At 54.4% G+C, this 47,675-nt stretch carries 38 protein-coding genes and 1 riboswitch (1 of these 39 only partly in view); of the genes, 16 read left to right on the top strand and 22 right to left on the bottom strand.

The features are described 5' to 3' along the window. Positions 1 to 320: 320 nt before the first annotated feature. A complete protein-coding gene (gene murI, locus ACIPDS_RS20830; RefSeq protein WP_400740019.1) occupies positions 321 to 1,178 on the bottom strand; it encodes a glutamate racemase in 858 nt (285 codons plus the stop codon). After that, positions 1,123 to 2,979, bottom strand: a complete 1,857-nt coding sequence (gene btuB, locus ACIPDS_RS20825) for a TonB-dependent vitamin B12 receptor BtuB (RefSeq protein ID WP_400740016.1) — start codon at positions 2,977 to 2,979, stop codon at positions 1,123 to 1,125. Before btuB ends, murI begins: the two co-directional genes overlap by 56 nt. Positions 2,980 to 3,045: 66 nt before the next feature. Further along, positions 3,046 to 3,233: riboswitch (cobalamin riboswitch) on the bottom strand. A gap of 112 nt (positions 3,234 to 3,345) precedes the next feature. Between btuB and trmA the strand changes: the two genes are divergently transcribed. Continuing rightward, positions 3,346 to 4,446, top strand: a complete 1,101-nt coding sequence (gene trmA / locus ACIPDS_RS20820) for a tRNA (uridine(54)-C5)-methyltransferase TrmA (protein ID WP_400740013.1) — start codon at positions 3,346 to 3,348, stop codon at positions 4,444 to 4,446. Positions 4,447 to 4,538: 92 nt separating this feature from the next. On the opposite strand, the gene ACIPDS_RS20815 is transcribed toward trmA, so the two are convergent. Together ACIPDS_RS20815 and fabR are read right to left on the bottom strand one after the other, a co-directional pair. Beyond that, positions 4,539 to 4,889: a YijD family membrane protein gene (locus ACIPDS_RS20815; RefSeq protein WP_166517145.1), complete on the bottom strand. Its 351-nt coding sequence runs from the start codon at positions 4,887 to 4,889 to the stop codon at positions 4,539 to 4,541. After that, positions 4,886 to 5,539 carry an HTH-type transcriptional repressor FabR gene (fabR, locus tag ACIPDS_RS20810; protein WP_166517144.1) on the bottom strand — a complete coding sequence of 218 codons (654 nt, stop codon included), beginning with the start codon at positions 5,537 to 5,539 and terminating at the stop codon, positions 4,886 to 4,888. Before fabR ends, ACIPDS_RS20815 begins: the two co-directional genes overlap by 4 nt. A 197-nt stretch (positions 5,540 to 5,736) precedes the next feature. On the opposite strand from fabR, the gene sthA reads away from it, so the two are divergent. Beyond that, complete coding sequence (sthA, locus tag ACIPDS_RS20805; protein WP_400740009.1) at positions 5,737 to 7,137, top strand: Si-specific NAD(P)(+) transhydrogenase; 1,401 nt, start codon at positions 5,737 to 5,739, stop codon at positions 7,135 to 7,137. Here the strand turns inward: sthA and oxyR are convergent. From oxyR to argC, 4 genes are all read right to left on the bottom strand, one after another. Then, positions 7,120 to 8,037: a DNA-binding transcriptional regulator OxyR gene (gene oxyR / locus ACIPDS_RS20800; protein ID WP_166517142.1), complete on the bottom strand. Its 918-nt coding sequence runs from the start codon at positions 8,035 to 8,037 to the stop codon at positions 7,120 to 7,122. The two genes, sthA and oxyR, sit on opposite strands and share 18 nt — an antisense overlap. 366 nt (positions 8,038 to 8,403) lie before the next feature. After that, complete coding sequence (gene argH / locus ACIPDS_RS20795; protein WP_400740005.1) at positions 8,404 to 9,777, bottom strand: argininosuccinate lyase; 1,374 nt, start codon at positions 9,775 to 9,777, stop codon at positions 8,404 to 8,406. A gap of 163 nt (positions 9,778 to 9,940) precedes the next feature. Further along, complete coding sequence (argB, locus tag ACIPDS_RS20790) at positions 9,941 to 10,714, bottom strand: acetylglutamate kinase (protein ID WP_400740003.1); 774 nt, start codon at positions 10,712 to 10,714, stop codon at positions 9,941 to 9,943. A 12-nt stretch (positions 10,715 to 10,726) separates the two neighbouring features. Beyond that, a complete protein-coding gene (gene argC / locus ACIPDS_RS20785) occupies positions 10,727 to 11,731 on the bottom strand; it encodes an N-acetyl-gamma-glutamyl-phosphate reductase (protein ID WP_400740000.1) in 1,005 nt (334 codons plus the stop codon). Between the two features lie 153 nt (positions 11,732 to 11,884). Here argC and argE point away from each other — a divergent pair, with 153 nt between their 5' ends. The 3 genes from argE to ACIPDS_RS20770 all read left to right on the top strand — a co-directional run bounded on the left by argE (position 11,885) and on the right by ACIPDS_RS20770 (position 17,021). Next, complete coding sequence (gene argE / locus ACIPDS_RS20780; protein WP_166517138.1) at positions 11,885 to 13,036, top strand: acetylornithine deacetylase; 1,152 nt, start codon at positions 11,885 to 11,887, stop codon at positions 13,034 to 13,036. A 301-nt stretch (positions 13,037 to 13,337) separates the two neighbouring features. Further along, positions 13,338 to 15,989 carry a phosphoenolpyruvate carboxylase gene (gene ppc / locus ACIPDS_RS20775; RefSeq protein WP_166517137.1) on the top strand — a complete coding sequence of 884 codons (2,652 nt, stop codon included), beginning with the start codon at positions 13,338 to 13,340 and terminating at the stop codon, positions 15,987 to 15,989. A 183-nt stretch (positions 15,990 to 16,172) separates the two neighbouring features. After that, positions 16,173 to 17,021 (top strand): helix-turn-helix transcriptional regulator, encoded by an 849-nt coding sequence (locus ACIPDS_RS20770; protein ID WP_400739995.1) that lies wholly within the window; start codon positions 16,173 to 16,175, stop codon positions 17,019 to 17,021. On the opposite strand, the gene ACIPDS_RS20765 is transcribed toward ACIPDS_RS20770, so the two are convergent. The 3 genes from ACIPDS_RS20765 to ACIPDS_RS20755 form a co-directional block, all read right to left on the bottom strand. After that, a complete protein-coding gene (locus tag ACIPDS_RS20765) occupies positions 17,008 to 17,364 on the bottom strand; it encodes a PTS fructose-like transporter subunit IIB (protein ID WP_400739992.1) in 357 nt (118 codons plus the stop codon). The genes ACIPDS_RS20770 and ACIPDS_RS20765 overlap by 14 nt on opposite strands. 88 nt (positions 17,365 to 17,452) lie before the next feature. Further along, the gene (locus tag ACIPDS_RS20760) at positions 17,453 to 17,773 is read right to left on the bottom strand and encodes a PTS fructose-like transporter subunit IIB (RefSeq protein ID WP_166517134.1); all 321 of its coding nucleotides are present in this window, start codon (positions 17,771 to 17,773) and stop codon (positions 17,453 to 17,455) included. A 16-nt stretch (positions 17,774 to 17,789) separates the two neighbouring features. Then, entirely contained in the window at positions 17,790 to 18,869 is a 1,080-nt protein-coding gene (locus tag ACIPDS_RS20755; RefSeq protein WP_400739990.1) for a PTS fructose transporter subunit EIIC, read from the bottom strand. Between the two features lie 312 nt (positions 18,870 to 19,181). Here ACIPDS_RS20755 and ptsP point away from each other — a divergent pair, with 312 nt between their 5' ends. Genes ptsP through ACIPDS_RS20740 form a run of 3 tightly spaced genes read left to right on the top strand, consistent with a single transcriptional unit; the run spans position 19,182 to position 23,472 of the window. Continuing rightward, positions 19,182 to 21,683 carry a phosphoenolpyruvate--protein phosphotransferase gene (gene ptsP, locus ACIPDS_RS20750; RefSeq protein ID WP_400739987.1) on the top strand — a complete coding sequence of 834 codons (2,502 nt, stop codon included), beginning with the start codon at positions 19,182 to 19,184 and terminating at the stop codon, positions 21,681 to 21,683. 11 nt (positions 21,684 to 21,694) lie between these two features. Then, positions 21,695 to 22,357 (top strand): fructose-6-phosphate aldolase, encoded by a 663-nt coding sequence (gene fsa, locus ACIPDS_RS20745; RefSeq protein ID WP_400739984.1) that lies wholly within the window; start codon positions 21,695 to 21,697, stop codon positions 22,355 to 22,357. An 11-nt stretch (positions 22,358 to 22,368) separates the two neighbouring features. Beyond that, positions 22,369 to 23,472: a glycerol dehydrogenase gene (locus tag ACIPDS_RS20740; protein WP_400739981.1), complete on the top strand. Its 1,104-nt coding sequence runs from the start codon at positions 22,369 to 22,371 to the stop codon at positions 23,470 to 23,472. 224 nt (positions 23,473 to 23,696) lie between these two features. Here ACIPDS_RS20740 and katG read toward each other — a convergent pair whose 3' ends face one another. Then, the gene (gene katG, locus ACIPDS_RS20735; RefSeq protein ID WP_400739978.1) at positions 23,697 to 25,871 is read right to left on the bottom strand and encodes a catalase/peroxidase HPI; all 2,175 of its coding nucleotides are present in this window, start codon (positions 25,869 to 25,871) and stop codon (positions 23,697 to 23,699) included. Between the two features lie 315 nt (positions 25,872 to 26,186). Then, positions 26,187 to 27,071: a methylenetetrahydrofolate reductase gene (gene metF, locus ACIPDS_RS20730; protein WP_166517128.1), complete on the bottom strand. Its 885-nt coding sequence runs from the start codon at positions 27,069 to 27,071 to the stop codon at positions 26,187 to 26,189. Positions 27,072 to 27,478: 407 nt separating this feature from the next. Between metF and ACIPDS_RS20725 the strand changes: the two genes are divergently transcribed. Together ACIPDS_RS20725 and malI are read left to right on the top strand one after the other, a co-directional pair. Then, the gene (locus ACIPDS_RS20725; protein WP_166517127.1) at positions 27,479 to 28,978 is read left to right on the top strand and encodes a PTS transporter subunit EIIC; all 1,500 of its coding nucleotides are present in this window, start codon (positions 27,479 to 27,481) and stop codon (positions 28,976 to 28,978) included. A 90-nt stretch (positions 28,979 to 29,068) separates the two neighbouring features. Beyond that, on the top strand, positions 29,069 to 30,085 hold the full coding sequence (malI, locus tag ACIPDS_RS20720; protein WP_400739973.1) for a Mal regulon transcriptional regulator MalI: 1,017 nt from the start codon (positions 29,069 to 29,071) through the stop codon (positions 30,083 to 30,085). Here malI and ACIPDS_RS20715 read toward each other — a convergent pair. Next, on the bottom strand, positions 30,082 to 30,966 hold the full coding sequence (locus tag ACIPDS_RS20715; protein ID WP_400739971.1) for a LysR family transcriptional regulator: 885 nt from the start codon (positions 30,964 to 30,966) through the stop codon (positions 30,082 to 30,084). The genes malI and ACIPDS_RS20715 overlap by 4 nt on opposite strands. 89 nt (positions 30,967 to 31,055) lie before the next feature. Between ACIPDS_RS20715 and ACIPDS_RS20710 the strand changes: the two genes are divergently transcribed. Continuing rightward, positions 31,056 to 31,427, top strand: coding sequence for a carboxymuconolactone decarboxylase family protein (locus tag ACIPDS_RS20710; protein WP_400739968.1), 372 nt, complete (start codon positions 31,056 to 31,058; stop codon positions 31,425 to 31,427). Between the two features lie 97 nt (positions 31,428 to 31,524). Here the strand turns inward: ACIPDS_RS20710 and ACIPDS_RS20705 are convergent, their stop codons facing one another. Both ACIPDS_RS20705 and metB read right to left on the bottom strand, forming a co-directional pair. Then, positions 31,525 to 33,957 (bottom strand): bifunctional aspartate kinase/homoserine dehydrogenase II, encoded by a 2,433-nt coding sequence (locus tag ACIPDS_RS20705; protein WP_400739965.1) that lies wholly within the window; start codon positions 33,955 to 33,957, stop codon positions 31,525 to 31,527. A gap of 2 nt (positions 33,958 to 33,959) precedes the next feature. Next, positions 33,960 to 35,120 carry a cystathionine gamma-synthase gene (gene metB / locus ACIPDS_RS20700; RefSeq protein ID WP_166517122.1) on the bottom strand — a complete coding sequence of 387 codons (1,161 nt, stop codon included), beginning with the start codon at positions 35,118 to 35,120 and terminating at the stop codon, positions 33,960 to 33,962. Between the two features lie 259 nt (positions 35,121 to 35,379). Between metB and metJ the strand changes: the two genes are divergently transcribed. Beyond that, entirely contained in the window at positions 35,380 to 35,697 is a 318-nt protein-coding gene (gene metJ / locus ACIPDS_RS20695; protein WP_012907792.1) for a met regulon transcriptional regulator MetJ, read from the top strand. A gap of 93 nt (positions 35,698 to 35,790) precedes the next feature. Here metJ and ACIPDS_RS20690 read toward each other — a convergent pair whose 3' ends face one another. From ACIPDS_RS20690 to ACIPDS_RS20680, 3 genes are read right to left on the bottom strand one after another with little or no spacing between them, the layout of a single operon-like run. Next, positions 35,791 to 36,735: an aminoimidazole riboside kinase gene (locus tag ACIPDS_RS20690; RefSeq protein ID WP_400739961.1), complete on the bottom strand. Its 945-nt coding sequence runs from the start codon at positions 36,733 to 36,735 to the stop codon at positions 35,791 to 35,793. Between the two features lie 15 nt (positions 36,736 to 36,750). Next, positions 36,751 to 38,187: a glycoside hydrolase family 32 protein gene (locus ACIPDS_RS20685; protein WP_400739959.1), complete on the bottom strand. Its 1,437-nt coding sequence runs from the start codon at positions 38,185 to 38,187 to the stop codon at positions 36,751 to 36,753. A 16-nt stretch (positions 38,188 to 38,203) separates the two neighbouring features. Then, entirely contained in the window at positions 38,204 to 39,445 is a 1,242-nt protein-coding gene (locus ACIPDS_RS20680) for an MFS transporter (protein WP_400739957.1), read from the bottom strand. Between the two features lie 228 nt (positions 39,446 to 39,673). Between ACIPDS_RS20680 and ACIPDS_RS20675 the strand changes: the two genes are divergently transcribed. Further along, a complete protein-coding gene (locus tag ACIPDS_RS20675; protein ID WP_400739954.1) occupies positions 39,674 to 40,669 on the top strand; it encodes a LacI family DNA-binding transcriptional regulator in 996 nt (331 codons plus the stop codon). 324 nt (positions 40,670 to 40,993) lie between these two features. Here ACIPDS_RS20675 and ACIPDS_RS20670 read toward each other — a convergent pair whose 3' ends face one another. The 3 genes from ACIPDS_RS20670 to rpmE form a co-directional block, all read right to left on the bottom strand. Further along, complete coding sequence (locus ACIPDS_RS20670) at positions 40,994 to 42,418, bottom strand: MFS transporter (RefSeq protein WP_400739951.1); 1,425 nt, start codon at positions 42,416 to 42,418, stop codon at positions 40,994 to 40,996. A 92-nt stretch (positions 42,419 to 42,510) separates the two neighbouring features. Further along, a complete protein-coding gene (locus ACIPDS_RS20665) occupies positions 42,511 to 43,191 on the bottom strand; it encodes an oligogalacturonate-specific porin KdgM family protein (RefSeq protein ID WP_400739948.1) in 681 nt (226 codons plus the stop codon). A gap of 429 nt (positions 43,192 to 43,620) precedes the next feature. Further along, the gene (gene rpmE / locus ACIPDS_RS20660) at positions 43,621 to 43,833 is read right to left on the bottom strand and encodes a 50S ribosomal protein L31 (protein ID WP_062776554.1); all 213 of its coding nucleotides are present in this window, start codon (positions 43,831 to 43,833) and stop codon (positions 43,621 to 43,623) included. Between the two features lie 195 nt (positions 43,834 to 44,028). Here rpmE and priA point away from each other — a divergent pair, with 195 nt between their 5' ends. From priA to ftsN, 3 genes are all read left to right on the top strand, one after another. Next, a complete protein-coding gene (gene priA, locus ACIPDS_RS20655) occupies positions 44,029 to 46,224 on the top strand; it encodes a primosomal protein N' (RefSeq protein WP_400739944.1) in 2,196 nt (731 codons plus the stop codon). A 150-nt stretch (positions 46,225 to 46,374) separates the two neighbouring features. Continuing rightward, the gene (gene cytR, locus ACIPDS_RS20650; protein ID WP_166517114.1) at positions 46,375 to 47,397 is read left to right on the top strand and encodes a DNA-binding transcriptional regulator CytR; all 1,023 of its coding nucleotides are present in this window, start codon (positions 46,375 to 46,377) and stop codon (positions 47,395 to 47,397) included. Between the two features lie 98 nt (positions 47,398 to 47,495). Then, a protein-coding gene (gene ftsN / locus ACIPDS_RS20645; protein ID WP_166517113.1) for a cell division protein FtsN crosses the window boundary here: on the top strand, positions 47,496 to 47,675 show its start. The gene runs 783 nt beyond the window's last position; 180 of the gene's 963 nt are visible here — the first part of the coding sequence; the start codon lies at positions 47,496 to 47,498; its stop codon lies beyond the right edge, outside the window.

Genomic DNA, 47,675 nt, shown 5'->3' with positions numbered 1-47,675 from the left:
TGAGACTTGGTATTCATTTATCGTCTTGCGACGTTAAGAATCCGTATCTTCGAGTGCCCACACAGATTGTCTGATAAATTGTTAAAGAGCAGTGCCGCTTCGCTTTCTCAGCGGCGCGGGATGTGCATATTACGCTTTCCCGCTTCAGAGTCAAGCATTTAATTTCGCTTTTCTCCGCTGAAGTTCTTCGTGAGAACCTCGCTGACCCGGCGGCTTCTATTCCGTTGTTCCGTGTCAGTGGAGGCGCATTATAGGGAGTTCTGAGACGTTGACAAGCCCTGTTTTAAAAAAACTTTTCAACCGTCTCTTTTTTGCTCAAATCAGGCTGAAACAGGCAGTTTTTCGAGCGTTTCAAAGCCATAACGCTGTAAAACGGGTAAAAGTTGCTCAGTTTCTGTCGTCAACGCCATACAGTAAGCCAAATTGGCATCGCTGGATTTCGCATCCGGCGCTTCATGTTCCAATAGCCAGGCGGTACGACGCGCAATTGCAGCACCAGAATCCACCAACCGCGTTCCTTCTGGAAGTACCTGCAATAGCTCCTCTTGTAATAGAGGGAAATGGGTACAGCCAAGAACAACCGTATCCGGCGGCTCCTGCATCCGTAGCCATGGGCGCAGAATACGGCGTAGCTCCTCCAGTGAAACCGGTTCGCCATGCAGTTTCGCTTCCGCCAGCTCAACCAGCTCCGCCGAACCCAGCATTTCAATACGGCATTCATCCGCAAAGCGCGCAATCAACTCGTGCGTATAAGGACGCTTCACCGTTCCGCGCGTTGCCAGCAGCCCAACGATACGGTTGGCCGACAGGCGCGCCGCCGGTTTAATCGCAGGCACCACGCCCACAACCGGGAAGGCAAACTTCTCACGCAGCGCCGGTAGCGATACCGTACTTGCCGTATTACAGGCAATTACTGCCAGCGCGAGCGGGTAACGTTGCTGTACGGCGGTGACAATTTCCAGGACACGTTCAACGATAAACGCTTCGCTCTTTTCCCCGTACGGGAAAGCCACGTTATCGAAAGTGTAGATGTAATGGAGATCCGGCAGGAGATGCCGAATCTCATCGTAGACCGACAACCCACCGACCCCGGAGTCAAAGACCAGGACGGTGGGACGTGGTTTAGAAGGTGTAGCTGCCAGACAAGGTGTATTCCCGTCCTGCAGTTGGGTAGCCATATGCTGTCTCGTATTCTTTATCGAACAGGTTGGCAATTTTACCACGAACTGTCAGGTGTGAGGTGACCGGATACGATAATCCGACGTCCCAAAGACTCACGCCCCCCAGTTTTACGTCACGTTGATTGTCATAATCGTTATCGTAACGCTGACCGATATACTGATACATCACGTTCCAACCCAGATCAAAGACCTGGCCGGTGAGTTCATATTTCGCCTGTTGCTTAGCGCGGCGATAAAGAACTTTATCCGTTGCATCATCACGCGGATCGACATACTGCAAGGTCAGGTGATGCTCGACGGGGCCAGTGGTGATATTGCCCGTCCACTCCACGCCTTTAATCGTCGCCGACTTCACGTTGACGTACTGGTTATTTTTATAATCAATCAGATTCTGGATTTCATAATGGTATGCCGACAAGCGCCAATCCAGTGGCCCCGTTAACCCATCGATTCCCGCTTCCCACTGTTTCGACTCTTCCGGCTTCAGGTCGGGGTTAGCCGCGATACCAGGGCCGTAAGCGGAAGCAAAACGCGTTGCACCAAATTGCTGACCCAGGGACGGCGCCAGGAAACCCGTGCCGTAGGAGAGCGTGGCCCGATAGCCTTCCACAAACTCCCAGCCCGCAGCCGTCTGCCAGGTTCCGTGCCAGCCGAACTGCTCATCGTGATCTTCGCGACCCGAGGCCTCGAGGGTGACGCTATCAATCTGCTGCTGCCCGGTCAGATAAAGCCCGGTGGTGTCACGCTTGTAGCTATCCGACAGCGTCGTGCTGCTTGAGAACAGCTTTTCCTGTTTCCAGTCAACGCCGCCGCTGATGGCCCCATGCCCAACCTCAACGTTATTCCCCCACTGGATATAGCGCTGCTCCATATCGTCGAGCGTCGCATCACCCGCATAGCGACCGAGGTCGTTGCTGTAGTTGTAACTTTTCAGATGCTGATAGTTGGCGATCAGTTGAGAAGAATAGATGCCTGAACTGTAGCGCAGACCGGTATCCCAGGATTGGTTGTAGTTCTGCACTTCATCATTCCCCCCCGCATAGCCATACCCGCCCTGATCGTAATCGCTGTTGGCGGTATAACCGTAGCCACGGAAGAAGCCGGAGAAGCTATCGTTAAACTTGTGCTGCACGCCGCCCCAGAACATCTTGTTGCGGTAGCCATCGCGGTCGCTGTCGCCGCTGTAGGTGGAATTCGGCTGGACGTTAAAGCCTTTTGTGGTCTGGTATGCACCGGCGGCGGTGACGAGGGTATCGCCAAAGCGCTTATTCATCGCGCCATCGTAGGTTTGATAACCGTCGCTGCCCACACCGGCGTTAATCTGCGAACGCTCTTCATCAGTCATGGTAATAATGTTGACCACGCCGCCAATCGCCCCGGAGCCATAAACCGCGGAACGTGGCCCACGGATATACTCAACGCGCTGCACCAGAGATACCGGGATCTGGCCAATATCAATGCCGTTCGTTATGCCAGCACGCGCCATTGGCACGCCATCAATCAGCACCAGGACATGGCGCCCTTCCGTGCCACGAACATAAAGAGTAGAACTCTTCCCCATTCCACCGTTCTGGGCGATATCCACGCCCGGTAAACGGCGCATGACATCGTTAAGATCTTTTGACTGCCAGCGCTGAATATCATCTCGCGTGACCACATCGGTCGGTGCCAGTACGGTATTGACGGGTTGCTGGAAACGGTTGCCGGTCACTACCATCGTGCCTGAATTGCTGTCTTGCGCCCAGCCGGAAAATGCCGTGACGGATAATGCCGTCAGCAGCGAAACTTTTTTAATCATTTTTTAAAGCATCCAAATTCAATAAAGGATGCCGCAGGCTTTATCAGTTGCTCGCGACGATAAAAGCCTAATGCGACGTCATCCGGCAGGTCTTCGGGCTTGGAGGCTTTATCAAGAGAGGATGACTTCCCACGGCACGCCGCAGTGTCTGCATTGAATGCGCTCCACTCTTACCTTCCTTACCGCTGCGCGTCAGCCCCAGATTTACACTGGATTCCCTTTTAACTCACAGGACCGGTAGGCGAATGCTACATTTAGTTACATACGGATGTCCAGACTGCTATTTAGCATTTTCGCCGCATGAGGCTGGACATCCAGTGTGCAAGCCCTACAATCCCCGCGTACTTTTATTACTCAGGATGCATCATGACCCCCGAACACCTCTCGACCGAACAGTACGACGCTCAGCTCGCCGAGAAAGTCACTCGCCTGCAAACGATGATGACGCCGTTTAGCGCGCCTGCGCCGGAGGTGTTTCGCTCACCGGTCAGTCACTACCGCATGCGCGCAGAATTCCGCATCTGGCACGACGGTGATGATCTTTACCACATTATGTTTGACCAGCAGACGAAGGGCCGCATCCGCGTCGACACCTTCCCGGCGGCAAGCCAGCTTATCAATACGTTGATGACCGCGATGCTCGATGGTGTGCGCGATAACCCGGTACTGCGCCACAAGCTGTTCCAGATTGATTACCTCACCACGCTCAGCAACCAGGCGGTCGTGACGCTGCTGTACCATAAGAAGCTCGACGATGCGTGGCGTGAGCAGGCGGAAGGATTGCGTGATGCACTGCGTGCGCAGGGGCTGAACGTCCACCTCATCGGTCGCGCCACAAAAACCAAAATCGCGCTGGATCAGGACTATATTGACGAACGTCTGCCGGTTGCCGGGAAAGAGATGATCTACCGTCAGGTAGAAAATAGCTTCACCCAACCCAACGCGGCGATGAACATTCAGATGCTAGAGTGGGCGCTGGACGCAACGCAGAATTCGCGCGGCGATCTGCTGGAGCTGTACTGCGGCAACGGTAACTTCTCGCTGGCGCTAGCGCGCAACTTTAACCGCGTGCTGGCCACTGAAATTGCCAAACCTTCGGTCGCTGCCGCGCAGTACAACATCAGCGCGAATGAAATCGATAACGTGCAAATCATCCGCATGGCAGCGGAAGAGTTTACCCAGGCGATGAACGGCGTGCGGGAATTTAACCGCTTGCAGGGTATTGATCTGAAAAGCTATCAGTGTGAGACGATTTTTGTCGATCCACCGCGCAGCGGGCTAGACAGTGAAACAGAGAAGATGGTGCAGGCATACCCCAACATTCTGTACATCTCCTGCAATCCAGAGACGTTATGTCAGAACCTGGAAACTTTAAGCCAGACGCATAATATCACCCGCCTGGCCCTGTTCGATCAGTTCCCATATACCCATCATATGGAATGCGGCGTGTTGTTAACGCAGAAATAAGAGCAACTGTAGGCCGGATAAGGCGAAGCCGCCATCCGGCAAAACTGGTGCAAATAGCCGGATGGCGGCTTCGCCTTATCCGGCCTACTTTACTAGTCTTGCTTGCGGTTACGCATCCGATAGCCAATCCAGAAGACCATCGCCACCGACAAGACTGCCGGGAAGAAGTTAGATCCGATATCCGGGTATTCGGCCCGCACCACCGTGCTGTACAGCAACACGCCGAGAATAAAGCAGGCGGCTGACAGAGCGGGTAATCCCACCGGCATTGTGCGGTTCTGATATCGCTGATGCAGACAATAAACGGTCAGCACCAAAGAAATTATCGGAAAGACAGAGAACGGAACGATAGAGCTGAACAGCGCTGCAAACGTTCCGTTAATTGAGAGGCCCGCCAACAGCGCTAGCAGCAGCGTACCTTTATCCTGGCCTGACTGTTTCATTGCTCGTCTACCACCTTATCAATACTGATGTGACTCTTCTCTTGTTCACGACGATACCAATAGTATGCGCCTTTGGAGATCATGCGTAATTGCAGCACCAGTCGCTCTTCCAGCTGCCGACGCTGCTCAAGGCCAACATCTAAGGCCTCCGCTCCCGCGCTAAATACGATAGTCACCATCGCCTCCGCCTGGGCTTCTGTAAAAGCACGAGGCATATGGTTTTCGATTTCCAGATAGTCGGCAAGTTCCGCAATAAAATGCTGAATCTCGCGGGCGACCGCCGCACGGAACGCCGCAGACGTTCCAGAACGTTCACGCAGCAACAGACGAAATGCGTTGGGGTTGTTGCCGATAAATTCCATAAAGGTGGAAACGGAGGTACGGATAACGCTGCCGCCTTTGGCAATACGCTGGCGAGCCTGACGCATCAGCTGACGCAGCATCAGGCCGCTCTCGTCAACCATGGTCAGCCCCAGCTCATCCACATCACGGAAATGACGGTAAAATGAGGTTGGCGCAATCCCAGCCTCACGCGCCACTTCTCGCAGGCTTAGGCTGGCAAAACTTCGCTCGGCACTGAGTTGACTAAATGCCGCTTCTACCAGCGAACGCCGGGTTTTTTCTTTTTGTTGCGCTCTAACACCCATCACGATGACTGAATCCTTCCACATGCCGTAATGGCACTATACCAGAGATCAAAACGATTCTACTTACGCAGCTTTGTTAATGATTGTTTACATGCTATTTATGCTATTTCGTATGAAATAAGCCCAACGATAATTGGGTTATCCCTTCGATGATGTTATGATTCTGTTGCTTTTATGTATAAGAACAGGTACGCCTTACCATGTCACATTCCTACGATTATGATGCAGTAATTATTGGTTCCGGCCCGGGCGGCGAAGGTGCTGCTATGGGGCTGGTGAAGCAAGGAGCCCACGTCGCCGTTATTGAGCGTTATCATAATGTCGGCGGCGGTTGTACCCACTGGGGCACTATCCCGTCTAAAGCCCTTCGCCATGCCGTTAGCCGTATTATCGAATTCAACCAAAACCCTCTCTACAGCGACCACAGCCGACTTCTCCGCTCCTCATTTGCCGACATCCTGAATCATGCCGATAGCGTGATTAACCAGCAAACGCATATGCGCCAGGGGTTTTACGAGCGCAATCACTGTGAGATGTTGCAGGGTGACGCCCGGTTTATTGATGAACATACCATCGCGCTGACGTGCCCTGACGGGTCGGTCGAAACGTTAACCGCCGAGAAGTTCGTGATCGCCTGTGGTTCACGCCCCTATCGCCCGGCAGACGTTGATTTTACCCATCCTCGCATTTATGACAGTGACTCCATCCTCAGCCTGCACCATGAACCTCGCCATGTGATTATCTATGGCGCAGGGGTTATCGGCTGCGAATATGCGTCGATTTTCCGCGGGATGGAGGTCAAAGTTGACCTGATTAACACCCGCGACCGTCTGCTGGCGTTCCTCGACCAGGAGATGTCAGACTCCCTTTCTTATCACTTCTGGAACAGCGGCGTGGTGATTCGCCACAACGAAGAATACGAGAAGATTGAAGGGGTTGATGATGGGGTGATCATGCACCTGAAGTCTGGCAAAAAACTCAAAGCCGACTGCTTGCTGTTCGCCAATGGTCGAACCGGGAATACCGAATCGCTGTCGCTGGAAAATATTGGCCTACAGGCCGATGGCCGCGGTCAGTTGAAGGTCAACAGTCTGTATCAGACCGCGCTGCCGCACGTGTATGCGGTTGGCGATGTTATCGGTTATCCGAGCCTTGCTTCCGCCGCCTACGATCAAGGCCGCATTGCCGCACAGGCGTTGATGAAAGGCGAAGCCTCCGGGCATCTGATCGAAGATATCCCAACGGGTATCTACACCATCCCGGAAATCAGCTCCGTCGGTAAAACCGAGCAGCAACTGACGGCCATGAAAGTGCCGTATGAAGTGGGTCGTGCGCAGTTCAAACATCTGGCGCGGGCACAAATCGTGGGCATGAGCGTGGGAAGCCTGAAAATCCTGTTCCATCGGGAAACAAAGGAAATCCTCGGCATTCATTGCTTTGGCGAGCGCGCGGCCGAAATTATTCATATCGGCCAGGCGATTATGGAGCAAAAAGGTGGTGGCAACACCATTGAGTACTTCGTTAACACCACCTTTAACTACCCGACCATGGCGGAAGCCTACCGGGTTGCGGCGCTGAACGGCTTAAATCGCCTTTTTTAGCGCTTTGTCAAAATGGCCGTCCATCGTCTCGCGGACGGCCTCTGCCAGCTGCTCATAGCGGCTGCGCAGCGGCGAACCTGGACGATACACCAGCCCAACGGTACGACGCGGCTCCGGCTTAATGCACGGCAGATAAACCACGCCATCGCGCTTACGCTCCGGCGGTACCGCCAGCTCTGGCAGGAGCGTAATTCCGCTTCCCGCCGCCACCATATTACGCAGCGTTTCCAGACTAGTTGCGCGGAAATGGGTATCTTCGTCGGCACCTGCTTCAAAGCAGAAACCCATCGCCTGGTCGCGCAGACAGTGACCATCTTCCAGCATCAGCAGTTTTTCACCGGCTAGATCCGACATCGGCACGCGATCGCGCTCCGCCCACGGGTGATCTTCGTAGATCGCCAGCAGCATCGGTTCGTCATACAGCGGAACTTCGATAAACGCCTCGCTCTCCTTCACCAGCGCCAGAATCACGCAGTCCAGCTTACCGCTGTCGAGCTGCGCGAGCAGCTGATGGGTTTGCGCTTCATGCAGATACATTTCCAGCTTCGGGAAGGTTTGGTGCAGTATCGGGATAATGTGGGGGAGCAGATAGGGGCCAACGGTCGGAATCAGGCCGATATGCAGCGGGCCGGACATGGTTTCCCCCTGCTGACTTGCCATCTCCTTGAGCACTTTGACCTCACGCAGCACCGTGCGCGCCTGATCCACCAGCAGCAGGCCCGCCTGGGTAAACAAGACTTTACGGCTGGTTCGCTCCAGCAGCATAACGCCCAGCTCATCCTCAAGCTTACGAATCTGCCCGCTCAGCGTTGGCTGGCTGACATGGCAGGAATCGGCCGCCCGGCGGAAGTGCCGATGCTCAGCTAACGCCACCAGGTATTCAAGATCGCGAATATTCATTATTCTTCCTCCATCGCCACGATAGTCCATGGCGATAGATAGAATAGCAACGAATGATTATCCCTATCAAGGATTCTGTTTAATAATACAGCAAAGAAACAGGTGACCCTCGTTTAACCCTTGAAGTCGTCACACTGATTCGGAGTTTCTCTCAAACTCGACTAACTAAAGCCAACATGAACGTTTGCGGGCCCCGTGGCCCGCTTTTTTTTGCGTAAAAAACCCGGTGTCGCATTCGCTTAACCGGGCTCTCGATAATACCTGGTGCACTTTACTCTGTAGGCCGGATAAGGCGAAGCTGCCATCCGGCAACGTGCGCCGATCTGCCTGATGGCGCTACGCTTATCATGCCTACAAAGACAAAGGTTACGCGAGGCGTGCCTGCGCATCGCGGATAGCCTGCGCCACCTGCTGAGGCGATACGCCTCCTTTGGCCGCACGCTTATCAAGACAGGATTGCAGCGACAGAATCGGATAGACGTCTTCGCCAATCACCGCGCTGAATTTTTGCAGGTCGGCCAGCGCCAGATCCTCCAGCGGTTTGCCCTGGGCAATCGCCTCAACGACCGCTTCACCCACAATGTGGTGCGCTTCACGGAACGGCACGCCTTTGGCGACCAGATAATCCGCCAGCTCAGTCGCATTCGCGTAACCCTGCTGCGCCGCTTCCTGGCAGCGTGGACGTTTCACCTGAATACCGTCCAGCACCAGCACCGCCATATGCAGACAGTCCATCCAGGTATCCAGCGCATCGAATACGCCTTCTTTATCTTCCTGCATGTCTTTGTTGTAAGCCAACGGCAACCCTTTCAGGGTCATCATCATTCCGGTTAATGCGCCCTGCACGCGGCCACATTTGCCACGAATAAGCTCCAGCGCATCGGGGTTTTTCTTCTGCGGCATCAGCGATGAACCGGACGTCACGCGGTCGGAAAGCTCCACAAAGCCCGCTTCACCGGTATTAAAGAAGATCAGATCTTCGGCAAAGCGCGACAGGTGCACCATGCCAATTGACGCATTAGAGAGCAGTTCCAGCACGTGGTCACGGTCAGACACGCTATCCAGACTGTTACGGGTCGCAGAGGCGAAGCCCAGCCAGCCTGCCAGCTGTTCACGGTCGATTTCGTAGGCGGTTCCCGCCAGCGCGCCGCAGCCCAGCGGGCTCACATCCAGACGCTTAAGGGTATCGTGCAGACGACTTTCATCACGCGCCAGCATCTCCACGTAGGCCAGACACCAGTGCGCAAAAGTCACCGGCTGCGCACGTTGCAGGTGGGTATAACCCGGCATCACCGCATCCTGATTGGCCTGCGCGGTTTCCACCAGCGCGGTTTGCAGTTGGCGGTTCGCCGTCAGCAACTCAGCCACAGTATCTTTACACCACAGCTTGAGATCGGTGGCGACCTGGTCATTACGGCTACGCCCGGTGTGCAGTTTTTTGCCCAGCTGACCGACTTTATCGATGAGCTTGCCTTCCACCCAGCTATGAATATCTTCAGCATCGCTTTCGAGGATCTGCTGCGGGTTCGCACGAACCTCTTCCAGCAGTACGCCGAGCGCGTCTTCCAGCTGAACCTGCTCCTGCTCGGTCAGTACGCCAACGGTTACCAGCGCTTTAGACCAGGCAACAGAGCCGATGATATCCTGCTCCGCCAGGCGGTAGTCAAAGCGTAAAGAGTCATTGAACTGTTTGAACCGCTGATCCGCTGCCTGAGTAAAACGCCCGCCCCAAAGTGCCATAACATGCTTCCTTAAATTCGTTTATTGATGCCGGATATTGAAAACAACCCTCACCCCGACCCTCTCCCTGAGGGAGAGGGGGAAAATCGGTGCCGCCATCCCACACCGGCGCCGATCGGTCCCCTCGCCCCTCCGGGGAGAGGGTTAGGGTGAGGGGAAAAACTTATGCCAGAATACGCGTACCGATCGGCGTGCCGTTAAACAGCGCCGGCAGCTGCTCCGCGTGACGCCAGGAGGCGATATCCACCGGACGCCCCAGCGTGCGCGCCGCATCAAGCGCCGCGTTCACCTTCACAATCATGCCATCGGTAATAATGCCCTGGTCAATTAGCTGCTCGGCCTTCGCCGCCGTCATCTCGGCAATACGCTGACCTTTACCGTCGAGAATGCCGCTCACATCAGAAAGCAGAATCAGATCCGCGCCCAGCGTCGCCGCCAGCGCCGTTGCCGCCTGATCGGCATTAACGTTCATCAGCTGCCCTTCAGCGGTCACACCGATTGAACTGACCACCGGCAGGAATCCGCCTTCCAGCAGGAGATTAATCAGTTTCGGCGAGCCGGGCTGTGCCAGACCCACGTGCCCCAATTCTTCATCGAGCCTGGTCACCTGCACACTGTCACCATCGCCCAGGAACAGGCCAACGGAGGCAATATCATGCTTCTTCGCCCATGCCAGCAGCGTTTTGTTGGCGGTACCCGCCAGCGCCCCGGTAATGATGTCGATCTGGTCAGCAGGGGTGACGCGCAGGCCATTTTTCTTTTTCACCGGCAGATTAAGCTGCTTCATCAGCTCATCCACCACGCAGCCGCCGCCGTGGACAATCACCAGCGGGCGCTGATGTGATTCACGATAGTGCACCAGCGCGGTAAACAGACGCTCCAGCGCTTCTTCGCTATCCAGTAACACGCCGCCCAGTTTGATAATTAATGGATTCATCGTCGTCACACCTTAAATAAGAGACTGCGTCTCAGCGAAGCCGAAACGAATATTGGCGCACTGCACGGCCTGTGCGGCAGCGCCTTTCAATAAGTTGTCTTCGGTCGCCACTATAATCAGGTGCTCGCCCTGAACGGCAAAACCGATATCGCAAAACGGCAGCCCGACCACGTTTTTCAGTGCCGGCACGCCCTTGTCGTATAAACGCACCATCGGCTTGTCGGCGTATGCCTGTTGTAAAGCGGCAGCCACCTGTGCATGGGTCACGCCCGGCTTCAGTCGACAGGTGATCGTTTCCAGAATACCGCGCGCAAAGTTGCCCAGATGCGGCGTGAAAATCACCTCCGCTCCAAGGTGGCTGGCGATTTCCGGCTGATGGCGGTGGGTAAACACGCCATACGGTTGCAGGCTCACTTCGCAGAAGCTGTTAGAAATAGCGGCTTTACGCCCGGCACCGCTCACGCCTGAAGTGGCGTTGATCACCGGCCACTGGTTGAGATCCAGGAGATCGCCATCAATCAGTGGTTTCAGAGAAAGCTGCGCCGCCGTTGGGTAACAGCCCGGCACCGCAATCAGCTTAGCCTCTTTTAGCGCGTCTGCGCGCCACTCGGCCAGACCATATACCGCCTGCGCCAGCAGTTCTGGATGCTGATGGGTGAAACCGTAATATTTTTCATAGAAGGCGCCATCGTTGACGCGAAACGCACCGGAAAGGTCGAACACAACGCAGCCCGCCGCCAGGAACTGCGGGGCCAGGTCATGGCTTACTTCATGAGCGGTCGCCAGGAACACCACGTCCACATCCGCGCTGAATTCACTGATGTCGGACATCGGCTGCAACGGCAGATCGACAATGCCTTTTAGCTGTGGATGCAAATCGGAGATTAGCTTTCCCGCATCATTGCTTTGCGCTGAGACCGTCAAAGCGGTTATGTTCATATGAGGATGGCGATTTACATAGGTCACAAGCTCCGCGCCAGCGTAACCGCTCGCGCCCACAATCAGCGTATTCAACATCGGTGCAATTCACCTTCTTATGTCTGTTTGCCTGATTAAGCGTAAACACTTCACCTTACACTTGGTGGGTTTTATTACGCCTAATGATAATGTATTTTTATTCACAAATACTGCATGAATATTGATACTATCACGACCCGAGGTGTGTCAACAATGAAAAACAATTTACCCCCATTTATCGAGATTTACCGTGCGTTGATCGCCACCCCGTCCATCAGCGCAACCGAGGAAGCGCTCGATCAGAGCAATGCGTCTTTAATCACTCTGCTCGCTGACTGGTTTGCCGCTTTAGGCTTCGAGGTAGAGGTGCAGCCGGTGCCAGGCACCCGCCATAAATTCAACCTGCTTGCCCGCACCGGTCACGGTGCAGGCGGGCTGCTGCTCGCCGGTCATACCGATACCGTCCCGTTTGACGATGGCCGCTGGACGCGCGATCCCTTCACCCTCACCGAGCATGAAAACAAGCTCTACGGTTTGGGTACTGCCGACATGAAAGGTTTCTTTGCGTTTATTCTCGACGCATTGCGCGATGTTGACGTTACACAGCTGAAAAAGCCGCTCTATATTCTGGCGACCGCCGATGAAGAGACCAGCATGGCGGGGGCGCGCTACTTTGCCGAATCCACCGAAATACGCCCGGACTGCGCCATTATCGGCGAGCCCACCTCGCTACAACCGGTGCGCGCGCACAAAGGCCATATGTCGAATGCGATTCGCGTTATGGGCCAGTCCGGCCACTCCAGCGATCCGGCGCGCGGCGTTAACGCTATTGAAATTATGCACGACGCCATTGGCCGCGTGATGCAGCTGCGCGACTCGTTGAAAGAGCGCTATCACTATGAAGCGTTCACCGTGCCTTACCCGACGCTCAACCTCGGCAGCCTTCACGGCGGTGATGCTTCAAACCGCATTTGCGCCTGCTGCGAGCTGCATATGGATATTCGTCCGCTGCCGGGCATGACCTTAAACGATCTCAACGGCCTGCTGGGTGAAGCGCTGGAGCCGGTCAGCGCGCAATGGCCGGGCCGACTGACCATCAGCGAGCTGCATCCGCCGATTCCGGGCTATGAATGCCCACCGGATCATCAGCTGGTTCAGGTACTGGAAAAACTGCTCGGTACACAGACCGAAGTGGTGAACTACTGCACCGAAGCGCCGTTTATCCAGAACCTGTGTCCGACGATCGTGTTAGGCCCCGGTTCCATCAATCAGGCCCACCAGCCGGACGAATACCTGGAAACGCGCTTTATTAAGCCGACGCGCGAGTTAATTACCCAGGTGGTGCATCACTTCTGCTGGCACTAATGTGTTCTGCCCGGTGGCGCTACGCTTACCGGGCCTACCCCCGTCTGTAGGCCGGATAAGCAAAGCGCCATCCGGCATCTCAAAGCCGCGCTCTCCTTCACATTTTCATAAGCATTTCTTATCTGGCACGATGCAAATTAACTTTCGTAAATTGCCGCGATTTATTCGTTTGCTGAAGCGATTTCGCAGCAATTGACGTAAGGGTTTTTACGTGGCTTTATAAAAGAGGTGTCTTTATTCTGCCCTTACGTTCCAGGGGTTGGGATATAACAAAATAAAATGAGATGGGGTGTCTGGGTTAATGAACGAACAATATTCCGCGTTGCGTAGTAATGTCAGTATGCTCGGTAAAGTGCTAGGCGATACCATCAAGGATGCGCTTGGCGAGAACATTCTTGACCGTGTCGAAACTATCCGTAAGTTGTCGAAATCTTCTCGTGCGGGCAATGAAGCCAACCGCCAGGAGCTGCTGACCACCTTACAGAACCTGTCTAATGATGAACTGCTGCCGGTTGCCCGCGCGTTCAGCCAGTTCCTGAACCTGGCCAACACCGCTGAGCAATATCACAGCATTTCGCCAAAAGGCGAAGCCGCGAGCAACCCGGAAGTGATTGCCCGTACCCTGCGTAAACTCAAAGACCAACCCAATCTCAACGAAACTACCATCAAGCAGGCCGTTGAATCTCTGTCGCTGGAGCTGGTACTGACCGCACACCCGACCGAAATCACCCGTCGCACGCTGATCCACAAGATGGGCGAAATCAACAACTGCTTAAAACAGCTCGATAATACCGATATCGCCGACTACGAACGCAATCAAGTGATGCGCCGCTTGCGCCAGCTGATTGCGCAGTCCTGGCACACGGACGAAATCCGTAAGAACCGCCCAAGCCCGGTTGATGAAGCCAAATGGGGCTTTGCGGTTGTTGAAAATAGCCTGTGGGAAGGCGTGCCAAACTACCTGCGGGAACTGAACGAACAGTTAGAAGAGAACCTCGGCTATAAATTGCCGGTGGATTTCGTGCCGGTGCGCTTCACCTCCTGGATGGGCGGCGACCGCGACGGCAACCCGAACGTGACCGCCGAAATTACCCGCCATGTGCTGCTCCTGAGCCGCTGGAAAGCCACCGATCTGTTCTTAAAAGATATTCAGATCCTGATTTCTGAGCTGTCGATGGTTGAATGTACCGACGAACTGCGCGAGCGCGTGGGTGAAGAAGGCGCGACCGAGCCGTATCGCTATCTGATGAAAACCTTGCGCAGCCAGCTGATGGCTACGCAAGCCTGGCTGGAAGCGCGTCTGAAAGGCCAGCGCCTGCCGAAACCTGCCGGTCTGATTAGCCAGAACGAACAGCTTTGGGAACCGCTGTACGCCTGTTATAAATCCCTGCAAGCCTGCGGCATGAGCATCATCGCCAACGGTGAGTTGCTCGATACCCTGCGCCGCGTGAAATGTTTCGGCGTGCCGCTAGTACGCATTGACGTACGTCAGGAAAGTACCCGCCACACTGAAGCGCTGGGTGAACTGACCCGTTATCTGGGCATCGGCGACTACGAAAGCTGGTCTGAAGCCGATAAACAAGCCTTCCTTATCCGCGAACTGAATTCTAAACGCCCTCTGCTGCCACGCAGCTGGGAGCCAAGTAATGACACCCGCGAAGTGCTCAACACCTGTAAAGCGATTGTTGATGCTCCGCAGGGTTCCGTGGCCGCTTACGTTATCTCAATGGCCAAAACGCCGTCCGACGTACTGGCCGTTCATCTCTTGCTAAAAGAAGCCGGGATCACGTTCGCCCTGCCGGTCGCTCCGCTGTTTGAAACGCTCGACGATCTCAACAACGCCGACGACGTAATGACCCAACTGCTGAATATCGATTGGTATCGCGGCTTCATTTCAGGCAAACAGATGGTGATGATTGGCTATTCCGACTCCGCAAAAGATGCGGGCGTAATGGCCGCATCCTGGGCGCAATATCAGGCGCAGGATGCACTGATCAAAACCTGCGAAAAAGCCGGTATTGAACTGACATTATTCCACGGTCGCGGTGGCTCAATCGGCCGTGGCGGCGCACCGGCGCACGCCGCGCTGTTGTCACAGCCTCCGGGCAGCCTGAAAGGTGGCCTGCGCGTTACCGAACAGGGCGAGATGATCCGCTTCAAATATGGTTTGCCGGAAATTACCGTCAGCAGCCTGTCGCTGTACACCAGCGCCATTCTGGAAGCGAACCTGCTGCCACCGCCGGAACCCAAAGACGAGTGGCGCGGCATCATGGACGAGCTGTCGGATATCTCCTGTGAGATGTATCGTGGCTATGTGCGTGAAAACAAAGACTTCGTCCCTTACTTCCGTTCGGCAACGCCAGAGCAGGAACTGGGCAAGCTGCCGTTAGGCTCTCGCCCTGCAAAACGCCGCGCAACCGGCGGCGTCGAGTCCCTGCGCGCCATTCCGTGGATCTTCGCCTGGACCCAAAACCGTCTGATGCTGCCCGCCTGGCTGGGTGCCGGTGCCGCGCTGCAAAAAGTGGTCGAAGATGGCAAGCAGAGTAAGCTTGAAACCATGTGCCGCGACTGGCCATTCTTCTCTACCCGTCTGGGTATGCTGGAGATGGTGTATTCCAAGGCTGACCTGTGGCTCGCCGAATATTACGATCAGCGCCTGGTGAAACCAGAGCTGTGGGCGCTGGGTACCGAACTTCGTGACCTGCTGGAAGCGGATATCAAAGTCGTCCTGGATATCGCGAACGATGCGCACCTGATGGCCGATCTGCCGTGGATTGCCGAGTCCATCCAGTTGCGTAATATCTACACTGACCCACTGAACGTTCTGCAGGCAGAACTGCTGCACCGTTCACGTCAGGCGGAAGAACAGGGGCTCGAACCGGATCATAACGTTGAGCAGGCGCTGATGGTCACCATCGCTGGTGTCGCCGCAGGTATGCGTAACACCGGTTAACCATTAACGTAGGCCGGATAAGGCGTAGCCGCCATCCGGCAACGTACCCCGGTCGGCCTGATGGCGCAAAGCTTATCAGGCACACCAAATCTGAAGCCCGCTTCCAAAAGGCCACAATCTTTGTGGCCTTTTTCCATATCTGCGGTTAAGGTTTCTACGTTGTACATCACGACAGGGAGCCTCATGTTTCTCGACATCAACCCACTGCTTTCCCACATCGCATCGGGCGCAACACCGCTGCAAAAAATCTGGTTTGCTGCCAGCCACACCCCCACGCCAGAGATGGCCTTTCAGGTCGATTTTCCGCGTCTGGAGATTGTGCTTTCCGGGCAACTGGCAGATGCCGGGCTTCATGGCGATTGCGTACACATGAATGGAATGGATGCGCTTTATGTTCCCGCCGGTGGCTGGAACTTCCCGCTATGGCATCAGCCTGCCACAACTCTGAGCGTGCTGTTTGGTAAGCAACAGCTTGGCTTTAGCGTGCAGCAGTGGGATGGCAATCAGTTGAAAAACGTGGCTAAACAGCACGTAGCCCGCCGGGGGCCACGCGTCGGATCGTTCTTGTTGCAAACCATGAACGAAATCCAGATGCAGCCACAAGAGCAGCAAACGGCCCGGCTCATTGCCACCAGCCTGATTAGCCACTGCGCCGACCTGCTAAGCAGCCAGATCCAGACGGCTTCCCGCAGCCAGGCGCTGTTTGACGCCATTCGTGAATATATTGATACCCACTTTGCCGAGCCGCTCACGCGTGAATCGGTGGCGCAGGCGTTCTATATTTCGCCTAACTACCTGTCGCACCTGTTCCAGAAAAGCGGGATTATGGGATTTAACGAGTATCTCAACCATACCCGACTTGAGCATGCCAGACGGCTGTTAAAGGGCTACGATATGAAGGTTAAAGAGATTGCTCATAGCTGCGGCTTTGTCGACAGTAACTATTTTTGCCGCCTGTTCCGTAAAAATACTGACCGTTCGCCGTCTGAATACCGTCGCCAGTATCACAGTCAGCTCACTACGGCAGAATAATATGGGTATGCTGCGGCGCGGAGAGTAGCTTGCGCACCGCACTCATCACCTTCTGCGGTTCGCGTAAAAAGGCGCTAATCCCGGACTGCACATAGCGACTCTGGGTAAAGCGGTCGGCCCCACTCAGATCGATATCGGTAATCAGTAATACGGCATCCGCACGGCGAATATCATCCTCAGTGAGCGCATTCTCTATGCCAAGCGCCCCCTGGGTTTCAATTTTAATGTTCCATTTTTCCTGCTGGCAGAGTTTTTCCAGACGCTCAGCCGCCATATAGGTATGGGCGACGCCGCTTACGCAGGCAGTTACCGCCACTAACATTCGTCCGCTTGTTGCTGTCATCGCTCCCTCCTTGCAGAAAACAAACACAGCGGGCGCAAACATGACTTTCGCACCCGCCAACCCTTCATTGATGATGTCGAAGCATCGCTTAGGCACTCTGCGCTAAGTGTGCCTCAATTTTATTCATAATAGCGTCAGCGCGTTTTACCGCATCACTAATATTAACGCGCACAATGGTTTTACCGGCAAAACGCTCTTCCGCCTTAATCCCGATATCCTTAGTCAGAATCACCATATCCGCTGCGTCAACGTCGCTTGCCGTCAGCTCATTCTCCTGGCCAATCGACCCCTGTGTTTCCACCTTCACGTTCCAGCCTTTTGACTTCGCCGCACTCTCCAGCGCTTCCGCTGCCATGTAGGTATGTGCCACGCCGGAAGGACAAGCCGTTACCGCAATAATATTGGTCATAATCTTTACCTTCTCATTAGTTAATTTCGAAATCTAAATCCAGGTCGTCTTCTTTCTCGACAACCGCTTTTTTGTTCTTACGTGCCAGACTTTTCAGCAGGTTAACGCTGACGCCAGTCACTACCGCACCCACGACAATCGCCAGCAGATACCCCAACTTGCCTTCCACTACTGGCAGGACTATCAATCCACCCCACCCGGCATAGCATTGCGCGCCCATCAGTGCGGCGGTTACCGCGCCGCAAACGGAGCCCAGCATAATGGAGGGGATCACGCGCAGCGGATCGGCTGCGGCAAACGGAATCGCCCCTTCGGTCACGCCCACGCAGCCCATCACCAACGCCGCTTTACCGGCTTCGCGTTCTTCACTATTGAAGTTTTTACGATTAATCAGCGTTGCCAGCCCCAATCCTAACGGCGGTACGCAGATACCGACGGCGGCGATAGCGACCACGGTATAAACTCCCTGAGAGACGCAAATCAGCATGAAGGCATAGGCCACCTTATTCACCGGGCCGCCCATATCGAACGCCAGCATCAGGCCCATAATCACCGCCAGAACCACGATGCTGCCCTGCTGCATTCCTTGCAGCCACTGGGTCAGGCTGGTGGTTAGCATGCCAACCGGTTCACCCAGTCCCCACATCATGATCCCCGCCGTAATAAGCGTTCCGGCAATAGGAATCACGAAGATAGGCATCACCGAGCGCAGCACCTTATGCACCGGAATTTTCTTTAAGTAATACACCACGATACCGCCGATAATCCCGGCAATCAGCGCACCGAAGAAGCCCGCGCCAAAGCTGTTACCTACCCAAGCGCCAATGGCGCAAGGTGCCAGCGCAGAACGTTCCGCAATGGAGTAGCCGATGTAAGCGGCGAGGAATGGCACCATCAGCGTCAGCCCCGCAACGCCGATATCAAACAGTTTTTTCAGATTAGGGTCGGTTAATGGATCCGGTACGGCACCTTTCCCATACAGCATGACGGAGACCGCCAGTAAAATACCGCCCGCTACGACAAACGGGATCATGTGCGACACGCCGGTCATCAAGTGCTGGCGGGTGTTTTTAAGTATCTGCACCAATTCTTTCATCAGTCGCTCCCGGGCCTTGTTAGCCCATGTCCATAAAGGTGTTGTGGCAAACAATAGGCAATTGGCGACGGCACAGACAGTGGATAAAAAGTGCATTTACTGGATATTTGTAATGTCTAAAGAAAAATGCGAGCGACCTCTAAAGTTCACGCTAAGGGCGTCTTTATATGCCCAGAAGGCAACCTGTGAAGTGGCTCGCATTTTCCAGGGGACAATACATTTGTCCAGTTTTTGACATAAATGTCAGATAGCCGGGCCAAGGACAAGCCCCCTATGCTGTTACCCATATCGAATGATTTGGGAGATAGGGCTATGACGTTGGTTGTTGAATTTGTCTGCGAATTACAAAATGGCGTGCATGCTCGCCCTGCCAGCCATGTCGAAACGCTGTGCAACACCTTTAGCTGCGATATTGAGTGGCATAACCTGCGCACTGACCGCAAGGGCAACGCCAAAAGCGCGCTGGCGATTATCGGTACCGATACGCTCGCAGGCGATCGCTGCCAGTTATTGCTCAGCGGCCCCGACGAGCAGGCCGCTCACGACCATCTTAGCCGCTGGCTAATAGAGGAATTTCCGCTGTGTGACGCGCCGCTGGCGCAGGTAGCCTGCGTAGAGCAAGAAGCATTGCCGGAATCGCTAACCCGTCTCAACCCAACGCTTTTCCGCGCCCAGCCGGTCTGTAGCGGCAGTGCCGGCGGTGTTCTCACCCGCCTTGCCGCCCTCGACCTGAATAACCTCGGTGAACTTCCTGCGGCAAAAAGCCCGGAACAGGAACAATCGGCGCTGGATAATGGCCTGACTCTGCTCGTCAAAACGCTGGAACTTCGGCTGCTGGAAAATGACAGTACCGCCAGCGCGATTCTGGAGGCTCACCGCTCGCTGGCGACCGATACGTCATTGCGCCAGCACCTGCTGGCGGGCGTCAATAACGGCCTGAGCTGCGCCGAAGCCATTATCGACAGCACCCAACATTTTTGCGCCGAGTTCGCGCGCTCCAGCAGCAGCTATTTACAAGAACGCACGCTGGATATGCGCGATGTCGGCTTCCAGTTGCTCCAGCATATTTACGGTGAGCAACGTTTCCCGGCGCCCGGTCAATTAACTCAGCCCGCAATCTGCATGGCGGAAGAGCTGACGCCAAGCCAGTTTCTTGAACTGGATAAAACGCTGTTGAAAGGCCTGCTGTTACAAAGCGGCGGCACCACCTCACACACGGTGATCCTCGCGCGTTCGTTTAATATTCCGACGCTTGTCGGCGTCGATATCGACGCTCTTGAATCCTGGCAAAATCAGCCGGTCTATCTCGATGGCAACGCGGGGGCCGTGATTGTCGCGCCGACCGAAGCCATCACGCGATATTATCAGCAGGAAGCACGGGTACAGGCCGCAATTCGCGAACAGCAGGGCGTCTGGTTAAACCAAGAGGCGCGCACCGCCGACGGCATTCGCCTCGAAGTTGCCGCCAACATCGCCCACTCCGTAGAAGCCCAGGCGGCATTTGGCAATGGCGCAGAAGCGGTTGGTCTGTTCCGCACCGAAATGCTCTACATGGACAGAACCAGCGAGCCTGGCGAAAGCGAGCTTTACAACATCTTCTGCCAGGCGCTGGAATCGGCTGACGGACGTAGCATTATTATCCGCACCATGGACATCGGCGGCGATAAGCCGGTGGACTACCTCAATATTCCGGCGGAGAACAATCCGTTCCTCGGCTACCGCGCGGTACGTATTTACGAAGAATACGCCGGGCTATTCACCACTCAACTGCGCGCCATTTTGCGCGCCTCTGCACACGGCAGCCTGAAAATCATGATTCCCATGATCTCCTCCATGGAGGAGATTTTGTGGGTCAAAGAGAAAGTGGCGGAAGCCAAACAGCAATTGCGTAACGAGCACGTTCCGTTTGATGAGCGTATTCCGCTGGGCATCATGCTGGAAGTGCCGTCGGTAATGTTCATCATTGATCAATGCTGTGAAGAGATTGATTTCTTTAGTATTGGCAGCAACGACCTGACGCAATACCTGCTGGCCGTTGACCGCGATAACGCTAAAGTCACTCGCCATTACAACAGTCTGAATCCAGCATTCCTGCGCGCACTCGACTTCGCGGTACAGGCGGTACATCGTCAGGGGAAATGGATTGGTTTATGCGGCGAGCTGGGCGCGAAAGGTTCGGTGCTACCGCTGTTAGTGGGTCTGGGGATGGATGAAATCAGCATGAGTGCGCCATCCATTCCGGCCACCAAAGCGCGTCTGGCACAGCTCGACAGTCGTGCCTGCCGTCAGTTGCTCAACCAGGCAATGGCTTGCCGCACCTCGCTGGAAGTCGAACATCTGCTCGCCCAATTCCGCATGAGCCAGCAGGATGCCCCGCTGATTACCCCACGCTGCATTTCGCTGGATAACGATTGGCGCAGTAAAGAAGAGGTGCTTAAGGGGATGACCGACAACCTGCTGCTCGCCGGACGTTGCCGCTATCCGCGTAAGCTGGAAGCTGACCTGTGGGCGCGTGAGGCGGTTTTCTCGACCGGCCTGGGCTTTAGTTTCGCCATTCCACACAGCAAGTCCGAACATATTGAGCAGTCGACCATCAGCGTTGCTCGCCTGCCTGCTCCCGTCGCCTGGGGCGATGAAGAAGCGCAGTTCATCATTATGCTGACGCTCAACAAACATGCCGCCGGTGACCAGCATATGCGCATCTTCTCGCGCCTGGCCCGCCGCATTATGCATGCCGAATTCCGCAACTCGCTGGTCAATGCCGCCTCTGCCGACGCCATTGCCAGCCTGCTGCAACACGAACTGGAACTGTAAGAGGAAATAGCATGGAACTGTATCTGGATACCGCTAACGTGCAGGAAGTTGAACGCCTGGCCCGAATTTTCCCGCTTGCTGGTGTGACGACCAATCCGAGCATTGTGGCGGCCAGTCGTGAATCTATCTGGGACGTGCTGCCACGATTAAAAAAAGCGGTCGGCGAAACCGGTACGCTGTTTGCCCAAACCCTGAGCCGGGATGCCGACGGCATGGTCGCTGAGGCGCGCAAATTAAGCGAAGCTATCCCCGGTATCGTGGTGAAAGTCCCGGTCACTGCCGAAGGGTTGGCTGCTATTAAGTGCCTGAAAAAAGAAGGTATCCCAACGCTTGGCACCGCGGTCTACAGCGCTTCACAGGGGCTACTGGCGGCGCTGGCGGGGGCGAAATACGTGGCACCTTACGTCAATCGCGTTGACGCCCAGGGCGGCGATGGCATCCGCATGGTACAAGAGCTGCAATCTTTACTGGAATTACACGCGCCCGAAAGCAAAGTGCTCGCCGCCAGCTTTAAAACACCGCGTCAGGCGCTGGACTGTTTATTGGCGGGATGCGAAGCCATTACCCTTCCTTTAGATGTAGCGCAACAAATGCTCGGCACACCCGCGGTAGAGTCAGCTATTGAGAAGTTCGAGCAAGACTGGAAAAACGCATTTGGTAATCTGAACCTGTAAGGGAGAAATGTATGGATCGCATAATTCAATCACCAGGTAAGTATATTCAGGGCGCAGACGTTATCACGCGACTTGGCGACTACTTAAAACCCATGGCCAACAGCTGGCTGGTCGTGGGCGATAAATTCGTTCTCGGCTTTGCCGAGGAGACGCTGCGTAAAAGCCTGACCGAGGCGGGTCTGTCAGTAGAAATCGCGCCGTTCGGCGGCGAATGTTCGCAAAATGAAGTCAACCGTCTGCAAGACGTGGCGAACAGTGCAAAATGCAGCGCTATTTTAGGTATCGGCGGCGGGAAAACGCTGGATACCGCTAAAGCGCTGGCTCACTTTATGAATCTCCCGGTCGCTATTGTGCCGACCATCGCCTCCACCGATGCGCCGTGCAGCGCGCTGTCCGTGCTCTACACCGACGAGGGCGAATTCGATCGTTATCTGATGCTGCCGCATAACCCCAATATGGTTATCGTCGACACTAAAATCGTTGCTGGCGCGCCCGCGCGTTTGCTGGCAGCCGGGATTGGCGATGCCTTAGCCACCTGGTTTGAAGCCCGCGCCTGTTCGCGCAGTGGGGCTACCACCATGGCAGGCGGTCAATGCACTCAAGCGGCGCTGGCGCTGGCTGAACTGTGTTACAACACGCTGATTGAAGAAGGCGAAAAAGCGATGCTGGCCGCCGAACAACACGTGGTGACCCCTGCGCTGGAACGCGTCATTGAAGCCAATACCTATCTAAGCGGCGTCGGCTTTGAAAGCGGTGGCCTGGCGGCGGCACATGCGATTCACAATGGCATGACGGCGATCCCGGATGCTCACCACTTCTATCACGGTGAAAAAGTTGCTTTCGGTACGCTGACGCAACTGGTGCTGGAAAACGCCTCGGTGGATGAAATTGAAACCGTTGCCGCCCTGTGTCACAGCGTTGGCCTGCCAATCACCCTGGCGCAGCTGGATATCAAAGAAAATATTCCTGAAAAAATGCGCCTGGTCGCGGAAGCGGCCTGCGCGGAAGGTGAGACAATTCACAACATGCCGAGTGGTGCAGATCCTGACCGTGTTTACGCGGCGCTGCTGGTGGCCGATCAGTATGGGCAGCGTTTCTTGCAGGAGTGGGAGTAATCCCCTCACCCTAACCCTCTCCCCATAGGGGAGAGGGAACCGTTTAGTACGGTTTGTGCTGTTCTCCCTCGCCCCTTTGGGGAGAAGGAACCGTTTAGTACGGTTTGTGCTGTTCTCCCTCGCCCCTATGGGGAGAGGGCCGGGGTGAGGGGCATTCCGTCACCGCACCCCATAAACAAAAATCCCCGCTATAGCGGGGATTTTTTTATACCGTTAAACCCACCTTACAGCAGGTCAAAACGGTCCAGGTTCATCACTTTCACCCATGCCGCAACGAAGTCTCTGACAAACTTCTCTTTAGCATCGCTGGAGGCATAAACCTCAGCCAGAGCACGCAGTACCGCATTGGAACCGAACACCAGATCCGCACGCGTCGCCGTGTATTTCACCTCACCGCTGACGCGATCGCGTCCTTCGAACAGCTCAGAAGTGGCATCCGTCGCTTTCCACTCGGTGCGCATATCCAGCAGATTCGAGAAGAAATCAGTGCTGAGTACGCCCACGTTGTCGGTCAGTACGCCGTGCTGGCTTCCGTCAAAGTTCGCGCCTAATACGCGCAGGCCACCAACCAGCACCGTCATTTCCGGCGCGGTCAGCGTCAGCAGCTGTGCTTTATCGATAAGCAAGGACTCGGTGGTCGCTTCACCCGGTGCCGCGCGATAGTTACGGAACCCATCGGCAATTGGCTTGAGCAGCTCAAACATCTCGATATCCGTCTGATCCTGGCGCGCATCAACGCGGCCCGGCGCAAATGGAACGTTGACGATGACGCCCGCCGCTTTCGCAGCCTTCTCGACACCCACCACGCCTGCCAGCACGATAATATCCGCCAGTGAGGCTTTGTGCGCTGACTTATAGATGCCTTCTAACACCGGCAATACGCGAGCGGCTGTGGCGTTAACGTCCCAGCTTCTCTGCGGCGCCAGCGCCAGACGTGCACCGTTAGCGCCGCCACGTTTGTCACCACCACGGAAGGTAGAGGCGGACGCCCAGGCGACGGAAACCAGTTCGCTTACGGAAAGACCGGATGCGGCGATATCCGCTTTCAGACTTTCAATATCTTCGGCAGTAGGCTGGAAGAATGGATGCGGCAGCGGATCCTGCCAAATCAGATCTTCTTTCGGCACTTCCGGGCCAATGTAACGCGCTTTTGGCCCCATATCACGGTGGGTCAACTTGAACCAGGCACGAGCGAAGGCTTCATTAAACGCCTGCGGATCGTTGAGGAAGCGGCGAGAAATTTTCTCGAATTCTGGGTCGAAACGCAGCGTCAGGTCGGTGACCAGCATGGTTGGCTTGCGTTTTTTCTCAGGGTCAAACGGGTCAGGGATCAGATCCGGTGCGTCAACTGCTTCAAACTGAATAGCGCCAGCCGGGCTGCGGGTCTGCACCCATTCGTATTTAAACAGGTTCTCGAAGAAATAGTTGCTCCACTGAGTAGGCGTCTGCGTCCAGACCACTTCCAGACCGGAGGTAATCGCATCCGCACCCGCACCGCTGCCGAAGCTGTTTGCCCAACCCAGGCCCATCGCCTCAATTGGCGCAGCTTCAGGATCGGCAGCCACATGCGTGGCTTCTGCGGCACCGTGGGTTTTACCCAGCGTATGGCCGCCGGCGATAAGCGCGACGGTCTCTTCGTCGTCCATCCCCATATTGCCGAAGGTGGCGCGAATCGCCGATGCCGCCGACAGCGGTTCACCGCTGGCGTTTGGCCCTTCCGGGTTCACATAGATTAGGCCCATTTCAGTGGCAGCCAGCGGACGTTTCGCCAGCTCTTCCGGGTCACGGTGCGCCAGCCAGGCTTTTTCATCACCCCAGTTAACGTCCAGATCCGGTTCCCAGACGTCTTCACGCCCGGCACCGAAACCAAAGGTACGGAAGCCAGAGTTTTCCAGCGCCACGTTACCGGCGAGGATGTACAGGTCAGCCCAGGAGATTTTCTGGCCGTATTTCTGCTTGATTGGCCACAGCAGACGACGCGCCTTGTCCAGGCTTACGTTATCCGGCCAGGAGTTCAGTGGGGCGAAACGCTGCTGGCCGCGACCTGCGCCACCGCGTCCGTCCATTGAACGGTAGGTTCCTGCACCGTGCCACGCCATGCGGATAAACAGCCCCACATAGCTGCCCCAGTCGGCAGGCCACCAGGATTGGGAGTCGGTTAACAGCGCGCGGATATCACCTTTTAACGCGGAGTAGTCTAGTTTGCTGAATTCTTTGCGGTAATCGAAATCCTCACCCAGCGGGTTGGATCGATTGGAGTGCTGATTAAGTAGGTCAACGCGCAACTGCTTTGGCCACCAGTCTTTCGTACTGGTGCCAGCGCCGGCGCTTTGATCGTGTCCACCACCGTGGTGGAAAGGACATTTACCTGCGTTCTGGATATCGTCTGGCGTGCTCATCACTATGCTCCCTTACAGTATTTATCATTAAGATATACACCCACGCTGATAAGTTATAGCTGAAATGACCCACGGATTTGATAGCTAATTCCTCTTATTTTTCCCTTGCCAGAGAGGAATTTCTACGTAGGTCGCACCTTATCCTTACATAATGCAGGGTAAATAGCTGTGATCGTCAGGGAGAATTAATAATAAATCCATATAGAATAAATGGATTTATTATGTTCTAAGCGGCTATAGCACCGTTGATGAAGGCGTCAATAAAGCAAAAGCCCTGCATAAACAGGGCAAGAGTTAATCGCGATGTGGCAGCAATTAAGCCGGGCGCACACCCAGCGTGTGGCAGATGGCGTAACTCATTTCCGCGCGGTTTAAAGTGTAGAAGTGGAAATCTTTCACTCCTTCGCGGCTGAGGATCTTAACCATGTCCATGGCGATATTCGCCCCCACCAGCTTGCGGGTTTCCGCATCATCATCCAGACCGTTGAACATCTGCGACATCCAGGAAGGAATGCGCACGTTGGTCATGTCGGCAAATTTCTTCGCCTGCTTGAAGTTCGATACCGGCAGAATGCCTGGGATAATCTCCACATCAATGCCCGCGGTTACGCAGCGGTCGCGAAAGCGCAGATAACTTTCCACATCGAAGAAGAATTGAGTGATTGCGCGGTTGGCCCCGGCATCCACTTTGCGTTTCAGGTTGAGCAGGTCAGCCTGGGCGCTTTTCGCTTCCGGGTGCACTTCTGGATACGCGGCCACGGAGATATCAAAATCCGCGACGTCTTTTAACAGCGTCACCAGGTCGGCGGCATACATATCTGGTTTACCGCTGCCCGGCGGCAAATCACCACGCAGCGCCACAATATGGCGAATACCGTTGTTCCAGTAGTCCTGAGCGATAGCGCGCAGCTCATCGCGGCTGGCATCAATACAGGTCAGGTGCGGAACGGCTTCCAGACCGGTGCGGTCTTTAATGCCTTTAATAATGCTGTGCGTACGGTCACGTTCACCGGAATTTGCACCGTAGGTGACCGATACAAATTTCGGCTTCAGGCTGCTTAGGCGATCGATTGAGTTCCACAGGGTTTGCTCCATTTCACTGGTGCGCGGCGGGAAAAATTCAAAAGAAACGTTAATCTGCCCAACTTCGGCCAGACTCTGATTCAGCGCTTCCCGCTGGTTGGCGTGAAAAAAGCTCATACCTTACCTCATCAATCGCATGTCATTATTGTTGTGTTGTGAACATCTATCCGTTTAGACGTCTGGATGTAAAAATGCCCCAAAATGGGACGGTCGTCAATAGAAAGATCGGCGTAAAAAGTGAGTAATGTTCAGCGAAGATGAAAAAAATTCAGCTGACTACGTTTTATACAACTCCCCACCTTTTACGATCGTCCCTCTGAAGATAACCACATTTTTTATACGCAATTAAATTTGAGATGTATATCGCATATCTCTCAAACATCTTATCCCTCATACAAAATTCTATTGCAGACGTTAATGGGTTGTTTCACGATAAGTAGAACGTTCTACTAAAACGTTATACTCACCATAAACAGGGTTATAAAAAGCACGCACGAAGAGGCGGCTATTCGGGGGAAATCAGTATGAGTCTGATATCGAGCTTTATAAAATCGCTTTCTAAACTGTCGATGATTGGTCGCGCACTGATGCTGCCGATCTCGCTGCTGCCCGCGGCCGGTCTGCTGCTGGCGTTCGGGGATAAATTTCATCTTCCGTTGATGATGAACGCGGGCGGGATTATCTTCGATAACCTGCCGATGTTGTTCGCCATCGGTTCCGCGGTGGGTCTGGCGTCAGAGTCCGGCATTGCCGCATTATCGGCAGCCGTCTCGGTTTTCGTCACCAACGTCACCATCAGTACCGTGTTGAGCATCACCCCTGAAATGGCGAGCCAGGGCGGGAAATATGCCATGGTGGTGGGGATCCCTACCTTGCAGATGGGCGTCTTTGGCGGCCTGATTTGCGGTATCCTGGCCGCATGGTGCTATAACCGTTTCCACAAACTGCAATTGCCTGAGTTCCTCGGCTTCTTCTCCGGTAAGCGCTTTGTTGCTATCGCCACCGCGCTGCTGTCGTTTGTGCTTGGGCTGATTCTGCCGTACATCTGGCAGCATATTCAGGCCGGTATTGACGCACTTTCGGTCATTATCAACGGCGATAACCAAGCCGCCTCAACCTTTATTTTTGGTCTGGTTGAACGTGCGCTGATCCCGCTGGGCCTGCACCACATCTGGTATCCATCCTTCTGGTATTCGTTCGGCGATTACACCACTCACGCAGGCCAGGTGATCCACGGCGACCAGACTATCTGGTTCAAAATGCTGGAAGAAGGGGTGAAATCCTTTAGCAGCGATTCTTACCAGAATGCCGGTAAGTTTATGCAAGGTGAGTTCCCGCTGATGCTGTTCGCGCTGCCAGCAGCCTGCCTTGCGATGTATCACGAAGCGCATACCCGCAATAAGAAAATTGCCGCCGGTATTCTGTTCTCCGCCGCGCTGACCTGCTTCCTGACCGGCATCACCGAGCCGGTTGAATTTACCTTTATCTTCGTGGCGCCTATTCTCTACGTTTTCAACGCGATTATGGCCGGCCTTTCCTATATGGCGATGTACCTGCTGCATGCCCATATCGCCAAGTCGTTCTCAGCTGGGCTTATCGATTACATTTCGTTTGGCATCCTGCCGTCATTTAACGGCTACCAGACCAACTTCCTGAGCGCAATTATCGTTGGCGTGCCAATGGCCTTGATCTACTACTTCACCTTCCGCTTTGTGATCCGCCGCTTTGACGTGAAAACGCCGGGCCGCACAGAAACGACGGTGACCGCCAATGACAAAAGCGATACCGAACTGGCGACCGACATCATCGGCCTGCTGGGAGGTCAGCAGAATATTGCTTCCGTTGGTTCATGCATCACGCGACTGCGTCTTGAAGTCGAAGATAAAAAGGTCGTGGATAAGGATGGTCTGAACAACATCGGCGCGCGTGGTGTCGTTTTCGTCGGCGATAACGGCATTCAGGTGATATTTGGCGCGCGAGCGCAATTTATCGCGCAAACCATGTCGACGATGATTGGCAAATAATCATAAGATTACAGGCGTGTTGGAGGTTCCCGTCACTGATGGGAACCTTCTTGCTTTCAGTGGATTATCGAGCCAGCTCAGGGAGTGATTTTGAAGAAAGTCAGCATAATTGATGTCGCCAAACGCGCGGGGGTGTCGGTGTCTACCGTGTCACTCGTGCTTCGCCAGAAAGGCAAAATCTCTGAGGCGACGATTGAGAAAGTGCAGGCTGCCATCACTGAACTGGGCTATATCCACAATATCGCCGCCGCCAACCTGCGTTCGAATACCTCCAATCTGATTGGCCTGATCCTGCGCGATTTTAGCGACAGTTTTTCCATCAAGGTGATGGCGAGCATTGTTCAGGAGCTGGAGTCGCAGGGTTTTATGGTCTTTCTTGGCCAGCCGCTCAATGAACATGAGCATCTCGAACGCTGCCTGTTATCGTTCAAGCAGCAGGGCGTCGCCGGGGTGATTTATCTGGCCTCCGACGTCAACCGCGATACGCTCCCGGCACAAATTCGCCAGTGCCCAATGCCGGTGGTGGTGGTGTCGCAATCACCAATCAAAGAAGCCTGCAACCTTGTTCTGCGCGATAACCAGCAGGCAGCAAGTCTGGCCACACGCTATCTTATTGAGCGCGGGCATCGCTACATTGCCTATCTTGGCGGCCAGGAAAACAACCTGATTCGCCAGCAGCGGCTTGTAGGGTTTCGCAATACCTTGTCGCGCTATGGCATTACGCCTCGCGACGAATTCACGCCAGCCTGCGGCGATGACACCCACGCCGCCAGCATCGCTACGCGTCAGCTACTGGAAAACAATAACGCCATCACCGCCGTGCTGTGTCATTCGCCAGACGCGATGATTGGCTGCATTGATGGCATTCATAAAGTGGGCCGCACCGTGGGGAAGGACGTTTTTCTGACCCAGCAGGTCGCGCTGATTGGCTTTGAGGATATGCTGCATATCAACCTCACCTCTCCAGCCTTTAGCTACGTTTCGTCCGCCAGTGAAGAGACCGGACGCCAGGCCGCAACGCTCATCATTCGTAAGCTCAAAGAACCCACGCTGGAATGCCAGTCGATTACCCTCTCCGGGCAGCTGGTGACGCGAGAATCGGCTTAGACGACGCTCGCCAACCAGCCAAACCGCGTTTCATTATCCGCCAGCATGATCAGCCCAGACTGCACGCGTAACGAGCTATTGTTCAGCGGTCGAAAAACCACGCCCTGCCGCTGGATTGCGGCAAACGACGCCGGAAACAGGCTCACGCCCTCCCCACGGGCAATCCGTGCCAGCAGGACATCATGTTCCAGCGGCTCTTCAATGCAGTTGGGCGAATAACCTGCACGGCGGAAAATATCCCGCGTGTAGTCGAAAAACGCCGGGTTACGCTCGCGCTTAAACCAGAACAAGGGTCGAGTGTTAAGCAGGTTGAGGGTCAGTGAATCGGCCTTCGCTTCCGGCCAGTGGGCGGGTAAAGCGGCGATGAGCGGCTCCTGGCGGTCGAGCGGAATGACGGTAAGCCCTTGCGTCTCCAGCGGCAGCGCGACTAGCGCGGCATCGAGTTTTCCACGCCGCACCTGACGCACCAGCTCAGGCGAACCATGGCGCGCAATATTCAACGCCCCGACGCGCGCTTCAAGCTCCATTTCCAGCGAGTTGAAAACGCCCTGCTCAAAGGCCGTGGTCAGGCCAAAGCGCAGCGAATGGGTACCGGATTGCCCAAGCTCGCTCAACGCGACATACGTTTTATCCTGTAGCGCCAGCAGTGGCCCGATAATGTCCAGCACCCGTTGCCCTTCATCCGTGAGCGTCAGCCCTTTGGTATGACGGACAAAAAGCGTTACCCCCAGCCGTTCTTCAAGCTGGCGAATATGGCGGCTGAGCGGCGGCTGGGACATAAACAGGCGCTGCGCCGCGCGGCTCATGTTGTTCTCCTGGGCCACCACCGCAAAGTAGCGCAGCAGACGAATATCCAGAGAGTAAAGCGGGGAAGTTGTCATACCGAAAAGGTATCACGGAATCGGTATTATCCAAATCATTCTGCGCCGCCTATTCTCTCGCCATACCGCCAATCGATGAGGAAATGATCATGCATTCAGAACGCTATGTTATCGGACAGGAAATGCTGCAACAGGTTGATGGAAAAGGGGGAGAGGCGGTCGTCGAGAGTCTGAAAGATATCGCGCCAGACTTTGCACGCTACCTGCTCGAGTTTCCCTTTGGCGATATCTACGCCCGGCCGGGTCTGGACTTACGCAGCCGCGAAATTGCCACCGTCGCCGCACTCACCGCATTGGGCAACGCCGCGCCGCAGTTGAAGGTGCACATTGCCGCCGCGCTCCATGTGGGATTAACTCAGGACGAGATTATTGAAGTGATCATGCAGATGGTGGTGTATGCCGGGTTCCCGGCAGCGCTTAACGGACTGTTCGCGGCGAAAGAGGTGTTTGCGAAAGGGTGAAGCTGCCGGATGGCGATGCTGACGCATCTTATCCGGCCTACAACGGCTAATACTTTCGCGTAGGCCGGATAAGCGCAGCGCCATCCGGCAACAAATCCTACAGCAACTGCGCCAGACGATTAATATCCGACTGAATCGCCCCAGCCGTCACGTCGCGCCCAGCCCCAGGCCCACGAATCACCAGCGGGTTATCGCGATACCAGCGGCTTTCGATAGCAAACACGTTATCGCACGGCAGCAGCGCCGCCAGCGGATGCTCCTGACGCACCGCTTCCACGCCCACGCGCGCTTTGCCGTTGGCATCGAAACGCGCCACGTAGCGCAGCACCAGCCCCATTTCCTGAGCGGCTTCCAGACGCTGGATCATCTGTTCATTCAGCTCATCGCCGTTTTCAAAGAAGTGGTCGATAGACCCTTCTTCGCAGTGTGCTGGCACCAGCGATTCTACGCGCACCTGATCCGGCTCGATGTCATAGCCCGCTTCACGCGCCAGAATCACCAGTTTACGCATCACGTCTTTGCCGGAAAGGTCTACGCGCGGGTCAGGTTCGGTCAACCCTTGCTGCCAGGCCTGATCGACCAGGTCGGTAAACGGTACGCTGCCGTCGAATTGCAGGAATAGCCAGGAGAGCGTGCCGGAGAAGATGCCGCTGATCGCCAGAATGCTGTCGCCGCTGTCGATAAGATCGCGCACGGTGTGGTTAACCGGCAGACCTGCGCCGACGGTGGCGTTATACAGCCAGTGGCGGCCGGTTTTCTCAAACGCATCGTGGATCTGACGATACTTATCGCTGCTGCTCGCGCCAGCCAGTTTATTGGCGCTTATCACGTGGAAACCGTGGCTGGCAAAATCGAGATATTGATCGGCCAACTGCTCGCTTGCTGTCACATCAAGCACCACTAAATCGTCATATGGGTGAGCGCGCATCCACAGGAACAGCGACTCTTCATCTTGTTCAATGGCTTCATCATCGAAGAAAGCCAGCGCGCGGCTGGCGTCCAGCCCTTCATAGCTCAACAGGCTGCGACGACTGTCCACCACGCCTGCCAGCACAAACTCAAACCCGGTGCGGGCAGAGAGAGTTCCCTGCTCGCGGGCAAACAGCTCCAGCCAGCGGGAGCCAATATTGCCTTTGCCGAACAGTACCAGGCCGATACGTTTTTCAGCGCGGAACAGCGACTGGTGTAGCCCCTGAATCAGACTTTCCGTCGGCCCTGCGCGCAGCACGGCAACCAGGCTGATACCCTCTTCCGACTGCCAGGTGAATTCCACCGGCTGACCTTTCAACTGCTGCCAGAAACGGTGGCAGTGCAGCGGATTACGGGCAACGCCCGCACCAACCATCGCCACCAGCGCCAGCCCCTGACGCAGGCGCAGTTCGCCCGGCAAACCGGCCTCGTCGAGAATTTTCAGCGCACTGTCGGCCACTTCCGAGGTATAGCAGAATTGCAGCAGTTGGCGATCGGTATGAACGCCGACCGCCAGTGGGCGGATCTGGGTGCGCTTGAGCAGTTGGTCAATTTCTTTGTACGCCAGTTTAAAGTCCTGGCTTGCGGGAACGCGGAACTCAATTAAGCAGACGTCATCATGACTGGTGACGATACGCGCGCCGGTGCCGGATGCCAGAACGCGCTCAATGCGCGTCGAGCCCTGATCCGGCGTATAGCTACAGCGTAATTGCAGGTCGATATCGCTGCCGGACACCGGCTGCAACGTGCGGGCGTGCAGAACCGGAGCCGCGAGGCGCGCCAGTTCACTGGCTTCATCCAGACGCAGCAGCGGCAGCAAACAGGCATCTTTCACTTTGCGCGGGTCAGCGCTGTATACCCCGGCGACATCACTCCAGATAGTGACGCGGGAAACGCCCGCCAGCGCGCCAATTTGGGTGGCCGAGTAGTCCGAACCGTTACGGCCCAGCAGAACGGTTTCGCCCGCATTGTTGCGGCAGATAAAACCGGTCACCACCAGGCGTTTTCCCGGATGCTGCGCCAGCAGCTGTTGCAGCAGTGGGTAGGATAAACCTTCATCCACCTGCGGCTGTGCGCTACGCTCAGCGCGTAAAAAGGCGCGCGCATCCAGCCAGGCGGCATCCAGACCTTGCAGCTTCAGCACTTCCGCCATCAAGCGCGCCGACCACACTTCCCCGTGGCCCACCACTTCGGCGTACACCGCGTCGTCCACGCCCGCATCTAATAAACCGGCCAGACGCTCGAGGTCGTGGATAAAATCGGCAATTATGCCATCAGCGATTTCGGCAGGCAGCAGGCCGCTAATCAAATCAGTCTGATAACGGCGCAAGGACTGCTGAACCTGATGCGCAGAGAGGCGATCGGTCTGGCTGAGCTTCAGCCAGCTGATCAGCTGGTTAGTGGTGCTACCGGCTGCGGAAACCACCATCATATCGCCGGGCTGCGAGTACTCAGCCATAATGCCGACAACACGCAGGTAACACTTCACGTCAGCCAGACTACTGCCACCAAATTTATGCAGCTGACGTTCTTTCGCCCCTGCCTGCGCAATCACACTCATGTTTACCCCTCGGCTGCGATCCGGAATCCATTTTCCAGATCGGCAATTAAGTCTTCACTATCTTCAATACCGGTTGAGATGCGCAATAGCGTCTCAGAAATGCCTGCGGCAGCGCGCGCTTCAGGTGCCATGCCCGCATGCGTCATGGTTGCCGCGTGAGAGATCAGGCTCTCAACGCCACCCAGCGATTCCGCCAGGGTGAATAGCGACAGACCGCTCAGGAAGCGGCGCAGCGTTTGTTCGTCGCCGCCCAGCTCAAAGCTCAGCATGGCGCCAAAACCTTTCTGCTGACGGGCCGCAATTTCATGCCCCTGATTTTCCGGCAGAGAAGGATGATACAGTTTTTTTACCAGCGGCTGTGTTTTCAGGAAGTCGACAATCGCATAGGCGTTACGCTGCGCCACTTCCATCCGCGGAGAGAGCGTGCGCAGGCCGCGCAGCAGCAGGTAGCTGTCGAACGCGCTGCCGGTGACGCCGATATTATTCGCCCACCATGCCAGTTCTGTGACGGTTTCAGGATCTTTGGCAATCACCACGCCCGCCACTACGTCAGAGTGACCGTTCAGGTATTTGGTGCACGAGTGCAGCACCAGATCCGCCCCTAACGCCAGCGGGTTTTGCAGCGCCGGGCTCAGGAAGGTGTTATCGACTACGCTCACCGCACCGGCTTCCCGTGCCAGCTGACAGATTTTCGCAATATCGACCACGCGTAACAATGGGTTGCTTGGACTTTCTACCAGCACCAGTTTCGGTTTTTCCGCCAGCGCCGCTTTCAACGCTTCATCATTGCCCTGATCGACAAAAAGCACGCGATAACAGCCGCGTTTTGCCAGGCTATCGAACAGACGGTAGCTGCCGCCGTAACAGTCGTGTGGCGCCACCAGCAGGTCTCCCGGCTTTAAGAAAACGGTCGTCACCAGGTGAATCGCCGACATGCCGGTATTGGTCATCACCGCGCCCGCGCCGCCTTCCAGCTCGGCCAGCGCCCGCTGAACCACATCACGCGTCGGGTTACCGCGACGAGAGTAGTCATGCGCACGCGGCTCGTTAAAACCGGTAAAGTTGTAGGTGCTGGAAAGATGGATAGGCGGGACAACACAACCATACTGCTCGTCGTCATTTAAACCGCTACGCACTGCGATGGTGGCCTGTTTACGGGTCATGAGGATTCGTTCCTGGCAAGGTCTGTGAAAAGTCAGACTCCAGAGTAAACATTGTTTACATAGCCGTCAATACATCTAGACATCTAAACTTCTTTGCGTATAGATTGAGCTATTGGCAAATAGCCGTTAAAATTATATGCATTAGCGCACATTTGCGGTGGCTAAACCCGTGCCAGAACGGGGCCCGTACGGTAAACTGCGCGCGATCATGGTCGTCAACCGGCCTGTTAACTAATGACTAGAGGATTAAAGGTATCTCATGGCTGAATGGAGCGGCGAATATATCAGCCCATACGCTGAGCACGGTAAGAAGAGTGAGCAAGTAAAAAAAATTACGGTTTCCATTCCTCTGAAGGTGTTGAAGATCCTCACCGATGAACGCACGCGTCGTCAGGTGAATAACCTGCGTCACGCCACCAACAGCGAATTGCTGTGTGAAGCGTTCCTGCATGCATTTACCGGTCAACCACTGCCGAACGATGAAGACCTGCGCAAAGAGCGCAGCGATGAAATCCCGGAAGCGGCGAAAGAAATTATGCGTGAGCTGGGGATTGACCCGGAGACGTGGGAATACTGATCGTTAAGAAAGCGGCGCACGAATAGAAAGCATTGATTGCCAGCATGAAAGCACTGCCGGATACCGGGCGGCAAATCCGGGATCCGGCGTTGACTATTTTATCTCATACTCCGGTAGCGGGTGGACGGCAAGAAACTGTGCCATTGTCGCGTTATCAGGCACCGCGGTGAGCGCCCCCTTTTGCGTTGTTGCCAATGCCCCGCAGGCGCTTGCTTGTGCAATAGCGGCGTGAAGCATGGGGAAACTGGCGGGTAATCCATATTGTGCAATGCTCGCCAACAGTCCAGCCATAAACGCGTCGCCAGCGCCCGTCGTATCAACACTCTCTACGGTATAGCCATTAAAATGGATAACCTGATCCTGCCATAACACCATTGCCCCCTGAGCACCGTAAGTGATCACTTTGAGCCTTGCAGGATAGGCGGCAATTGCCGCAGTGGCGTGACTAAAATCCTGCGTCTGGGTAAGCCAGTACCACTCTTCTTCAGACAGCTTGAGGATATCGGCCTGCAAAGCAAACTGCCGTACCGTTTCCAGCATGATTTCCGGCTCCGGCCACATTTGTGCCCGAAGATTGACATCAAAACTCAGTAGGCCCTGGTGTTGTTTAACACGTACCGCCGCCTGTGCCAGGGTATCGCGGCAAACCGGTGCTACCAGCGCCAATGAGCAGAAATGTAAAATATCCGCCCCGAATGCTGGCAGCGCCTGTACCGAGAGAAACTGATCGGCTGACGGGCTTACCAGAAAGGTAAAATCTCGTTCCCCTCCTTTTCCCAGCGAAACCACAACAGTGCTGGTGCGATGCAGGCTATCTCGTTCCAGCGCCTCAACATTGACGCCATATGTGACTAGCGTCTGCTGTAAAAGATGACCAAAGGGATCGTCGCCCACCCGACCAATAAAACCACTGCGACATCCTAATCGCGCCGCGCCAACGGCCACATTCAGCGGCGCACCGCCGGGGCAGACCTCATACTGCTTCTCCGATAAAGGGAGAAGATCGACCACCGCATCACCTAACGCCCAGATATTCATCGTTGCCGTTCCTCGTTATTGATCCAAAGGCCAATAGCCACCAGAGCTCAACGTCGCGCTGCCATGGCTGGCGAAGACGCAAAGCTGGCGCTGCGCTTCTTGCGGATAGATACGGCTGCTTAAGCAGGCTTCCCCCTCATTAACGAACACCTCGACAGAAGACCTATCGATGAAAATACGCAACGAGAGGCGGTTGCCTTCAGGTAGCGCTACGCTGCGGCTTCCCTCCAGCGCAAACTCTGGATAACGCCGCTCAAGTACCAATCGCTGCGCCTGAGCATCAACAAAGACCCGCAAACCGGCCCCTAAAGCGATCCCGTAGCATTCAGCCGTTGCGCTGTGGATATCCCACACCAGATCCAATTCAATGACTTGCGCATCCTCAACAATCGGTGATGATTGGTTCTTTAACTGTTGCGCCAGTAACGGATAATAGCTGCCGCGTAACGCCGCCATTTCTTTGGCCGGTGTCATTCTCAGACGATTATCATCACCCAAGCGAATCTCGCGAGGCAGAGTGAGCATCCCCGCCCAGCCGTCCTGCTGTTCCGGCATCGGTGATTCCCACATGTCCATCCAGCCCATCACAATGCGGCGACCATCCGGCGTCAGGAAACTCTGCGGGGCGTAAAAATCGTGGCCGTGATCCATCTCCACAAATTCCCCTTCAGGCACAAAAGGTTGTCCCGGCTGCCAGTCGCCAATTAAGTAGCCGCTCTGGAACAGGTTACGGTTGTGATAGCCTTGGGCAGCCATTCCTTGCGGGGAAAACATCAATATCCACTTTCCATTTAACCTGAAGAAATCCGGGCACTCCCACATGTAGCCCGCCCCCTCTTTCGCCTCAGCCAGCAGCCCTTCATCCTGCCACTCACGAAGGTCACGGGAACGATATAAACGTACCTGCCCCGTGTCGCCCACGCGCGCGCCGATGACCACATACCAATAATCACCTTCTCGCCATACTTTTGGATCGCGGAAATGATGCAAACCGGCAGGCGTATCAATCACCTGCCCCTGGCGTTCAAAATGGATACCGTCGCGGCTGGTCGCCAGGCACTGCACCTGGTAGAGATTGTCATCACTACTGGAGTCGCCATGAAACTTATGCCCGGTATAGAGAAGTGCTAGCGTGTCGCCATCCACCACGGCGGAACCGGAAAAGCAGCCGTCTTTATCCTCTGGCCCTTCCGGGGCCAATGCCACGGGCAAATGCTCCCAATGCACGAGATCGCGGCTACGGGCATGCCCCCAGTGCATCGGCCCCCACTGCGTGGAGTAGGGATGATGCTGATAAAACGCATGATACCAACCGTCAAACCAGACTAGCCCGTTGGGATCGTTCATCCAGCCTGCCTGAGCAGCAAGATGATAATGTGGATACCAGCGCGGGTTTAGCGCCGCACGCCGAGCCTGTAATTCCTGTTCAGCTTGGGCAATGGAAAAAGTCATAGGATTCACTCTTTGTTCAGACAGCAGAAGATTGCGGCAGCAGCGGAGCGGAGGCTGGCTTACTGGCGCGTAATAGGAAAATGGAAATAAAGGTCGTGCAGAACACCAGCGCTCCCATAAAAAGATAGGACTCAGCGAAGCCATATTTTTCATAGCTATAGCCTGCGAGAGGAGATAGGACGGTCGCAATAATTGAGCTGGTGCAAGCGAATCCGACCAGATAAAGCGTGGAAGACAGACGCTTATCAAAATGCGCGCTGTTGTATTTGAAAATGGAGACGAGCAAAACAGGGAGTTCGATACCGTGCAGCAGTTTGGTTATTGAGATCAACAGCGGCCCCTCTACAAGTCCAGAGGCCACCATCCGCAGCGCCATCACCATACCGGCAAATATCAGGCCATTTTTCGCGCCAATGCGGTTAACCAGCCACGGGGCACAAAACATACCAGCAGCTTCAAGGAAAACCTGGAACGAATTGAGGTAACCGTACATTGCATTTCCTTCCTGCAACGTCGGGAACTGCGATGAGAAATAGATGGGAAACTGCTGATCGTAGACGCTGTAAATACAGGTCCCGACAACAAAAAAAACCAGCGCCCAGAAGCGTGGCAGAACCAGCAAACGCAGCGCATCCGCAAGCTTAACTTTGGCCTCAGCTCCCTCTGTAACCAGAGTTTGTGGGTCAGTTAAGACACGAAGACGCATCAGTAAACCAAAAAACACCAGCCCGGAACACGTGGCGACGGCAAAGTTAAGTTTAGGGTTGATATTAAACAGTAGACCGGCAAAAAACGTCGCAACAGCCCATCCCAGCGAGCCCCACATACGTGCTTTACCAAATTCAAAGTGAGTCTGCCGCGCAACGCGCTCGGTGTACGACTCCAGTACGCCGATCCCGCCGTTAAAGGTCAGCCCGATATAGATGCCGCCAAATAAACTGCCGAGCAAAATATTCTGTTTGAGCAAATATCCAAACAACAAATAGGCTGGCCCCGAGAGGATAAGCAGGATGGTGATGTACCAAAGCAGATTTTTACGCAGACCCAGTCGGTCCTGGATAAAGCCGTAACAAATCTGTGCAAACAGTGCCGAAACGGACAGCACAGCATAAATTATTCCGGTATCTCCGGGTTTTAGTCCCACCTCCTGGTGGAGCCAGATAGAAAGCAATGAGCCTGAAGAGGACCAGGTGACAAAAAAGAAAAACAGTAAGGCACTGAGTAACAGGTAACTGCGAGAGTGATGTTCTTTCATCATGGCAATCTCATCGTGGATTAACGCCACGATGATAACGTTAACATAAATTATGCATCACACGCTTTTGCCCAGAGATCCGATGTTAATCACAAAAGTTAACGTTAACATAATAAAAATAAGACAGAGATCAACTATTTGATATCATGGCAGCCATGCAGAGTACGCTAGACTAGCGCGCCCTTTAACCTCAATGAGTGAGTTGTTCCGTTGCAACGGTGGAGTTAGAAAATGGCATCCCTGAAAGATGTGGCAAAGCTGGCAAACGTCTCTCTAATGACGGTTTCACGCGCGCTGAACAGCCCGGAACGGTTAAAACCGGAAACGCTCGCTCGCGTGCAGGCGGCTATTGCTCAGACTAACTACGTCCCGGATCTTTCCGCCAAAAAAATACGCGGCGCGCATGATACAGCGAAGACCATTGGCGTACTGGCACTTGATACGGTGACCACACCATTTTCAGTCGAGATTACATTGTCAATCGAGGAAACTGCACGCGCCCACGGCTGGAATAGCTTTGTGGTGAATATGTTTTCTGATGACAGCCCGGAGGCCATCGTTGACCTGCTTTTATCCCACCGCCCAGCAGGTATCATTTATACCACCATGGGGCTGCGCCAGGTTCCGGTCCCCGCCAAGCTGCTGACCTTACCTTGCGTGCTGGCGAATTGCGAAAGTATGCACCACCCGGTTGCGAGTTTTATTCCTGATGATGAGCGTGGTCAGTATACGGCGGTAAAAGGCCTGCTGATGGCAGGATACACACGCCCACTGTGTCTGCATCTGCCACAAAATCATCTGGCAACTATTCGCCGCCGCCACGGTCTGGAACGCGCCTGCCGGGAAATGGGCATCAACCCAGAGACGCTAACGCACATCTACATGGAGTACGGTGACGAACATTATCGCGATATTCCAGCCAGCGTTCTGGCGCAGATGCCGCAGGGTAAACCCCAGTTTGATTCCATTATCTGCGGCAACGACCGTATTGCCTTTATGGTTTATCAGACGTTGCTCGCGCAGGGGCTACGCATCCCCGAAGATATTGCCGTACTGGGTTACGACCATATGATCGGTATCGGCGATCTGTTCCTTCCACCGCTTTCAACGGTGCAATTGCCCCATTATGAAATTGGCCGACTCAGCGCCCTTCACATCATTAACGGGGAAAATCATCGGGATACCGTTCGCGTCGAAAGTCCATGGCTACCCGGAAAATCGATATAAAAAAACCGCTTAAAAAAGCGGTTTTCTGAAATTTTTTGATTAGTTAGAAGCGAGTCACTTCCGGGTGCAGCTCAGACATTGAGATCAGGTAAGAAACAAAAACGTTTTTGATTGCGGTCAGCATAGTCACACCTTTACCCATAGTTATTTTGTGGTCGTTTGATGGGCAAATAATAATCTTATCCCCAACGGCATGCAATATTTTTGTGATGCGTATCACAAAAAATCTTCTCCCGATCTAAGACCCAAAAATAAGAGGAGGCAAGATTGCTCCCGCCTCCTCTCAACGCGCCCTTTACTTCAGAGCGTCACCTGTCTATAGCGTTACTTGCTGATACCGTTGAATTTATTCAGCGTCTCTTCCATTTTCAGCGTTTCTTTGCGGTTGAGCGGATAGAAATAAATCAAAATGATCGCCGCAAGGAACAGACACAATGCGGGCAAAAGGTTCGCCATCGTGTAGATATTTTCCCGCACAATGCTGGTTTGCACAGCGCCCCCCGTTGATGAAGATTGGTAACCAATAATCGCCAGCATAAAGCCGCCGATAGCGCCCGCGCACGCCTGGCCAATCTTGCGGGCAAAGAAGTTCACGCCATAAACCGTGCCATCTTCACGATCGCCGGTGACATACTGGTGATAGTCACAAACATCGGTCATAAACGCCCAAATCATCAGGTTGAATAGCCCCGCCCCGAGCGTCGCCAGGAACAAGAACACCAGATAGACTTTCGCATCCGTAATGTGGACGAAGTACATAATCACATACATCACCACCGCAAACAGCAGCGCGCCTACGCTGGCTTCTTTCTTCCCAAACCGACTCGTGAGCCATGACGCTGACGGCGCCAGTAACACCAGAGAGCCAAAGGTAAACAGCAACGCGACGGACATGGCTTCTTTATTGTGGAAATAGTCATTAAACAGATAGGTCATGTTGGTGCCAGACAACCCCTGGTTAATCACGATCAGTAAATCCACAACGACTAAAACAATCAGCGCTTTATTGCGTAGTAGTCCTTTCAGCAGCACCGAAACGGGCATGCTCTCTTTTCTCTCGACGCGCACGCGTTCCGTCGTTAACTGACAGGTCAAACTTAAAAAGATAAAACCCAACACCGCGCAGCCGATAGCAATCCAGAAGAAATGCTGCCCGGAGATAACCTGGCTGCCGTCCACCAACGTGGTGTACATCAGGATAGGAATGAAAAAGCCGGTTGCGCCGCCGCCGATGGCTGAACCAACGCTGCGGTAAGTTGACAGCGATACACGATCTTCTGGATTAGAGCTAATCGCCGCAGACATAGCGCCATAAGGAATGCTCACGGTCGATAGTAGTGAACCGTAAATAAAATAGGAGCAGCAGATATAGATAATTTTTGCCGTATAAGAAAAGTCATTCACAAACGGCAGGAACAAGACCACTGCAATAATACAAAACGGATACTTCATGCGGCGCACCCAGGGGTTAAAACGCCCATGCGCCGTGAGTTTAGAGGTATCGCATAAGCGCCCTACGCCCACATCAACAAACGCATCAAAGAGTTTTGTCACAAAGTACAGTGAGCCCACAATCACGCCAGAAACACCGAGTACGTTGGTGTAGTAAATCATTAAAAAACTGTTTACCAGACCTAAGATAAAACAGGTTCCCAGGTCGCCACACAAATAGCCAATTTTATCTCTAAATCCGAAAGGCCTGATGGCATTGCCATTATTGCTTCCGGTGATAGTTCCATTATTAGACATAACGTCAATTCCTTATACACATTATTCATGAAAATTATGTGCACATCCCAAAATGCAAATGAATAAAACGAAGATATAATGGCGATTAGCCCTTAGAAGTTATAACCCAGACCAATACGATAACGCGTCTGGCGATCGTCTGTGGTCGTGGTGTTATAACCCGAAGAAACGTTACCAATTTCGAAGAAAGGCACCCAGGAATTGATGTTATAAGCGACGCGGAAGTTATATTCGTAGTCTTCTTTATCGTTATTGTAGAGATTCTCGCTGTCCGCAATTTTATAAATGCCGTTTAATTCGAACATCCAGTTATTCAGATTATAGCCCAGCCATACTTCAGGGCGATAAACGGTACGGTCGTCTCGTCCATCACCGTTGCGACGGGCATACTCGGTACGATAGCGGAAGGCAGTCCACCAGTTGTCATTAATGTTATATTGCACGCGAATATAGGGCTTGTAGATTGCCATGTCGTCGCCCGTTTCAACGGCGATACCGGGCTGCCAAATAAAACCTTGCCATTCAAACTGATAGCTCGCCGTATACTCTGCGCTGTTCGATTCCATATTGTTCAGGGCATGATTCGACTCTTTATCGTCGGAACGGGAAACCGCTTCAACCGCGACGCCAAAACCGGTGGCAAAACGGTTCGACATATAGACACGATCATAGTTACGACCATCGTCATAGTATTCATGACGGTAGTCGACATATCCCGCATGAGCCGCGCCGCATAATAATGGAAGCAGTAATAAGGCATATTTTATTTTCATAGCAATCACTCTTAAAAACATCAGCATTAAATCCATTCACACCCGCTTTAAAGGCAAAATGCAAAAGGAATGTAGTAGTAATTATGAATTACGCTGAAATCTTATTTGAGCATGCATTTAATAACCTTTTTGTTTCTGCCAAAAGGCAGAATAAAATGGCAAAATTCACAAGATATAGAAGATTACGATCACCAATATAAATAATTCACAGTGGATATGGAAATAACGACAATCAATTAAAAACAGTATTTTATAGCAACAGATTTATCTAATAAAAAATAAACCAACTCTCATATATAAATATACCAGTTAGGTTGAAAAACATATTTAAATTATTGATTGAAGTGATTTCTCTATATTTAAATTAATATGAATGGCGAATTTCGGGCACAAAAAAAGCGCCCTGAGGCGCTTTTTTTGCTTGGCAACTTACTTGCTGCCTGGGATGCTGAAACGCTTGTTGAAGCGATCAACACGGCCACCGGTAGCAACGTCACGCTGCTTGCCAGTATAGAACGGGTGGCACTGACCGCACACGTCCAGGTTCAGATCGTGACCTACGGTAGAGCGGATTTTCATGACGTTACCGCAAGAGCAAGATGCAGTAATTTCTTCGTATTTAGGATGGATATCTTTTTTCATGGGGAAAACCTCGGTTAAGGCCGCGTCGCTCTTCCAGCCCTAACGCCAGACACCACGCGATGTTAATGGTATACCTCTGACGCCAAAATGCATCAAAGGCGGCGAATCATACAGAATTTGACCAATAGATGCAAACTGATCCGCACCCCTACAATGTGTATACTGTCTCGCCAGATTTCAAGTCAGGAAGAAAACATGCCCGTTGCTCACGTTGCCCTGCCTGTTCCACTGCCCCGCACATTTGACTACCTGCTGCCTGATACTTTCAGCGCCAAAGCGGGCTGTCGCGTGCGCGTGCCGTTTGGCAAACAAGAGCGCGTGGGGATTGTGGTATCAGTCAGTGAGAGTAGCGAACTGCCGATTGCGGAGCTTAAAGCCGTGGCTGAAGTGCTGGACGAGGAACCGGTATTTTCACCCGCCGTCTGGCGTCTGCTGCTGTGGGCTGCGGACTATTACCATCATCCGATTGGCGATGTGCTGTTCCACGCGCTACCGATTTTGCTGCGTCAGGGCAAACCCGCTAGCGCCACGCCGCAATGGTTCTGGTTTGCCACAGAACAAGGGCAGGCAGTGGATCTCAACACGCTCAAGCGTTCGCCCAAACAGCAGCAGGCGCTGGCCGCGTTACGTCAGGGGAAAATCTGGCGTCATCAGGTGGCGGAGCTTGAATTCAATGAAAGCGCGATGCAGGCGCTTCGCACCAAAGGGCTGTGCGAGCTGGGCAGCCTTGCGCCGGAAACCATCGACTGGCGCACCGCCTATTCCGTACCGGGCGAACGGCTACGCCTCAATACCGAACAGGCAACGGCAGTCGGGGCGATTCACAGCGCATCGGATGAATTTTCCGCATGGCTGCTGGAAGGGGTCACCGGCTCGGGGAAAACTGAAGTCTATCTCAGCGTACTGGAAAACGTGCTATCGAAGGGAAAACAGGCGCTGGTGATGGTACCGGAAATCGGCCTGACGCCGCAGACCATCGCCCGTTTTCGTGAACGTTTTAACGCGCCGGTTGAAGTGCTGCACTCCGGGCTTAACGACAGCGAGCGCCTTGCCGCCTGGCTTAAGGCCAAAAGCGGTGAAGCGGCGATTGTTATCGGCACCCGCTCGTCGCTGTTTACCCCGTTTAAAAATCTTGGCGTCATCGTTATCGATGAAGAGCATGACAGCTCTTACAAGCAGCAGGAAGGCTGGCGCTATCACGCCCGCGACCTCGCCGTGTGGCGCGCTCACAGCGAGCAAATCCCGATTATTCTCGGGTCGGCCACGCCTGCGCTGGAAACCCTGCTTAACGCCCGTCAGCATAAATACCGCATGCTACGGTTAACCCGCCGCGCAGGAAACGCGCGTCCGGCGACTCAGCACGTGCTCGACCTGAAAGGCCAGCATTTACAGGCCGGGCTTTCCCCGGCGCTGATTAACCGCATGCGTCAGCACCTACAGGCCGATAATCAGGTGATCTTGTTCCTTAATCGTCGGGGCTTTGCACCAACGCTGCTGTGCCACGACTGTGGCTGGATTGCCGAATGTCCCCGCTGTGATAGCTACTACACGCTACACCAGGCTCAGCATCATCTGCGCTGCCACCACTGCGACAGCCAGCGCCCTATCCCACGTCAGTGCCCATCGTGCGGCTCCACGCATATGGTGCCGGTCGGTCTGGGAACCGAACAGCTTGAACAGGCGCTGGCACCGATGTTCCCCGGCGTCCCGTTGTCGCGTATTGACCGTGACACCACCAGCCGTAAAGGGGCGCTGGAGCAGCATCTGGCGGAAGTCCATCGCGGCGGGGCGCGTATTCTTATCGGCACACAGATGCTGGCAAAAGGGCACCACTTTCCCGACGTCACGCTGGTTGCCCTGCTCGACGTTGACGGCGCACTCTTCTCCGCCGACTTCCGTTCAGCCGAGCGCTTCGCCCAGCTTTATACCCAGGTTTCTGGCCGTGCCGGGCGGGCGGGTAAACAGGGTGAAGTTGTTTTGCAAACCCACCATCCTGACCATCCTTTGCTGCAAACGCTGCTGTATAAAGGATATGACGCCTTTGCCGAGCAGGCGCTTGCCGAGCGTCAGACTATGCAGCTACCGCCGTACACCAGTCATGTACTCATTCGCGCGGAAGACCACAACAGCCAGCAAGCTCCGCTGTTCCTGCAACAGCTCCGCAATCTGATTCAGGCAAGTCCGCTGGCCGACGATAAACTGTGGGTAATAGGCCCGGTTCCGGCGCTGGCGCCGAAACGCGGCGGTCGATATCGCTGGCAAATCCTGTTACAGCACCCTTCCCGTGTACGTTTACAGCATATCGTCACCGGCACGCTGGCGCTGATTAATACGCTCCCGGAGTCCCGGAAGGTGAAGTGGGTTCTCGACGTTGATCCTATCGAAGGTTAATGCAGAGTTGAGAGCGGGATCGTGAAATAAAACAATCATCACACTTTTGATGAAAATTCTGTAACAGGTCTGCCTAACTATCTGATAAAAGTGTGTCAGATGTCAGGTCACAAGGGATGTGCCTGCGCCAGCAAGTGAGGAGAGGATCAGGTGAAGGCTAAAAAACCGGTTGTTGCCGCAACCATGAAAGATGTTGCCCTACAAGCGAATGTCTCTACGGCAACCGTATCACGCGCATTAATGAATCCTGAGAAGGTCTCGCAGGCCACGCGTAGCCGCGTAGAGCAGGCGGCACTAGAAGTCGGTTACCTCCCGCAAATGCAGGGACGTAACATGAAGCGCAATGAATCCCGCACCATTCTGGTGATAGTCCCAGATATCTGCGATCCCTTTTTTAGCGAAGTGATCCGTGGGATCGAGGTAACGGCGGCAGCACAAGGTTATCTGGTACTGATTGGCGACTGCGCGCATCAGAATCAGCAGGAAAAAACCTTTATTGATTTAATCATCACCAAGCAGATTGACGGTATGTTGCTGCTCGGCTCGCAGCTCCCATTCGACGCCAGCATCGAAGAACAGCGCAACCTGCCACCGATGGTCATGGCCAATGAATTTGCGCCAGAGCTGGGACTCCCGACGGTACACATCGATAACCTCACCGCCTCGTTTGATGCCGTTAACTACCTGCACGAGCTCGGCCATAAACGAATTGGCTGTATTGCCGGGCCGGAAGAGATGCCGCTTTGTCACTATCGCCTGCAGGGATATGTTCAGGCGCTGCGCCGTTGCGGTATCACCGTCGACCCTCACTACATTGCGCGCGGCAATTTCACCTATGAAGCCGGTTCCAATGCGCTGGATCAACTGCTGGCCCTGCCACAGCGACCAACCGCGGTGTTCTGTCATAGCGACATAATGGCCCTGGGCGCACTCTCCTGCGCAAAACGCCGGGGGCTTAAAGTCCCTGAAGATCTCTCCATCATCGGTTTCGATAACATCTCTCTGGCGGAGTTTTGCGATCCCCCGCTAACGACCGTCTCCCAGCCGCGTTTCGACATCGGGCGCGAAGCCATGTTGCTGCTACTTAATCAGCTTAGCGGACAGCTTGTTGATAGTGGTTCGCGTCTATTGGATTGCGAACTGGTGATTCGTGGCAGCACAAGCAAAATATGATACAAAGCCTGGCGCTTTAAGACTTGCTTGTCTGGTCAAAGCGCCGTCGCTTAAGTAACATGTCGGGCTAACAAACGGAAAAAGACAGCGAAACGATAGTGGCACAACGAGACTATGTACGCCGCGGCCAACAGGCACCTTCGCGGCGCAAAAGCAGCGCATCACGGAATTCACGGAAAAAGCAGAGTAATTTTCCGGCGGTCTCTCCTGCCATGGTGGCAATCGCGGCGGCGGTCGTGGTCGCTTTTATCGGCGGTTTATACTTCATCACGCATCAT

It is taken from the genome of Kluyvera sp. NPDC087067 (assembly GCF_044745165.1).
Lineage (GTDB): Bacteria > Pseudomonadota > Gammaproteobacteria > Enterobacterales > Enterobacteriaceae > Kluyvera.
Note: the sequence above shows the minus strand (reverse complement) of the source record. Positions and strands in the feature narration are given on the sequence as shown.

Coding starts and splice junctions, on each gene's coding strand:
- sthA (WP_400740009.1), top strand. CDS start 5,737: ATGTCACATTCCTACGATTATGATGCAGTAATTATTGGTTCCGGCCCG.
- ACIPDS_RS20705 (WP_400739965.1), bottom strand. CDS start 33,957: ATGAGTGTGATTGCGCAGGCAGGGGCGAAAGAACGTCAGCTGCATAAA.
- rpmE (WP_062776554.1), bottom strand. CDS start 43,833: ATGAAAAAAGATATCCATCCTAAATACGAAGAAATTACTGCATCTTGC.
- ACIPDS_RS20685 (WP_400739959.1), bottom strand. CDS start 38,187: ATGACTTTTTCCATTGCCCAAGCTGAACAGGAATTACAGGCTCGGCGT.
- argE (WP_166517138.1), top strand. CDS start 11,885: ATGAAAAACAATTTACCCCCATTTATCGAGATTTACCGTGCGTTGATC.
- ACIPDS_RS20715 (WP_400739971.1), bottom strand. CDS start 30,966: ATGACAACTTCCCCGCTTTACTCTCTGGATATTCGTCTGCTGCGCTAC.
- ACIPDS_RS20755 (WP_400739990.1), bottom strand. CDS start 18,869: ATGAAAGAATTGGTGCAGATACTTAAAAACACCCGCCAGCACTTGATG.
- ACIPDS_RS20760 (WP_166517134.1), bottom strand. CDS start 17,773: ATGACCAATATTATTGCGGTAACGGCTTGTCCTTCCGGCGTGGCACAT.
- murI (WP_400740019.1), bottom strand. CDS start 1,178: ATGGCTACCCAACTGCAGGACGGGAATACACCTTGTCTGGCAGCTACA.
- ACIPDS_RS20670 (WP_400739951.1), bottom strand. CDS start 42,418: ATGTCTAATAATGGAACTATCACCGGAAGCAATAATGGCAATGCCATC.
- ptsP (WP_400739987.1), top strand. CDS start 19,182: ATGACGTTGGTTGTTGAATTTGTCTGCGAATTACAAAATGGCGTGCAT.
- metB (WP_166517122.1), bottom strand. CDS start 35,120: ATGACCCGTAAACAGGCCACCATCGCAGTGCGTAGCGGTTTAAATGAC.
- ACIPDS_RS20815 (WP_166517145.1), bottom strand. CDS start 4,889: ATGAAACAGTCAGGCCAGGATAAAGGTACGCTGCTGCTAGCGCTGTTG.
- ppc (WP_166517137.1), top strand. CDS start 13,338: ATGAACGAACAATATTCCGCGTTGCGTAGTAATGTCAGTATGCTCGGT.
- katG (WP_400739978.1), bottom strand. CDS start 25,871: ATGAGCACGCCAGACGATATCCAGAACGCAGGTAAATGTCCTTTCCAC.
- argC (WP_400740000.1), bottom strand. CDS start 11,731: ATGTTGAATACGCTGATTGTGGGCGCGAGCGGTTACGCTGGCGCGGAG.
- ACIPDS_RS20675 (WP_400739954.1), top strand. CDS start 39,674: ATGGCATCCCTGAAAGATGTGGCAAAGCTGGCAAACGTCTCTCTAATG.
- ACIPDS_RS20680 (WP_400739957.1), bottom strand. CDS start 39,445: ATGATGAAAGAACATCACTCTCGCAGTTACCTGTTACTCAGTGCCTTA.
- argB (WP_400740003.1), bottom strand. CDS start 10,714: ATGAATCCATTAATTATCAAACTGGGCGGCGTGTTACTGGATAGCGAA.
- ACIPDS_RS20765 (WP_400739992.1), bottom strand. CDS start 17,364: ATGACAGCAACAAGCGGACGAATGTTAGTGGCGGTAACTGCCTGCGTA.
- ACIPDS_RS20710 (WP_400739968.1), top strand. CDS start 31,056: ATGCATTCAGAACGCTATGTTATCGGACAGGAAATGCTGCAACAGGTT.
- ACIPDS_RS20665 (WP_400739948.1), bottom strand. CDS start 43,191: ATGAAAATAAAATATGCCTTATTACTGCTTCCATTATTATGCGGCGCG.
- fsa (WP_400739984.1), top strand. CDS start 21,695: ATGGAACTGTATCTGGATACCGCTAACGTGCAGGAAGTTGAACGCCTG.
- ACIPDS_RS20770 (WP_400739995.1), top strand. CDS start 16,173: ATGTTTCTCGACATCAACCCACTGCTTTCCCACATCGCATCGGGCGCA.
- metJ (WP_012907792.1), top strand. CDS start 35,380: ATGGCTGAATGGAGCGGCGAATATATCAGCCCATACGCTGAGCACGGT.
- oxyR (WP_166517142.1), bottom strand. CDS start 8,037: ATGAATATTCGCGATCTTGAATACCTGGTGGCGTTAGCTGAGCATCGG.
- ACIPDS_RS20740 (WP_400739981.1), top strand. CDS start 22,369: ATGGATCGCATAATTCAATCACCAGGTAAGTATATTCAGGGCGCAGAC.
- metF (WP_166517128.1), bottom strand. CDS start 27,071: ATGAGCTTTTTTCACGCCAACCAGCGGGAAGCGCTGAATCAGAGTCTG.
- argH (WP_400740005.1), bottom strand. CDS start 9,777: ATGGCACTTTGGGGCGGGCGTTTTACTCAGGCAGCGGATCAGCGGTTC.
- ACIPDS_RS20690 (WP_400739961.1), bottom strand. CDS start 36,735: ATGAATATCTGGGCGTTAGGTGATGCGGTGGTCGATCTTCTCCCTTTA.
- trmA (WP_400740013.1), top strand. CDS start 3,346: ATGACCCCCGAACACCTCTCGACCGAACAGTACGACGCTCAGCTCGCC.
- ACIPDS_RS20725 (WP_166517127.1), top strand. CDS start 27,479: ATGAGTCTGATATCGAGCTTTATAAAATCGCTTTCTAAACTGTCGATG.
- btuB (WP_400740016.1), bottom strand. CDS start 2,979: ATGATTAAAAAAGTTTCGCTGCTGACGGCATTATCCGTCACGGCATTT.
- priA (WP_400739944.1), top strand. CDS start 44,029: ATGCCCGTTGCTCACGTTGCCCTGCCTGTTCCACTGCCCCGCACATTT.